General features: G+C 70.8%; 50 protein-coding genes, 1 tRNA gene and 1 pseudogene (2 of these 52 running past the window's edge). 18 read left to right on the top strand and 34 right to left on the bottom strand.

Annotated features, from left to right (window positions below; genetic code table 11):
* Window positions 1-544, top strand: the 3' portion of a protein-coding gene (locus QLQ12_RS21015) for a hypothetical protein (RefSeq protein ID WP_282761931.1). 113 nt of this gene lie to the left of the window's left edge; only the last 544 of its 657 coding nucleotides appear in the window; its start codon lies off the left edge, out of view; its stop codon occupies window positions 542-544.
* A gap of 230 nt (window positions 545-774) precedes the next feature.
* Here the strand turns inward: QLQ12_RS21015 and QLQ12_RS21010 are convergent, their stop codons facing one another.
* From QLQ12_RS21010 to QLQ12_RS20980, 7 genes are all read right to left on the bottom strand, one after another.
* Window positions 775-1983 (bottom strand): hypothetical protein, encoded by a 1209-nt coding sequence (locus QLQ12_RS21010; RefSeq protein WP_282761930.1) that lies wholly within the window; start codon window positions 1981-1983, stop codon window positions 775-777.
* 124 nt (window positions 1984-2107) lie between these two features.
* Window positions 2108-2704 (bottom strand): fascin domain-containing protein, encoded by a 597-nt coding sequence (locus QLQ12_RS21005; protein WP_282761929.1) that lies wholly within the window; start codon window positions 2702-2704, stop codon window positions 2108-2110.
* A gap of 137 nt (window positions 2705-2841) precedes the next feature.
* Entirely contained in the window at window positions 2842-4155 is a 1314-nt protein-coding gene (locus QLQ12_RS21000; protein ID WP_282761928.1) for a pectate lyase family protein, read from the bottom strand.
* A 190-nt stretch (window positions 4156-4345) separates the two neighbouring features.
* On the bottom strand, window positions 4346-5488 hold the full coding sequence (locus tag QLQ12_RS20995) for a Gfo/Idh/MocA family protein (RefSeq protein WP_282761927.1): 1143 nt from the start codon (window positions 5486-5488) through the stop codon (window positions 4346-4348).
* Window positions 5485-6948: a mannitol dehydrogenase family protein gene (locus tag QLQ12_RS20990; RefSeq protein WP_282761926.1), complete on the bottom strand. Its 1464-nt coding sequence runs from the start codon at window positions 6946-6948 to the stop codon at window positions 5485-5487. Before QLQ12_RS20990 ends, QLQ12_RS20995 begins: the two co-directional genes overlap by 4 nt.
* The gene (gene uxaC / locus QLQ12_RS20985; RefSeq protein ID WP_282761925.1) at window positions 6945-8381 is read right to left on the bottom strand and encodes a glucuronate isomerase; all 1437 of its coding nucleotides are present in this window, start codon (window positions 8379-8381) and stop codon (window positions 6945-6947) included. Before uxaC ends, QLQ12_RS20990 begins: the two co-directional genes overlap by 4 nt.
* The gene (locus tag QLQ12_RS20980) at window positions 8378-9709 is read right to left on the bottom strand and encodes a Gfo/Idh/MocA family protein (protein WP_282761924.1); all 1332 of its coding nucleotides are present in this window, start codon (window positions 9707-9709) and stop codon (window positions 8378-8380) included. Before QLQ12_RS20980 ends, uxaC begins: the two co-directional genes overlap by 4 nt.
* Before the next feature lie 216 nt (window positions 9710-9925).
* On the opposite strand from QLQ12_RS20980, the gene QLQ12_RS20975 reads away from it, so the two are divergent.
* Genes QLQ12_RS20975 through QLQ12_RS20955 form a run of 5 tightly spaced genes read left to right on the top strand, consistent with a single transcriptional unit; the run spans window position 9926 to window position 14752 of the window.
* The gene (locus QLQ12_RS20975; RefSeq protein WP_282761923.1) at window positions 9926-10951 is read left to right on the top strand and encodes a LacI family DNA-binding transcriptional regulator; all 1026 of its coding nucleotides are present in this window, start codon (window positions 9926-9928) and stop codon (window positions 10949-10951) included.
* Window positions 10952-10960: 9 nt separating this feature from the next.
* A complete protein-coding gene (locus QLQ12_RS20970) occupies window positions 10961-12259 on the top strand; it encodes an ABC transporter substrate-binding protein (protein ID WP_282761922.1) in 1299 nt (432 codons plus the stop codon).
* A 5-nt stretch (window positions 12260-12264) separates the two neighbouring features.
* Window positions 12265-13242: a carbohydrate ABC transporter permease gene (locus QLQ12_RS20965; protein WP_407651521.1), complete on the top strand. Its 978-nt coding sequence runs from the start codon at window positions 12265-12267 to the stop codon at window positions 13240-13242.
* The gene (locus QLQ12_RS20960; protein ID WP_282761921.1) at window positions 13242-14078 is read left to right on the top strand and encodes a carbohydrate ABC transporter permease; all 837 of its coding nucleotides are present in this window, start codon (window positions 13242-13244) and stop codon (window positions 14076-14078) included. Before QLQ12_RS20965 ends, QLQ12_RS20960 begins: the two co-directional genes overlap by 1 nt.
* Window positions 14075-14752: a hypothetical protein gene (locus tag QLQ12_RS20955; RefSeq protein ID WP_282761920.1), complete on the top strand. Its 678-nt coding sequence runs from the start codon at window positions 14075-14077 to the stop codon at window positions 14750-14752. The genes QLQ12_RS20960 and QLQ12_RS20955 overlap by 4 nt, the downstream gene beginning before the upstream one ends.
* Before the next feature lie 324 nt (window positions 14753-15076).
* Here the strand turns inward: QLQ12_RS20955 and QLQ12_RS20950 are convergent, their stop codons facing one another.
* Complete coding sequence (locus QLQ12_RS20950; protein ID WP_282761919.1) at window positions 15077-15544, bottom strand: Lrp/AsnC family transcriptional regulator; 468 nt, start codon at window positions 15542-15544, stop codon at window positions 15077-15079.
* A 129-nt stretch (window positions 15545-15673) separates the two neighbouring features.
* Between QLQ12_RS20950 and ald the strand changes: the two genes are divergently transcribed.
* Window positions 15674-16789, top strand: a complete 1116-nt coding sequence (gene ald / locus QLQ12_RS20945) for an alanine dehydrogenase (protein ID WP_282761918.1) — start codon at window positions 15674-15676, stop codon at window positions 16787-16789.
* Window positions 16790-16971: 182 nt separating this feature from the next.
* Window positions 16972-17655, top strand: coding sequence for a lytic polysaccharide monooxygenase (locus QLQ12_RS20940; RefSeq protein ID WP_282761917.1), 684 nt, complete (start codon window positions 16972-16974; stop codon window positions 17653-17655).
* A 43-nt stretch (window positions 17656-17698) separates the two neighbouring features.
* Here the strand turns inward: QLQ12_RS20940 and QLQ12_RS20935 are convergent, their stop codons facing one another.
* From QLQ12_RS20935 to QLQ12_RS20905, 7 genes are all read right to left on the bottom strand, one after another.
* Window positions 17699-18520, bottom strand: coding sequence for a MetQ/NlpA family ABC transporter substrate-binding protein (locus QLQ12_RS20935; protein WP_282761916.1), 822 nt, complete (start codon window positions 18518-18520; stop codon window positions 17699-17701).
* Between the two features lie 73 nt (window positions 18521-18593).
* Window positions 18594-19250, bottom strand: a complete 657-nt coding sequence (locus QLQ12_RS20930; protein WP_282761915.1) for a methionine ABC transporter permease — start codon at window positions 19248-19250, stop codon at window positions 18594-18596.
* Complete coding sequence (locus tag QLQ12_RS20925) at window positions 19247-20230, bottom strand: methionine ABC transporter ATP-binding protein (protein ID WP_282761914.1); 984 nt, start codon at window positions 20228-20230, stop codon at window positions 19247-19249. The genes QLQ12_RS20930 and QLQ12_RS20925 overlap by 4 nt, the downstream gene beginning before the upstream one ends.
* Window positions 20231-20366: 136 nt before the next feature.
* Window positions 20367-21029, bottom strand: coding sequence for a response regulator (locus QLQ12_RS20920; protein WP_282761913.1), 663 nt, complete (start codon window positions 21027-21029; stop codon window positions 20367-20369).
* Window positions 21030-21039: 10 nt separating this feature from the next.
* On the bottom strand, window positions 21040-22263 hold the full coding sequence (locus QLQ12_RS20915) for a sensor histidine kinase (protein ID WP_282761912.1): 1224 nt from the start codon (window positions 22261-22263) through the stop codon (window positions 21040-21042).
* Window positions 22260-22958 (bottom strand): YqeB family protein, encoded by a 699-nt coding sequence (locus QLQ12_RS20910; protein ID WP_282761911.1) that lies wholly within the window; start codon window positions 22956-22958, stop codon window positions 22260-22262. The genes QLQ12_RS20915 and QLQ12_RS20910 overlap by 4 nt, the downstream gene beginning before the upstream one ends.
* Before the next feature lie 117 nt (window positions 22959-23075).
* Window positions 23076-24278, bottom strand: a complete 1203-nt coding sequence (locus QLQ12_RS20905) for a PucR family transcriptional regulator (protein ID WP_282761910.1) — start codon at window positions 24276-24278, stop codon at window positions 23076-23078.
* Window positions 24279-24389: 111 nt separating this feature from the next.
* Between QLQ12_RS20905 and QLQ12_RS20900 the strand changes: the two genes are divergently transcribed.
* The 3 genes and pseudogenes from QLQ12_RS20900 to QLQ12_RS20890 all read left to right on the top strand — a co-directional run.
* Window positions 24390-25466, top strand: a complete 1077-nt coding sequence (locus QLQ12_RS20900; RefSeq protein ID WP_282761909.1) for a ferredoxin reductase — start codon at window positions 24390-24392, stop codon at window positions 25464-25466.
* 116 nt (window positions 25467-25582) lie between these two features.
* A complete protein-coding gene (locus QLQ12_RS20895) occupies window positions 25583-26761 on the top strand; it encodes a fatty acid desaturase family protein (RefSeq protein WP_282761908.1) in 1179 nt (392 codons plus the stop codon).
* 355 nt (window positions 26762-27116) lie between these two features.
* Window positions 27117-27266, top strand: a pseudogene (locus QLQ12_RS20890) (acyl-CoA desaturase); the annotation flags it as partial.
* Between the two features lie 136 nt (window positions 27267-27402).
* Here the strand turns inward: QLQ12_RS20890 and QLQ12_RS20885 are convergent.
* From QLQ12_RS20885 to QLQ12_RS20865, 5 genes are all read right to left on the bottom strand, one after another.
* Entirely contained in the window at window positions 27403-27711 is a 309-nt protein-coding gene (locus QLQ12_RS20885) for a putative quinol monooxygenase (protein ID WP_282761907.1), read from the bottom strand.
* An 881-nt stretch (window positions 27712-28592) separates the two neighbouring features.
* Entirely contained in the window at window positions 28593-30263 is a 1671-nt protein-coding gene (locus QLQ12_RS20880) for a family 4 glycosyl hydrolase (protein WP_282761906.1), read from the bottom strand.
* An 860-nt stretch (window positions 30264-31123) separates the two neighbouring features.
* Window positions 31124-32188 (bottom strand): carbohydrate kinase family protein, encoded by a 1065-nt coding sequence (locus QLQ12_RS20875; RefSeq protein WP_282761905.1) that lies wholly within the window; start codon window positions 32186-32188, stop codon window positions 31124-31126.
* A 43-nt stretch (window positions 32189-32231) separates the two neighbouring features.
* Window positions 32232-32663: a hypothetical protein gene (locus tag QLQ12_RS20870; RefSeq protein WP_282761904.1), complete on the bottom strand. Its 432-nt coding sequence runs from the start codon at window positions 32661-32663 to the stop codon at window positions 32232-32234.
* A 179-nt stretch (window positions 32664-32842) separates the two neighbouring features.
* Entirely contained in the window at window positions 32843-33064 is a 222-nt protein-coding gene (locus tag QLQ12_RS20865; protein WP_282761903.1) for a hypothetical protein, read from the bottom strand.
* A gap of 209 nt (window positions 33065-33273) precedes the next feature.
* Between QLQ12_RS20865 and QLQ12_RS20860 the strand changes: the two genes are divergently transcribed.
* On the top strand, window positions 33274-33834 hold the full coding sequence (locus QLQ12_RS20860; protein ID WP_282761902.1) for a hemerythrin domain-containing protein: 561 nt from the start codon (window positions 33274-33276) through the stop codon (window positions 33832-33834).
* A 12-nt stretch (window positions 33835-33846) separates the two neighbouring features.
* Here QLQ12_RS20860 and QLQ12_RS20855 read toward each other — a convergent pair whose 3' ends face one another.
* Window positions 33847-34416, bottom strand: a complete 570-nt coding sequence (locus tag QLQ12_RS20855; RefSeq protein WP_282761901.1) for a hypothetical protein — start codon at window positions 34414-34416, stop codon at window positions 33847-33849.
* Between the two features lie 296 nt (window positions 34417-34712).
* On the opposite strand from QLQ12_RS20855, the gene QLQ12_RS20850 reads away from it, so the two are divergent.
* Together QLQ12_RS20850 and QLQ12_RS20845 are read left to right on the top strand one after the other, a co-directional pair.
* A complete protein-coding gene (locus tag QLQ12_RS20850; protein ID WP_282761900.1) occupies window positions 34713-35474 on the top strand; it encodes a hypothetical protein in 762 nt (253 codons plus the stop codon).
* 138 nt (window positions 35475-35612) lie between these two features.
* Window positions 35613-35906: a hypothetical protein gene (locus QLQ12_RS20845; RefSeq protein ID WP_282761899.1), complete on the top strand. Its 294-nt coding sequence runs from the start codon at window positions 35613-35615 to the stop codon at window positions 35904-35906.
* Between the two features lie 23 nt (window positions 35907-35929).
* Here QLQ12_RS20845 and QLQ12_RS20840 read toward each other — a convergent pair whose 3' ends face one another.
* The 4 genes from QLQ12_RS20840 to QLQ12_RS20825 are packed head-to-tail and all read right to left on the bottom strand — an operon-like array spanning window position 35930 to window position 39505.
* Window positions 35930-37123: an ABC transporter permease gene (locus tag QLQ12_RS20840; protein WP_282761898.1), complete on the bottom strand. Its 1194-nt coding sequence runs from the start codon at window positions 37121-37123 to the stop codon at window positions 35930-35932.
* The gene (locus tag QLQ12_RS20835) at window positions 37120-37878 is read right to left on the bottom strand and encodes an ABC transporter ATP-binding protein (RefSeq protein WP_282761897.1); all 759 of its coding nucleotides are present in this window, start codon (window positions 37876-37878) and stop codon (window positions 37120-37122) included. Before QLQ12_RS20835 ends, QLQ12_RS20840 begins: the two co-directional genes overlap by 4 nt.
* Entirely contained in the window at window positions 37875-38954 is a 1080-nt protein-coding gene (locus QLQ12_RS20830) for a peptidoglycan-binding protein (RefSeq protein WP_282761896.1), read from the bottom strand. The genes QLQ12_RS20835 and QLQ12_RS20830 overlap by 4 nt, the downstream gene beginning before the upstream one ends.
* Window positions 38951-39505, bottom strand: coding sequence for a hypothetical protein (locus QLQ12_RS20825; RefSeq protein ID WP_282761895.1), 555 nt, complete (start codon window positions 39503-39505; stop codon window positions 38951-38953). The genes QLQ12_RS20830 and QLQ12_RS20825 overlap by 4 nt, the downstream gene beginning before the upstream one ends.
* 140 nt (window positions 39506-39645) lie before the next feature.
* Between QLQ12_RS20825 and QLQ12_RS20820 the strand changes: the two genes are divergently transcribed.
* Together QLQ12_RS20820 and QLQ12_RS20815 are read left to right on the top strand one after the other, a co-directional pair.
* Window positions 39646-40887, top strand: a complete 1242-nt coding sequence (locus QLQ12_RS20820) for a sensor histidine kinase (RefSeq protein ID WP_282761894.1) — start codon at window positions 39646-39648, stop codon at window positions 40885-40887.
* Entirely contained in the window at window positions 40887-41549 is a 663-nt protein-coding gene (locus QLQ12_RS20815; protein WP_282761893.1) for a response regulator, read from the top strand. Before QLQ12_RS20820 ends, QLQ12_RS20815 begins: the two co-directional genes overlap by 1 nt.
* Before the next feature lie 83 nt (window positions 41550-41632).
* Here QLQ12_RS20815 and QLQ12_RS20810 read toward each other — a convergent pair whose 3' ends face one another.
* Window positions 41633-42982 (bottom strand): ferredoxin reductase family protein, encoded by a 1350-nt coding sequence (locus QLQ12_RS20810; protein ID WP_282761892.1) that lies wholly within the window; start codon window positions 42980-42982, stop codon window positions 41633-41635.
* A gap of 160 nt (window positions 42983-43142) precedes the next feature.
* Window positions 43143-44468: a glycosyltransferase 87 family protein gene (locus QLQ12_RS20805; RefSeq protein ID WP_282761891.1), complete on the bottom strand. Its 1326-nt coding sequence runs from the start codon at window positions 44466-44468 to the stop codon at window positions 43143-43145.
* A 220-nt stretch (window positions 44469-44688) separates the two neighbouring features.
* On the opposite strand from QLQ12_RS20805, the gene QLQ12_RS20800 reads away from it, so the two are divergent.
* Together QLQ12_RS20800 and QLQ12_RS20795 are read left to right on the top strand one after the other, a co-directional pair.
* Window positions 44689-45990, top strand: a complete 1302-nt coding sequence (locus QLQ12_RS20800; protein WP_282761890.1) for a sensor histidine kinase — start codon at window positions 44689-44691, stop codon at window positions 45988-45990.
* Window positions 45963-46637, top strand: coding sequence for a response regulator transcription factor (locus QLQ12_RS20795; protein ID WP_282761889.1), 675 nt, complete (start codon window positions 45963-45965; stop codon window positions 46635-46637). The genes QLQ12_RS20800 and QLQ12_RS20795 overlap by 28 nt, the downstream gene beginning before the upstream one ends.
* Before the next feature lie 195 nt (window positions 46638-46832).
* Here the strand turns inward: QLQ12_RS20795 and QLQ12_RS20790 are convergent.
* From QLQ12_RS20790 to QLQ12_RS20760, 7 genes are all read right to left on the bottom strand, one after another.
* Window positions 46833-46916, bottom strand: a tRNA-Tyr gene (locus QLQ12_RS20790).
* A 188-nt stretch (window positions 46917-47104) separates the two neighbouring features.
* A complete protein-coding gene (locus QLQ12_RS20785; protein ID WP_282761888.1) occupies window positions 47105-47968 on the bottom strand; it encodes a hypothetical protein in 864 nt (287 codons plus the stop codon).
* Between the two features lie 15 nt (window positions 47969-47983).
* On the bottom strand, window positions 47984-48478 hold the full coding sequence (locus QLQ12_RS20780; RefSeq protein WP_282761887.1) for a SigE family RNA polymerase sigma factor: 495 nt from the start codon (window positions 48476-48478) through the stop codon (window positions 47984-47986).
* A 191-nt stretch (window positions 48479-48669) separates the two neighbouring features.
* Window positions 48670-49671 carry a TAXI family TRAP transporter solute-binding subunit gene (locus tag QLQ12_RS20775; protein ID WP_282761886.1) on the bottom strand — a complete coding sequence of 334 codons (1002 nt, stop codon included), beginning with the start codon at window positions 49669-49671 and terminating at the stop codon, window positions 48670-48672.
* Window positions 49672-49708: 37 nt separating this feature from the next.
* Window positions 49709-51766: a TRAP transporter permease gene (locus QLQ12_RS20770; protein WP_282761885.1), complete on the bottom strand. Its 2058-nt coding sequence runs from the start codon at window positions 51764-51766 to the stop codon at window positions 49709-49711.
* 105 nt (window positions 51767-51871) lie between these two features.
* A complete protein-coding gene (locus tag QLQ12_RS20765; protein ID WP_282761884.1) occupies window positions 51872-55042 on the bottom strand; it encodes an NACHT domain-containing protein in 3171 nt (1056 codons plus the stop codon).
* Window positions 55043-55147: 105 nt separating this feature from the next.
* Window positions 55148-57150, bottom strand: the 3' portion of a protein-coding gene (locus QLQ12_RS20760; RefSeq protein ID WP_282761883.1) for a beta-galactosidase. 352 nt of this gene lie beyond the right edge of the window; 2003 of the gene's 2355 nt are visible here — the last part of the coding sequence; its start codon lies beyond the right edge, outside the window — the gene reads right to left on this strand; its stop codon occupies window positions 55148-55150.

Below are 57150 nucleotides of genomic sequence, written 5' to 3'. Positions count from 1 at the left end.
GGTGCCGGGCGAGGTGCAGGAGCTGCTGGACGATGTGGAGGCGGTGCGGGCGGCCGCCGATCGGGCGGCGGCGGAGGCCGACGAGGCACGGCAGCGGGCCGAGCAGGCGGCCGGGGCACGCGACCGTGCCGAGGACCGCTTTCTGGAGGCCCGCTGGGAGGCCCGGGTCGCGACGGCGGACGAGACGCATCTGCTGGTGCAGCGTGCGGCGCTGGCGGCGTACCGGCGCGGCGAACTGTCGGTGGAGCAGTTGAACGGCATCTGGCAGCAGGCCGGGCCGCCGGCCGAGCAGTTGGACGACGGCCGGGTGCGCGACGCCCGCCGGGCGTACGAGCGGGCGGTGGCCGAGACCGTGCAGGTGCGCGACCAGGTGCATGTGGCGTCGGTCGCCGCCGAGGTCTTGGTGGAGGAGGCCCGCAACGCCGAGGTCGAGGCGGTGGAGGCGTGGGAGGCGCAGGAGGCGGCCCGGCCGACCCTGGACAAGCTGTTCGAGGATGACGGGCTGCTCTTCGGCGGCGAGCTTTCGGAGCCACGGCGGCCGTAGCCGGTGCGGTGGGACTCCGCCCGAGAGCCGCGCCGGGGCCGGTTGTGGCGCCTCGTCGCGGGGACCGCCACGCCGGCCCCGCGTAGCCGTACCGGGAAAGGGGTCTCAGAGGAACCAGCGGACCACGGTGACCAGGTCGGCGTCCACTGTGGCCCGCACGTCGCGCGACGGTGCCCGGGGACGCGAAACGGCCCGGCTGCGTCCGCAGCCGGGCCGTCAGGCGATGTGGATCAGGCGTTCAGGCTGCAGGGCGCGAGGCCCTCCGCGTTCAGGTTCGGCTTCGCGGCGGCACGGCCGATCGCGGTCTCCATCCGGTTGATCGCGGCGAACCGCTTGTCCTCCAGCGGGCCGAGGATCGCGTTCTGGATGAAGTTGGCGCCACCCTGACCCTGGGTGCTGACGATCCGGGCGTTCGCCTCGTTGATCTGGGTCTGCAGCAGCGCCAGGTTCCGGTCGATCTCGGCCTGCGCCGATGCCGGGACCGCCACGTTGATGACGACGTTCGGGCAGTTCACCGTGGGGACGGCGCCGTTGCCGGCGTTGTTGTTCCCACCGTTGTTGCCGTTGTTGCCGTTGTTCGCCGGAGCGGTTGTCGGGGCCGCGGTCGGCGCCGCAGCGTTGCCGCCGCCACCGTTCTGGTTCAGCGAGCAGGTCGACAGGCCTTCGGCGTTCAGGTTCGGCTTGGCGGCGGTGCGGCCGATCGCGGTCTCCATCCGGTTGATGGTCGCGGTCCGCTTGTCCTTCAGCGGGCCGAGGATCGCGTTCTGGATGAAGTTGGCGCCGCCCTGGCCCACCGTGTTCTTGAGCCGGGTGTTCGCCTCGTTGATCTGGGTCTGCAGCAGCGCCAGGTTCCGGTCGATCTCGGCCTGCGCCGACGCCGGGACCGCCACGTTGATGACGACGTTCGGGCAGTTCACCGTCGGGACGTTGGCCGCCGCGGCGGCGCCCGCCGCGACGGAGGCGGCCGGTACCTGAGTCGGCTCCGGCGCGGCGTTGCCGCCACCGCCGGCGTTGAGCGAGCAGCCGGAGAGACCTTCGGCGTTCAGGTCCGGCTTCGCGGCGCTACGCCCGATGGCCGTCTCCATCCGGTTGATCGCGGCGAACCGCTTGTCCTTCAGCGGGCCGAGGATCGCGTTCTGGATGAAGTTCGCGCCACCCTGACCCTGGGTGCTGACGATCCGGGCGTTCGCCTCCTGGATCTGCGTGTTCAGAAGCTGCAGGTTGCGGCCGATCTCCGCCTGCGCCGAGGCCGGGACGGCACCCAGCTTGTCCGCCACCGTCGGACAGTTGACCGTGGGCACGCCGCCGTTGTCGGCCGCGGCCGCCACGCCCAGTCCCACACCGACCAGGGCCACCGCGACACCCGCCACGCCGGCCACACGCCAGCGCCGGATGTTGGATCCCCCCACGTTGTTCGGGTAGCTCCGGTAGCGCTTCATCTACGTGCCTTCCTGTTGGACCACCTTCTCGATCGGTCCATACGGGAACGCTCCCAGCCGCGGATCACCCTAGATCGAACTAAAGGAAAACTTAAGGTTTGAGGGGTTCCTCTTTAAAGGAACCTCACCATACGAATGTCTCCTCGGCGCCGACGCTCGTGGCGCGCGCCCGCAGGATGCCGTACAGATCGCCCTCGAAAGTGACCTCCGCGGCGACCCAGCGCCGGGTCTCCCGGGCGTAGAAGGAGAACTGGCCACCCGGGGCGCTGTTGGAGTAGTACCGCTCCCACCCGCCGACCCGGGCGGCCTGGGCGCGCAGCACTCCGTACTTCGCGCCGGCGTAATCCAGCTCGGCGGAGACGAAGTCGTTGTTGGCCTGTGCCCGGATCCTGGTCACCCCGGTACCGGCGTCGCGGCAGACGACGAACTTCTCCCACTTGCCGGGGGCGACCGCGCGAGCCCGCAGCGTGCCGTAGTCGCCGCCCTCCCGGCCGATCTCCGCGGACACGTACCGGCCGTTCGCCACCGACTTGATGGTGACGTCCCGCCAGCACGGGGCCGCCGCGGCGACCTCGCGGCGCATCTGTTCGAGGGCGGCCGGGCCGGTGCCGGGCGGGACCATGACCGCGGTGGAGACGGCCGCGCCGGCGGGCTGGGCGAGGCCCGCGAGGAGGAGGAGACCGGCCAGGACCGCCGCCAGGCGGAGGGCAGCAATATTCATGGGAAACCAGCTCCGCAAATACGGAAAAGTCGGGATTGCCCGTCAGCGTAGTTCACGTGAACTCGCAGGTCAGGGCGTTCCCGGATCCGTGGCGAAGGCGGTTCCCGGCCTGCTCGACGGCAGGCCGGAAACCATGATCACAACCGGCCCGCGCCGGCCTTCCTGGCGACCAGCGCCGGCACTTCGGCGGTGGGCGTCACCGGCTCGGCACGCAGCGCCGGCGTCCATCCCGCGTCGGTGCCCAGGTCGGGGTCGTGGGTGGCGTTGTACTCGCCGAGCAGGCTGACCGCCCGCACCGGCCCGGTGCCGACCCGGGTCAGCGTGCCGATCTCGGTCATCCCCGTCCCGCCCCAGTGGTAGACGAAGTCGGAGAGGGCGAGATCCGCACTGCGCAGCAGGAAGTTGTTCTCGGCATGGATCGCCGAGTAGACCCCCACTCCCCACGAGTACGAATAGGCGTCCTCATCGGTCAGGTAGTAGTAGTTGTTGTAGACGTCCACCTGCCCGAAACGGACCCGCGGCACCCGCTGCCCCACATTGGCGAACTTGTTGTGGTGCAGGGTGACCCGCAGTTTCCCGACATCGGCGCCCACCGTGTTGCTGGAGCCGATCAGCATCGTCTTGTCGTGTTCCTGGAATACGTTCCACGACGCGGTGACGTAATCGGACGCCCGAATGACGTCGAGCGCCCCGTCGTGCACCTGATAGGGCCGCCCGAGATACCGCGGCTGGTTCGCGTCGACGTTGTCGCCGTCGCTGAATGTGTTGTGGTCCGCCCACACGTGCGTGGCCCCGGTCAGGGTGACCAGGTCGTAGGCGGAATTCCAGTTGCCGAGCGAGCCGTCGGTCGGATCCCAGGACGGGAAACAGTCGGCCGCGTCCTCGAACCGCACGTTCCGCACGATCACGTTGTCCACGTTCTGGACCAGCAGGTTGGCCCCGATCAGGCGCGCGTTCGGCAACCCGTAGATCGTCGTGTTCGCGCCGACCTTCAGTTGCACCCGGGCGGCCTGGTTGCGGGCCGACCGGACCCGGGCCTCTTCGAGAGGACCGGAGGGCCGCGTGCTCCGGCCCCACACCGCGGGGTCGTAAGCGGCGAGATACGCGTCCAGGCTGTACGCCGGATCGGCGTAGTCAGCGCAGGTGAGCGGATTCCCGGCGTCATCCTCATTGGCCCGGATCGTGCCTTTGATCAGGACGATCCGGGGCGTCGGATCAGTGCCGCCGGCCAATGCGGCGGCCAGTTCGGCACGATTGCGCACGACGAACACATGCGCGTCGTCCGCCGTCGTTCCACCGGTCGTCCCGGTGGTGGCGGCCGCCCACCCGTCATTCGCGGGCAGGATCTCCCGCGCCCCGGCCGGCACTGGCGCCGGAGCCGCGGAAGCGGGAACAGTAGCGACACCGGCGGCCAGGACGAGGCCGATGGTCGCGGCGAGAGCGGTTCGCACTCCGCGCCCCTACTCGACGGTTCCCCGGCAAGCGGGGACCCCATGGACATTCATGGAAATCATTCCCTTTCGCTAGATTCACAACCCTTTCCGGCACGGGAGAGCCAGCCCTCGAACGCAGGCCGGCCCTCCCGTGGCTCCCCCGCGACGTCCCGGCGGCGCCGGGCCGTCACGCGACTTTCGGGCTGAGTCAACGGGTCGCCCGGTGGGCAGGCACCCCGTCGATCAGCACCCGGTGACCGGGCCGGGCCCACGGCACCCCGATCTCGGACGGCAGCCGCCCCGTATCGGCCACCTCCCGGACCAGCTCCTCGATGCCCGCGACGACCGAGCCGCCCCCGTCCGGGTGCGGCTCCAGGTATCGCGGGCCGATCTCCCGCGGCGCCGGGGCGGACACGATCGCCTCGGCCACCGCCGTGAACCCGGCGGTCCGCGCGAGCGGCGCCAGCAGCGGCACCGTCCGGTCCCGCCGGTGTTCGAGCAGGTTCTCCAGCAGCCCGGCGCGTCCCGGCACCTGCTGGAACGCGGCCTCTCCGGGCAGGCGCAGACGGTCGGTCGGGTACTCCAGGACGGCCCCGCCGACCGCGATCTCGCCGGCGATGAACACGGCCGAGGCGAGGGTCACCGCCACGGTGATCCGCCGCCCGTCGTCGCCGGTGAGCCGCAGGAACGTCGTGTCGTCGGTCTCGATCTCGCGGGACCGGTGGCGCTCCAGCTCCATCGACACCGGGCGGAATCCCGCCGCCGTTGAGTCCGCCACCACCAGCGCCTGCATCAGCGCGTGCGCGAACGGGTTGACCAGCGCCCCGTCGAAGACGGGCCGCCCGTCGATCTCCCGCCGGCCGGCCCACGGCGTGCGCCGGTAGTAGGAGTCGGGACGCCACCAGGCCCCCGACACTCCGATGTCCCCGGCCGGCGCGGCCACGCACAACTCGGCCAGCGCCGCCGACCCGAGCGCCTGGAACCCGATCTGGCAGAGCCGCCCGCTCTCGGCGATCGCCGCAGCGAGCCGCTCGTGCTCGGCCATCGACATCACCGGCGGCTTCTCCAGCAACAGGTCGGCGCCGGCCGCGAATACGTCGAGCGCGATCGGCAGGTGCGCGTGCGGCGGGGTGCAGACCACCACCACGTCGGGCCGCGCGACCGCGAGCAGTTCGGTGTAGTCGGTGAAGAACGGCGCCCCGGGAAGCGGCGCGTCCGGATGCGGCTCCACCGGCTGCCGGTCGCATAGACCGGCCACCTCGACCTCGCCCGCGGCGGCGAGCCGGGCCAGCACCCGGCGGTGCCAGAGCCCGTGGCCCCCGGCCCCGATCAGCGCGACCCGCGTCGTCATGCGGCCAGCCCGCGGAGGGTCGCCTCGACGCCGTGCCGGTCCAGTTCGCCGTACCAGCGGATCAGCTCGGCGCGCAGCACGTCGTCGCCGGCCAGGTGCGGCGGAAACACCTCACCGAGGGCCAGCAGGGCGCCGACCACGCCGGCCGGGTTGTCCGGAGCCGCGGCGAGCGCGGCCTTGATCCGGGCCGCCAGCGGGTCGTCCAGGTGAAGGGCGGCGCCGTTGTCGGCGGTTCCCCGCGCGAAGCGCATCCACGCGGCCAGCACGAGCGCCGCCCAGCCGGGGGTGGCGCCGGCCCGCCGCCGGTCGGCGATGGTGCCGAGGAGGCGGTGCGGCAGTTTCTGGGTGCCGTCCATCGCGACCTGGAGGTTGCGGTGCCCCAGCTCGCGGTTGGCGAAGCGCTCCAGGGCGGTCTCGCCGTAGCCGATCACCGTGACGCCGGGCGGCGGTTCGAAGGTCGGGGCGATGTCCTCGGCGATGAAGCGGCGCAGCAGCGCCGGCATGCCGGTGATCTCCAGGGAGTCCGCGATCAGCTCGCGGCCCGCCAGAGCCCCGAGATAAGCGCTCGCCGAGTGGACCGCGTTGAGAGCCCGCAGTTTCAGCTTCTCCCACGACGTGACGTCATCGGTGAAGATCGCGCCGGCGGCCGCCCAGTCCGGGCGCCCACCGGGGAAGTCGTCATGCATCACCCACTGCATGAACGGCTCCGCCACGACCGGCGCCGCGTCGTCCGCGCCGAGCGCGAGCGCCGTCCGCCGAAGGTGCTCCGCGCTGGTGGCGGGCACGATCCGGTCGACCATGGTGGCCGGGAACGCCACCCCAGCCGGCAGGTGTGCACCGGCGACGTCCAGGGCCTGCTCGACGAGACCACGGATGCGCGGGCCGTTGCCCTGGAGGTTGTCGCAGCACAGCACGGTGAGCGGGCCGGCGCCGGCGGCCTGGCGCCGGAGCAGGCCGCGGACCAGCAGAGCCGGTACGGTCGTCGGCGGCGCCTGCCCGGTCAGCTGGGCCCGGAGCTCGTCGTCGAGCAGCAGTCCCCCGGCCGGGTCGAGCCGGTACGCCTTCTCGGTCACGGTCATCGACACGATCCGCACGTTGGGGTCGGCGATGGCCGCCACCACGCCGTAGGGGTCCCCCGCCGCGTGCCCGAGACCGGCCAGGATGCCGACCGCCCGCGCCCGGTCCCCACCACCGCCGACGGTCAGGACGCTGTAGAGCCCGTCCTGCTCGCGCAGCTTGTCGAGAATCTCCCGGGAGCGCGGCGCCACCCCGACGATGCCCCAGTCGCCGCCCGAGGCGGCGACCGCGGATTCGGTGAAGACGGCCTGGTGCGCGCGGTGGAACGCGCCGAGTCCGAGGTGCACGATGCCGGGGCGGACCGACCCGGGCTCGACGGCCGGCCGGTTGGCGGCGGGGAGCGAGGCGAGGGCGCCGCGGCCGAGACGATAGGTCACCGTCATGCCTTCTCCTCCCCGGCCGGGGAGTCCAGGCGGAAGACCCGCTTCGGCAGGTGGTAGGCCAGGTCCGCGATCGTCTCGGCGGCCTCGTCGAGCGGCAGCGTGCCCTCGGCGACCAGCTTCGCGAGATATCCGGCGTCGATCCGGCGAGCCACGTCGTGCCGGGCCGGGATCGAGCAGAACGCGCGGGTGTCGTCGACGAACCCGGACGTGTTGTAGAAGCCGGCCGTCTCGGTGACCGCCTCGCGGAACCGGCGCAGACCCTCCGGGCTGTCCAGGAACCACCAGGGCGCGCCCAGGTAGAGCGACGGGTAACCGCCGGCGAGCGGCGCGAGCTCCCGGCTGAACGCGGTCTCGTCGAGGGTGTAGAGGACGATCCGCAGGCGTGGGTCGTTGCCGTAGGCGTCGAGCAGCGGCCGCAGTGCGTGCACGTAGTCGGTGGCCGACGGGATGTCGCCGCCCACGTCGCGGCCGTGCCGCTGGTGGAGGTCGTGGTTGTGGTTGCGGACCGAGCCCGGGTGCAGCTGCATGACCAGGCCGTCGTCGAGCGACATGCGGGCCATCTCGACCAGCATGTGTGCCCGGAACGCCTCCGCGTCGGCCGCGTCCGCGCCGCCGCCGAGGGCCTTACGGAAGAGGACGGCCGCGTCGGCGTCGTCCAGGTTCAGCGTGGCGGCGGTGAGGTGGCCGTGGTCGGTGCTGGTGGCGCCGGCTTCGATGAAGGCCTGCCGGCGGCTGCGCAGCGCCGCCAGGAACCCCTGGTAGGTGCCGGTGTCGAGGCCGGTCAGGGCGCCGAGTTCGGCGACCCGCCCCGCCCAGCCGGGCCACTGGGGGTCGACCAGGTTGTCCGGCCGGAACGTGGTGACGACCCGGCCGCCCGGGCCGCCCCACCCGTCGGCGGCCAGCTTGGCGTGCGCGTGCAGCTCGTCGAGCGGGCTCTCGGTGGTGGCCAGCACCTCGATGTTGAACCGGGTGAACAGGGCGCGGGGCCGGTAGTCCGGTTCGGCGAGCCGGGCCGACAGCTCGTCGTAGATCTCGTCGGCGGTGGCCGCGCTGAGCGTGCGGGTGATGCCGAAGACGTCGGCGAGGACCTTCTCGGTCCAGAGCCGGGACGGGGTGCCGCGGAACAGTTTCCAGTTCTGGGCGAGCAGCCGCCAGATCGCCCGGCCGTCGGTCTCCACAGCCGAGCCGTCCACACTGGGCACGCCGAGCCGCGCCGGCGGGATCCCCTGGCTGGCCAGCATCCGGGTGACGTAGTGGTCGGGGACCACGAACAGCCGGGCCGGGTCTCCGAACGCCACGTCGTCGGCGAGCAGCATCGGGTCGACGTGCCCGTGCGGGCTGATCAACGGCAGGTCCTTGGCGTGCTCGTACAGCTCGCGGGCGATCTGCCGCTGGTTCTGCTCGGCGGGGAAGAGATGGTCTTCGTCGGTCACCTGATGTCCTCGAGATCTAGGAGGTCTTGCACGCGGATGGCCTGTCCCTGTACGAGAGACTCGTTGGCGGCCAGGCCGGTCAGCAGGGCGCGGGCGCCGTCGACGGCGTTCGCGGTTCGCCCGAGCGGGTCGGCGGGCGCGTCCGGGCGGATGAGGTCGGCGAGCATGCGGACGTCGGCGCCACCGTGCCCGTGCCGGGACAGCCCGTCCACGGCGATCTCCCGCGGCGGCGCCCAGAACGGCCGGACCAGCAGCCGTTTCGAGCCCTGCTCGGCGGTCGACTCGGCGCCCGGCTCGCCTTTGACGCCGGCGGCCGCGGCGGGCGCGACATGGTCGCTCTCGACGACCTCCAGTTCGAGGCGGCCGCGGCTGCCGTTGAACATGACCCGATAGCCCTCCCACGGTGCGTACGCCGTGAGGTGGTAGCTCATCGACGCGCCGCCGGCGTAGCGGACCAGCACGGCCATGTCGTCCTCGATGGTCACACCGGGCGCGAAGACGTTGCGGTCGCGGTGGTAGCCGTCGTGCTGCTCGGCTTCGAGGTAGAGCTCGCGCATCGTCGGCTCGTCGGCCATCCGCAGCGCGAACGGGTCCCCGTCGGCCGCGGCCGCGCCGTGCGCCCGGTCGTAGTCGCGGGCGTACCCGTGGCGGCGTCCCTGATCGCCGTAGAAGAACAGCCGGCCGGCGGCGAAGACGAGGGAGGGGCTGTCGTCGAGCCACCAGTTGACCAGGTCGAAGTGGTGGCCGGCCTTGTGCACCAGCAGGCCGCCGGAGTTCTCCTTCTCACGGTGCCACCGGCGGAAGTAGTCGGCGCCGTGCCGGACGTCGAGCAGCCACTCGAAGTGGACCGAGCCGATCTCACCGATCTCGCCGGACGCCAGGACCCGCTTCACCGCCTCGTGCAGCGGGTTGAAGCGGTAGTTGAACGTCACCCGGACGTCACGCCCGGTCCGCCGCTGGGCGTCGAGGATGCGGCGGCAGCCGGCCGCGTCGACGGTCATCGGCTTCTCGGTGATGGCGTCGCAGCCCGCTTCGAGGGCGGCCACGACGTAGTGGTCGTGATAGCGGTCCACGGTCGCGACCAGCACGACGTCGACGCGCTCGCGTTTCAGCATCTGCGTGAAGTCGGCCGCGTCGTAAACCGGGACGGGCGGGACACCGAGGCGTGCGAGACGCTCGTTGTGGACCGCGGGACGGGCCGGGTTGGTGTCCGCCATGGCGACCAGCTCGGCCACGTCGGCGTGGTCGCCCGTGATCGCCCGGAGAAACATGCCGGCCCGTGAGCCGGCGCCCACGAGGGCGTACCGGCGGCGGGGGGACTGGGTCATTCCGTCGCCTCCTGTCGGCAAACGTTTGCAACAGATTAGTGAGACAACCACGACCAAAGTCAATGCATGACAACTATTTGTCCGGGTTTGACCACACCCCGTGATCATCAGGCAACAGGAGCGACATAGAAGGGCGTTGACACCACCGCAACCGTTTGCATTAATGGCTCTCACCGAGAGATCCGGGTCACATCGGATCGCCATCAAGGAGGCACCGTGGCTGTGACGATCCGGGACGTCGCTCGAGCGTCCGGCGTGCACATCTCCACGGTGTCGCGCACCTTCTCCGCACCGCACCTGGTCAACCCCGAGACCCGCTCCCGGGTTCTGGCCACCGCGGAGCAGCTCGGTTACCGCCCGAACCGGGCGGCCCGGGCACTCATCACCGGACGTACCCACAACATCGGCCTGATCGTGGCCGATATCGCGAATCCGTTCTTCCCGCCTCTGATCAAGGCGGCCGAGACCCACGCCCGGCGGCGGGACTACCACGTCTTCGTCGCCGACACCGACGAGGATCCGATCGTCGAGGCCGAGTTGGTGCAGGCACTGGCCAAGCAGGTCGACGGGATCCTCCTGTGCAGTCCCCGGATGAGCGACGACCAGATAGAGCTTCTGCGACGAGAAGTGCCCCTGGTCGTCATCAACCGCCTGATCACCGGCCTGCCCGCGGTGGTCATGGACGTGGGACAAGGCGCCCGGGAAGCCGTGCTCCACCTGCTCGGCCTGGGTCACCGTCACCTGGTCTACCTGGCCGGGCCGCGTGGCTCATGGACCAACCGGGAGATCCGCCGGGCCGCCGGCGCGACCGCCCGTGCGGCCGGCGCGGAACTGACCGTCCTCGGCCCGAACCAGCCGGTCGAGGAGACCGGCGCCGCGGCCGCCGAGGCGGTGCTCGGAACCGGCGCCACCGCGGTGTTCGCCTACAACGATCTGATGGCCATCGGCCTGCTCCAGTCGTTGCAGGACCGCGGTGTCGACGTTCCCGGGCAGGTGAGTGTCGTCGGCATCGACGACATCGCGTACAGCGTGCTGGTCCGGCCACGGCTCACCACCGTGGCCAACCCGACCGCGGCCGCCGGCCGGACCGCCGTCGACATGCTGCTCCAGCATGGCGACGACGGACCGGCCGGTCAGGTCACCCTCCGGACCGACTTGATCATTCGCAACTCCACCGGCCCCGGGCCGTACGCCCCGGCCGTAGCGCTCAACGCTGAGGTTGCCGCACACGTCAAGGAGTGACGAACCCCCATGACCGCATCCCACCCCCTTCCCCGGCGCCGCGTGCTCAGCGGCCTCGTGGCCGCCATGGTCGCCCTTCCGCTGGCTCTCGGCGCCTGTAGCAGCGAGGACAAGCCCGCCGCCGACGGCAAGGTCGAACTGAGCTTCTTCTGGTGGGGCGGCGAGGCCCGCGCCCAGATCACCGAGCAGGCCCTCGCCCTCTACACGTCCAAGCACCCGAACGTCACGTTCAAGAAGACCTGGCAGGCCAACCAGGGTTACTTCGACAAGCTGGCCACCCTGACGGCCGGCAACGACGCGCCGGACATCTTCCAGATCGACGACAACTTCCTGGCCGAGTACGCGACCCGCAACGTCACCGCGGACCTCGCCGAGTACTCGAAGTCCGGAAAGATCGACACTTCCAAGTTCCCCAAGGGCCTCATCGAGTACGGCACGGTCGACGGCAAGCTCGCCGGCCTCGCGTTCGGCGAGAACACCCAGGGCCTGGTCTACAACAAGACCAAGCTGGAGGCCGCCGGCGTCGCGCTGCCCACCACCGGGCAGAGCTGGGAGGACCACATCGCCTGGGCGAAGGACGCCGCCGCGAAGACCAAGGTGGCCGGCACCATGGACCCGAGCGCCGACTACAAGGCGTTCTGGGTGTGGCTGCGCCAGCAGGGCAAGGAGCTCTACAACGGCAAGGAGCTCGGCTTCACCCAGGCCGACGTGCAGGCCTGGTTCGAGCTGTGGAAGGGCGCCCGCGACGCCAAGGCCACCCCGACCCCCGACGTGATCCACGAGGGCAACGCCACCGACGTCACCAAGCAGCTCGTGGTGACCGGCAAGGCGCTCACCTCCTGGGTGTGGGCCAACCAGCTTCCCGAGCTGCAGAAGAACACCAAGGACCAGCTCGGCGTGATCGCGTACCCGGGTGACGCGTCCAAGCAGTGGCCGCGCGCCTCGATGTACTTCTCGGTCTATCGCGGCAGCAAGAACAAGGACGTCGCGGCCGACGTGCTCAACTTCCTGGCCAACGACCCGGAGGCCGGCAAGATCCTCGGCACCGACCGGGGCCTGCCGTCGAACACCGACATCCGCACCCAGGTCGCCGCGTCGACGGACAACGCGTCGATGAAGGAGACCATCAAGGTGACCGGCGAGCTGGCCAAGAACTTCGGCCCGGCGCCGACGGTTCCGCCGAAGGGCCACAGCACCGTGCGCTCCGAGCTGATCAAGGCCGCGGAAGAGGCCCAGTACGGTCGCGCCACGCCCGCCCAGGCCGCCGAGCAGTTCTTCGCAGCCAGCCAGGCCGCGATCAGCCGGTGAGTCCAGTGGCTACCACCACGGCCCGGCACACGCCGACCGTGCCGCCGGCCGGTTCCGCCGCTCACCAGCGGCGGGACCGGCCCGCCCGGCACCGGTCGGAGAGCAAGGCCGGCTACGTCTTCCTCACCCCCTGGCTGCTCGGGCTGGTGACCATCACCGCCGTCCCGATGCTGATGTCGCTCTACCTCAGTTTCACCAACTACGACGTCCTCTCCGACTGGGAGTCGATGGAGTGGGTGGGCCTGGACAACTACCGCACGATGTTCACCGAGGACCCGTCGTTCTGGCACGCGGTCAAGACCACTCTGGTGTTCGCGCTGGTGGCGACCCCGCTCAAGCTCGCCGCCGCGCTCGGTGTCGCGGTGCTGCTGAACAAGGGTTTCAAGGCCGCCGGCCTGTTCCGCGGCCTGTTCTACCTGCCGTCGCTGCTGGGCGGCAGCGTGGCGCTGGCCATCGTGTGGGTCAACATGTTCAACCGCGACGGCGCGTTCAACTCGTTCCTCAGCTGGTTCGGCATCGAGGGCAAGGCCTGGGTCAACGACCCCGACTTCGCGCTCGGCACGCTGATCCTGCTGGCCGTCTGGCAGTTCGGCGCCCCGATGGTGATCTTCCTGGCCGGTCTCAAGCAGGTTCCCAACGAGCTGTACGAGGCCGCCTCGGTGGACGGCGCCAGCCCGGTGCGGAAGTTCATCAGCATCACGCTGCCGATGCTCTCCCCGGTGATCTTCTTCAACCTGGTGCTGGAGACGATCAACGGATTCCAGGGCTTCACCTCGGCGTTCGTGCTCAGCAACGGCACCGGCGGCCCGGTCGACTCGACCCTCATGTACACCCTGCACCTCTACATCAAGGGCTGGAACGAGTACCAGATGGGCTACGCCTCGGCGATGGCCTGGGTGTTCCTGCTCGCGATCGGCCTCGTCACCGCCGTCGTCTTCCGGACCGGCAAGTTCTGGGTGCACTACTCGGACGGAGAAGACTGATGACCCTCCAGCGCCTGGCCCGGCCGCTCACGCTGGTCCTGCTGTCGGCGGTGGTGCTCTACCCGCTGGTGTGGATGCTCGGCAGCTCGTTCAAGAGCCAAGAGGAAGTCCTGAACAACATGTCGGTGCTGCCGAACGTGTGGACGCCCGGCAACTATCTCGACGGCTGGAACAACTTCGACGTCAGCTTCGGCCGGTTCTTCGTGAACAGCGCGCTCGTCGCGGGCCTCACGGTGGTCGCGAACTGCGTCTCCTGCCTGCTTGCGGCGTACGCGTTCGCCCGGCTGAAGTTCAAGCTGCGCGGCTTCTGGTTCGCCATCATGATCGGGACGCTGCTGCTGCCCGGGCACGTGCTGATCGTGCCGCAGTTCGTCATGTTCAAGACGTTCGGCTGGGTGGGCGGCGACTGGCCGTACGCCCCGCTGATCGTGCCGCAGTTGCTGGCCACCGAGGCGTTCTTCGTCTTCCTGATGGTCCAGTTCATGCGGGGCGTGCCGCGTGAGCTCGACGAGGCCGCGACGATCGACGGCTGCACGCCGTACGGCGTCTTCCGGCACGTGATCCTGCCACTCTCGCGCCCGGCGCTGGTCTCGACGGCGATCTTCTCGTTCATCTGGACCTGGAACGACTTCTTCCGCCAGCTGGTCTACCTCTCCGACCTGGAGAAGTACACCGCCCCGGTGGCGCTGACGCTGTTCATCGACTCCAGCGGCCAGTCCTCGGTCGGCCCGATGTTCGCCATGTCGGTGCTGTCGCTGGCCCCGGTCTTCCTGTTCTTCGTGGCCTTCCAGCGGATGCTGGTCGAAGGCATCAACACGTCGGGTCTCAAGGGATGACGCCCGCCCGCGTCACCCACGGTCCGCTCGCCGCCGCCGCGGCGGGCGGGCCGCCCGCCCCCGAGGCCTCCGGGATGAACTGGCCCGCCGAGGAGACACCGGACCAGCGGCCGGACTGGCGGGAGAAGTTCGCCCTCGGCACCGACCTGGCGCTGATCGGCGTGGTGGTGACGGCCGCCTCCCTGCCGGTGCTGACCCTGCCGGCAGCACTGGCGGCCGGCTCCACCGCGGTCCGGCACCGTTACCAGCTCGGCAAGCTGCCCGCGTTCCGGCCGCTGCTGCGCCAGTTCCGCCGGGGACTGCTGCCGGGCATCCCGTTCGTGGTGGTCGCGCTGCTGCTTCTGGTGGATCTGATCGCGGTCAGCCGGGGCTGGGTTCCCGGCGGCACGCCCGTGCTCACCGGCACCGCCGTCGTCGCCTGCTGGCTGGCGGGTCTGGCCACCCTGATGCTGGTGGCCGTCGGCCGTGATCCGGGCGCTCCGGGCAGGTCGGCGCTCCGCTGGGCCTGGGAGCAGGCGACCAGCCGCCCGTGGTCGGCGCTGGCTCCGGCTCTCGCCGGAGTGCTGGCGTTCTTCCTGGCGCTGTCCGTCCCGGCGACGATTCCGCTGGTCATCGGCTTCCACCTGTTCGCCGCGCACGTGATCAGCGATCGCCTGGCCCCCGCAGAGGTGTGATGCCGGTCACGGCAGGCAACGTCGGTGGCCGGTTCGGGCACTACGAGCCGACCGGCCCCGACGATCCGCCCGAGGACCAGTGCACCGATCATCAGCCTTCCGGTTCGACCGGCCCGGACCGCCCCGACCGCCCCGGCGGCCGCCGGCGCCCCCGCGCCGCCCCGCCTCGCCGCACTGCCCTTCCGGCTGGACGGCCCACCGAGCCGTAGCCCACACACCCCACCGACCACCCATAACGCGGCTGCGCTGCGGTCGGCTCGACCGGCCGGCGGTGAGGTGTCGTGTCGGCTCGCCCGGACCCGCTGAAACGGCCGAGGCAGGCGCTCAGGCGCCGCGGCGGTGTTCGAAGATCAGATAGGTTTCGGTGCCGGCGATCAGCCGGGTGCCGCTGAGTCGCTCGGTGATCACCGCACGCAGGTCGTCGACGTCGGCGCAGGCCACGTGCAGCAGGAAGTCGTAGTTGCCGGAGATGAAGTAGACGTCGCGGACCGCCGGGATGCCGGCCAGGGACTCGGCGAAGCGGCCGATCGCCTCACGAGCGTCGGAGCGGATGCGGACGGCGATCATCGCCTGGATCGGGCGGCCGATCCAGGCCGGGTCGACGTCGGCGTGGAAGCCGCGGACGGCGCCGATCTCGCGGAGCCGCCGGATGCGGGTCAGACAGGTCGACGGGGCGATGCCGACACGGTCGGCGAGGGCGTTGTTGGGCATGCGGCCGTCGGCCTGCAGGAGGCTCAGCAACTCCAGGTCGATGTGGTCGAGGCCTCGAACATCCTTCGGTACGTCCGTCACGACGAGCCGCCCGCGCGAAGAATCTTCCCCGGCCCTGTTACCGACAGAATCTTCTTCGCCGGTCTTGCCCGTCTGCTGCACATCGTTCCACCCTATCGCCATCGGGAGTTCGCAGCGGAAGGAAACCCCATGCACATCGGCGTGCCCGCAGAGGTCAAGAACCACGAGTACCGGGTGGCGATCACCCCGGCCGGCGTGGTGGAGGCGGTCCGGCACGGGCATCAGGTGTCGGTGCAGGCCGGCGCCGGTGCGGGCTCCGCGATCAGCGACGACGACTACATCGCCGCGGGCGCGGGCATCCTTCCGGACGCCGACGCGGTGTGGGGCGCCGCCGACATGATCCTCAAGGTGAAGGAGCCGATCGCCGAGGAGTACCACCGGCTGCGCGCCGGCCAGGTGCTCTTCACCTACCTGCACCTGGCGGCCGACCCGGAAGGCACCAAGGCGCTGATCAACAGCGGGACGACCGCCATCGCGTACGAGACGGTGCAGCTCGCCGACGGTTCACTGCCGCTGCTCGCGCCGATGTCGGAGGTGGCCGGACGGCTCGCGCCGCAGGTCGGCGCGTACAGCCTGATGCGCAACAGCGGCGGCCGCGGCGTGCTGCCGGGCGGCGTGCCGGGTGTGGCCCCGGCGAAGGTGACCGTGATCGGCGGCGGCGTCTCCGGGGTGAACGCGGCGACGATCGCGCTCGGCCTCGGCGCCGACGTCACCGTGCTGGACCTCAGCATTCCGCGGTTGCGGCAGATCGACGCCCAGTTCAACGGCCGGGTGAAGACGCTGGTGTCCAGCCTGTACGCGATCGAGCAGTCGGTCATCGAGGCCGACATGGTGATCGGCGCTGTGCTGGTGCCGGGCGCGAAGGCTCCCACCCTGGTCAGCAACGAACTGGTCAAGCGGATGAAGCCGGGCTCGGTGCTCGTCGACATCGCCATCGACCAGGGCGGCTGCTTCGAGGACTCACGGCCGACGACCCACCAGGACCCGGTCTACCAGGTGCACGGGTCGGTCTTCTACTGCGTGGCCAACATGCCCGGCGCGGTTCCGAACACGTCGACGTACGCGCTGACGAACGCGACCCTGCCGTACGTGCTGCGGCTGGCCGACCTCGGCTGGCGGGACGCCCTGCGGGCGGATCCGGCGCTGGCGCTCGGGCTCAACGTGCACGCCGGAGTTCTCACCAACGACCTGGTCGGTTCGGCCCTCGGCCTCCCCACCGAGAAGATCAGCTCAGTTCTGGCCTGATCCGGCCTCTCCCCCGCGCCCTCCGTCACCGCCACGCGGACGGAGGGCGCGGCTCGTTCCCGCACGGGACGGGCCACGGCGTACGAAATCGCAGATGAAGCGGCCGGCCCTTTTCATTTAGGAAACTTTATTTATACTCACGTCACAATCCATCGATCGACGTTCATCTTTGGAGGAGTGGCATGCGCAAGGTGTTCGCACTACTCGCGGTGACCCTGCTGGGCGCCGCCGGATCGCTTCTGGTCGCGTCGCCCGCCGCGGCGCACGGGTACGTCTCCTCGCCGCCGAGCCGGCAGGCGCTCTGCGCGCAGGGCAGGATGGCCTGCGGGCAGATCAAGTACGAGCCGCAGAGCGTCGAGGGGCCGAAGGGTCTGCGGAACTGTCACGGCAACAACAGCGTGTTCGCCGAACTCAACGACGACAGCCGGGGCTGGCCGGCCACCAACGTCGGCACCTCGCTGACGCTGAGCTGGATCAACACGGCCCGGCACGCGACCGCGAGCTGGGAGTACTTCATCGGCGGCAGGCGGATCGCCTCGTTCGCGGGCAACAGCCAGCAGCCACCGGCGACGCTGTCGCACACCATCAACCTGAGTGGGTTCTCCGGGCGTCAGAAGATCCTGGCGATCTGGACCATCTCCGACACGGCCAACGCGTTCTACTCCTGCGTCGACGTCAATGTCGGCGGCGGCGGTGGCAACCCCCCGCCGTCCGGCTCGTGCTCGGCGGCGGCGTGGAACAGCAGCGCGGTCTACGTGGGCGGGAACCTCGCCACGCACAACAACCACACGTGGAAGGCCAAGTGGTGGACGCAGGGCGAGACGCCCGGCGCCGCCGACGTGTGGGCCGATCAGGGCGCCTGCTGAGACGCCTCAGGGAGCCGCGACCCGCGGCTCCCTGAGATCGAACTCAGAACGCGGCCAGGACCGCACCCTGGTACTTGTCCGCGATGAACTTCTTGACCTCGGCGGAGTGCAGCAGCTTCTCCAGCTTGACCACGCGGGCGTCGGCCTGGTCGCCGGTGCGGACGACGACCAGGTTCGCGTACGGGTTGTCGGCACCCGTCTCCAGGGCGAGGGCGTCGGCCGACGGCTTGAGACCGGTCTCGATCGCGTAGTTGCCGTTGATCACCGACAGCGCGGTGTCCTCCAGGCTGCGCGGAAGCTGCGCCGCCTCCAGTGCCTTGAACTGCAGGTTCTTCGGGTTCGCGGTGATGTCCTTCTCGGTCGCCTTGACGCCGACGCCGTCCTTCAGCGTGATCAGGCCGCTCTTCGCGAGCAGGTTCAGGGCGCGGCCCGAGTTCGACGGGTCGTTCGGGATGCCGACGACGCCGCCCGCGGGCACGTCGGCGATCGCCTTGACCGTCTTGGAGTAGACGCCGAGCGGCTCGATGTGCGCCGGCGCCAGCGCGGTGAACTTGTAGCCCTTGGCCGCGACCTCCTCCTCCAGGTACGGGACGTGCTGGAAGTAGTTGGCGTCGAGCTGCTTCTCACTGAGCGCCACGTTGGGCTGGATGTAGTCGTTGAACTCGACGATCTCGATCTTCAGGCCCTCGGCGGCGGCGAGGTTGTCCTTGACGTACTTGAGGATCTCGCCGTGCGGGACCGGGCTGACGCCGACCTTGAGGGTGTCTGTCGACTTCGCCTCGGCGTCGTCGGACGAGCCGCACGCGGCCAGGCCCAGGGTGAGGGTGGCGGCGGCCAGGACGGCGGCGAAGGAACGGCGGCGCATGGATGGACCTTTCAATTCGATGGGACTGAGAGGAATTAGGACGGAGCCTGGGCGAGGTGACGGCCGGAACCGGTCAGCGGCGCGTGAGCCGGCGGGCGAGGACGTCGCCCACCATCTGGACGACCTGCACGAGCACCACGAGCGCGACCACGGTCGCGATCATGACCTCGGTCTCGAACCGCTGGTAGCCGTAGCGGATCGCGAGGTCGCCCAGGCCGCCGCCGCCGACCACGCCGGCCATCGCCGAATAGCCGACCAACGCGATCACCGTGATCGTCAGGCCGGCGACCAGGCCCGGCAGCGCCTCCCGGAGCAGCACCTTGCCGACGATCTGACGTCGGGTGGCGCCCATCGCGGTGGCCGCGGCGACCACGTCGGCCGGAACCTCACGCAACGCCGACTCGACGATCCGGGCGAAGAACGGAATGGCGCCGATCGTCAGCGGCACGATCGCCGCGTCCGTGCCGATGCTGGTGCCGACCACGGCACGGGTGAACGGAATGACCGCGACCAGCAGGATGATGAACGGCAGCGACCGGCCGACGTTCACGATCAGGCCGAGGACCGCGTTGACCGGCGGCGCGGGCAGCAGGCCGCCGCGGTCGGTGAGCACCAGCAGGACTCCGACGAGCAGGCCGCCGACCGCGGTGAGCAGCGTGGCGACGCCGACCATCCACGCGGTCTCCTGGAAGCCGACGCTCAGCAGCTCGAAGACTTCGGACCAGGTCACAGCGTGACTCCCCGCTTGCGCAGATATTCCAGGGCCTCGCTGTTGTCCTCGGGGGCGCCCGGCAGGGCGAGACGCCAGCGCCCGGCGCGCGTCGCGGCCAGCGTTTCCACCGACCCACTCAGGATGCGTACGTCCGAGGCGAACCGCCGCGCCAGGTCGGCGATGATCGGCTCGTCCGCCTCGTCGCCGCTGACCGTGATGTCGACGATCGTCACGCCGCCGCCCGCCGTGGCCACGCTCGCCGACGTGTCCAGCGGGAACAGGTCGCGAGCCAGCTCCGAACCCGGCTGCCGCAGCAGGCCGGCGACCGTGCCGGACTCGACGAACCGGCCGTCCCGCATCACCGCGGCCGACGTGCAGATCCGCTTCACCACGGTCATCTCGTGGGTGATCAGCAGGATCGTCAGGCCGAGCCGCCGGTTGAGGTCGAGCAGCAGCCGCAGGATCGACTCGGTCGTCTCCGGATCGAGCGCCGAGGTCGCCTCATCGGAGAGCAGGACCTTCGGCCGCGCGGCGAGCGCGCGGGCGATCCCCACCCGCTGTTTCTGGCCACCGGACAACTGAGCGGGGTACGCGTCCGCCCGCTCGCTGAGCCCGACCAGTTCGAGCAGCTCGGCGACCCGCGCCTTGCGCTCGGCCCGCGGGGCGCCGGTCACCTCCAAAGCGAACGCGACGTTGCCCGCGACGGTCCGCGACGACAGCAGCGCGAAGTGCTGGTGGATCATGCCGATCCCGTGCCGGGCGACACGCAGCCGCTCACGCCGCAGGTTCGTCAGCTCCAGCCCGCCGACGGCGACGGTGCCCGCGTCCGGCCGCTCCAGCATGTTGACGCAGCGCAGCAGCGTGCTCTTACCGGCGCCGCTCTGGCCGAGAACGCCGAAGACCTCGCCCTCGCCGACGTGCAGGTCGACCCCGTCGACAGCGACGACGGACCTCTTCCTGGAGCGGTACGTCTTACGAAGACCGCTTATTTCAATCACGTGAACACCCTGGTCAGCAGTTGTGACGAGCGTCGCAATGCCTACTTTATCGATGGGCTTTGCGACGGGCCCAACGCTAGCCCGTGTGCCTGGCGGAAGCCACTACCTGTAACGACCCTCACGGCTCTCGTTACTTTCACCTGGCTTCGTGGATCAGGATGGCGACCTGCACGCGGTTGGCGCAGCCAAGCTTGTCGAACAGGCGGGAGACGTAGGCCTTCACCGTCGGGACACTCATGTGCAGTTCAGCGCTGATCTCCGCGTTGGAACGGCCGGTCGCCACCGCTTCGGCCACCTCGCGCTCACGCTCGGTGAGACGGTTCAGCGCGGCGGCGGCGCGAGGCCGGCGCCCGTCCGCTCCGCCGCGGTCGCGGCCGACCGCGTAACCGATCAGGCGTGGCACCACCGCCGGGGCCAGGATCGACTCGCCGGTGGCGGCCCGCCGCACCGCGTCCAGGATCTCGGTCGGCGCGATGTCCTTGAGCAGGAAGCCGTTGGCGCCCAGCCGGAGCGCGCCGAGCAGATTCTCGTCGGTGTCGAAGGTGGTCAGCACCACGATGGCGGGCTTCGGGCCGTTCCGGCGCAGAGCCTCGGTGGCGGCCAGACCGTCCATCCGCGGCATCCGGACGTCCATCAGGACGACGTCCGGTCGCAGGCTACGAGCCAACTGCACCGCCTCGGCGCCGTCACCGGCCTCACCGACGATCACGATCTCCGGAGCCGCGCCCAGCACCATCGACAGCCCGACCCGCACCAGCGGGTCGTCATCGGCGATCAGCACCCGGATCTGTTCGGTCACCGTTCTCCCCTCAGCCCGCCGCGACTTCGCAGGCGGCGGCGTCCGCGTTCGCGGGCCACGGCAGCCAGGCTTCCAGATCGAAGGTCAGGCCGGTCCGCGGGTCCCCACGGACGCCGTGGCGGAGCCTGCCGTCGATCAGATCGACCCGCTCGGCCAGGCCGACGAGACCGCTGCCGGCCCCGGGGACCGCGGTCCGCGCGGAGACCCGCAGCGGGTTCGACACCAGCACGTGCACCTCGCCGTCGGCGGTCCGGTCCAGCACCAGGCTCACCGGCACGCCGGCCGCGTGCTTCCCGGCGTTGGTCAGCCCCTCCTGCACCAGGCGATAGACGGTCCGGCCCAGCGAGGCGCCGGCCGGAAGACCGTCGAGACGGTCGGTGACCGTCACCGGCACCCCCGCTTCCCGCGCGTCGGCGACCAGCTCGTCGAGGTGGCGCAGGTCGGGTTGCGGGCGCAGGGCCTCGCCCTCGCCCGCCCGCAGCACTCCGAGGATCTCGCGCAGATCCTCCAGTGCCTGGTGGGCGCTGTCCCGGATGGTCGTGGCGGCCTTGGCCACCTCGTCCGGGGTGAGATCGGGACGGATCTGCAGGGCGCCGGCGTGCAGGCTGACCATGGAGATCCGGTGGGCCAGCGAGTCGTGCATCTCCCGGGCGATCCGTTCCCGTTCGAGGGCGCGCAGCCGGTCGGCCCGCAGCCGCGCCTCCTCCTCGGCGCGGACGGTCCGCTCGCGCAACGAGTCGATCAGTTCCTGGCGCGCACGCGCCGCCACCCCGAGCGCGATCGTGGTGGCGAGAATGGCGACGGTCAGCAGGAGGCTCACCAGGTGCGGAACCGCCTCGTCCGCATAGATCACCGCATAGGTGATCGCGGTCACGGCGTGCAGCAGGGTGAGCACGACGATGACGCGGCCCCGCCGAACCGCGACGACCGTGGAGAGAGCGATCAGCGCGGCGAGGCCGGCCGCGTCGGTGATCAGGGAGCCGATCAGGAGGAGGACCGCCACCGGCACCGGACGGCTGCGCCGCCACCAGAGCGCGAGCGAGAACAGGCAGCCGGCCACGAAGAGCAGGAAGACGTCGTTGTCGGAGAGGTTCCGCACCGACTGCGCCTCACCGACCAGCACCAGCCCGCCGAACCAGGACACCAGGATCGCCGTGATGTCCCAGGCCCGCCCGGGGCTCAGCGCCCAGCGCTTGCGGGCCGTCGCCACGGCGGTCTCCGAGGCACCGGTCATGAGCGGACCAGCGGACGCCAGAGCTGACGGTCACCGTCGTCGCGGACCGCGTAACCCAGTTTCTCCAGGGAGTCGCGCAGCTCGCCGGCCTCACTGGAGGCCTTCTTACGCAGCGCCATGGCACGGGCCGACAGGACCGCCTCGACGGCGACCGGCAACTGATCCGTCTCCGGCACCCACGGCTGGTAGAGATCGTCGAAAGGGTCGCCGTCACGCCAGGGGTAGCCGTGCTCCCGGAAGGCCCGCTCGATCGGGCCGGCTTCGGCCTGCGGCTCGCCACGGAAGACCTGCCGCGACTCCCGGTCGAGGATCACCAGACAGTCACCCTGCATGAACACGGCGTCCACCTGCGGGCGGGCGACCGTCACCAGCTGGTCTCCGGTCTGCAGGCGCACCTCGGCGGGGTCGACCGCGAGCCGGGTGCTCCGGCGCACGATCTCCACGCTGACCAGCGCGCCCAGGACGGCGAGGATCGCCGCCTGCACCCCCACCTTCCACCAGCTGTCGACCGAGCCGACCACTTTCCACACGATGCCGAGGACCGGGAAGTGGGCTTTCATCAGCCACCGCGCGAGCATCGGCGCCAGCGCCGCCACCAGGACCCCCAGCGCCGCCGGCCCCAGCAGGACCAGTGCCCGGCCGAACGGAGAGTAGGTCAGAACCGTGGCCTGCCTCGGTGATGATTCGCCGCTCACACTCGTACGCCCCTCTCGAGCCTTTCCTACTGCCGCAACAGACGCTAGGCCCGGCGGTGAGGCCGGGCTAGTCGCCGGAAGTCGGCCGCTCTCTGACTTTGGTATATGGCCGCGGGATCACGGGGTCTCCGGAATGGACTCCGGAATGGCCAGGGCGATGGTCAGCGCCATCACCCAGCGCGGGTCACGGAGGCGGTCGCCGTAGAGTTCACGCAGGCGGGCCATGCGGTACCGGACCGTCTGCGGATGCACGAACAACTCGGCGGCGACGTCCTCGCGGCGGCCGTGGTGCAGCAGCCAGCTGCGCAGCGTCTCGATCAGCTTGGCGGCGTTGGCCCCACGCTCCCCCGCGAGCGGGCTGAGCGCCCAGGCCCGCAGATCCCGCAGGGCGCCCGGATCGGCGGTCACCACCACGGCCGCCAGATGGTCCTCGGTGTCGACCACCGTGCCTCCGGCCGGAGGGGCGAGCCGGTGCACGCGGATCGCCCGGTCCAGCGAGCTGTTCGCGTCGGCCCACGGCCGGGCCGGGCCGATCACCACGTCGTGGCCGGTGAGCAGGCGGGTCAGGGTCGGGCGCGAGCAACCCTGCGGGTCCGGGACGAAAAGCACCGTCAAACCCGGCAGATCGGGTACGGCGTCGGCGAGCTGAAGCGTCCGCGGATCGAGCAGGTCGATGCCCCATCGTGCCGCGCGCTCCGGAAGCAGTAGCGCGGTGAGGGTCTGCGGCGGCGCCCAGTCGGCCTGCTCCGCCATGCCCCGCAGGACGTGTGCGGGCTCGCCGGCGACCAGAGCCTGCGCGAGTTCCTGCAGGCGGCGCTGCCGGAGGCGGCCGGAGGCGGCGAGCTCGTCGGCGTGCCCGGCCACACTCGCCGCGGACAGCTCGTCGATGTAGGCGAACACCATCTCGGCGAAGTCGGCGATCGTGGCGGACGGCTCGCCCTTGCCGACGCTGATCGCCGCCAGCTCCCGCCACGCCACCCGGGCGCCCACCCGGTAGGCCGCGAGCAACGCGTCCAGGCTGCGGCCGGAACGGGCCTCACCACGGCCCAGCGCGTAGGCGGCCTCGATCGCCGAGGCCATCGGGGTGCCCGGATCAGCCCCGGGCCGCGACACCAGGGTGAGGAAGGTGGCCAGGGCGGCGCGGACCGCCCGGGCGATCTTGTGCCCGAGTTCGCCGGCGAACGGCTCGGCGTACGCCGGGACCTCCTGGATGATCGCCGCTATGGTCTGCCGGGACACACCAGACAAACCCTGCCGTAAGGGATCGACAACCTCCGGCGGCAGGCGGTAGGACCGCACGTCGCGCAGCGGCTTCTTCACACGAGCTCCTTGTTTACTCTTCGATCCTTGTCCCCGCCGAACAATTATGCGGTCCCCGATTCACTTCCCCAGGTCAGGACTTTGACTGTGCGAGCGACCAGTCTTGGTCAGGTGGCTGTTACACAGAAGTTGCGCGACGGCGCGTGGCGAGTCGTCGAGCTGATCACCACCCCGGTGGTGCCGGCCGACTACCTCGACGTGATCGCGCCCCTGCGCAACCCGACCGTCCTGCGCGCCCGGATCGACGCGGTGCGCCCCGAGACCGCCAACGCGGTCACCCTGGAACTGCGCCCGGGCCGCGGCTGGCAGCCGCACGAGCCAGGACAGTACGTGCGGCTGGGCGTGGACGTCGACGGGGTACGGCTGTGGCGCGCCTACTCGGTGAGCAGCGCGGCCGGCCGCCGCGACGGCAGATTCACCGTCACCGTCAACGCCGTCGCCGACGGTGTGGTCAGCTCGTACCTTCTCGCGAACGCCCGCAAAGGCATGCTGGTCCACCTGGACCTGCCCACCGGCGACTTCCTGCTGCCCGCCCAGCGGCCGGCGAAGACGCTCTTCGTGACCGCCGGCAGCGGCATCACCCCGGTGATGGGCATGCTGCGCAGCGCCCTCCACGAACTCAACGACGTGGTGGTCGTGCACTCCGCGAGGACGGCCGACGACGTCGTCTTCGGCGCCGAACTGCGCGACCTCGCCGCCCGCGGACGGATCCGCCTCATCGAGCGCCACACCCGCGCCGACGGGCGGCTCAAGCCGGCCGATCTCGGCGAGCTGGTGCCCGACCTGTTCGAGCGGGAGACCTGGGCCTGCGGGCCCGGCGACCTCCTCGACGGCCTGCAGGAGCACTGGGCCGACGCGGGCGCCGGCGAACGGCTGCACGTCGAGCGTTTCCGGCCCACCGTGCTGGTCGCCGGCGACGGCGGCACGGTCACCTTCGAGAAGTCCGGCCTGGTCGCCGAGGCACCCGGTGGCAGATCGATCCTCGAAGCCGGTGAGGCCGCCGGGCAGCTCATGCCGGCCGGCTGCCGGATGGGCATCTGCTTCAAGTGCGTGCTGCCGATGCGTGAAGGCATCGTGCGTGACATGCGCGACGGCACCATCACCACCGCCGCCGAAGTGGACGGCGCCGACGTACTCATCCAGACCTGCGTGTCGGCCGCCGCCGGGCCCTGCCGGCTGGACGCCTGACCCCCCTTCTCCTGGCCGTCTCCGGCACGTACCGCCCGTTCCTGGCCATTCATGGCACGCACCGCCCGCGAGTCGCTCTCCGCCGAGTCGGCTCCCACCAAAGACGAGGAAGTCCCATGACGACGCTGCAGCGCAAGGAAGTCAACCCGATCGGCCACCTCTCGGCTGAGGACATCGAGCAGATCGGCCGCGAACTCGACGCCATCCGCGACGAGGTGCTCGCCGTCCGCGGCGAGAAGGACGCGAAGTACATCCGCCGGATGATCGCCATTCAGCGGCGGCTGGAGATTGGCAGCCGGGCCGTGCTGCTCTTCTCGGTCCTCCCGCCCGCCTGGATCCTCGGCACGCTCGGCCTCTCCATCGCCAAGATCCTGGAGAACATGGAGATCGGCCACAACATCCTGCACGGCCAGTACGACTTCATGCGCGACTCGAAGATCCACTCGACGACCTGGGAATGGGATTTCGCGTCGCCCGCCAAGCACTGGAAGCACGCGCACAACGAGCTGCACCACAAGTACACCAACGTGGTCGGCCGGGACAACGACCTCGGTTACGGCATCATGCGCGTCGACGAGCAGCAGAAGTGGGTGCCGGCGCACCTCGGGCAGCCGTTCTACAACTTCGTCAACGCCTGCTTCTTCGAGTACGGCATCGCCGCTTACGACCTGGAGCTGGGCCGCAACCTGGCGACCAAGAAGCGCCGCAGCAACCCCGAGTTCCGGGTCCGCCTGCGTGAGGTCGGCCGCAAGATCCGCAGCCAGGTGCTGAAGGACTACGTCGTACACCCGGCTCTCTCCGTCCCCGTCGGGCTGGCCCTCGGCAACCCGTTCGGCGCGCTCTTCGGCACCATGGCCGCCAACGCGGTGGCCAACGTGGCCCGCAACCTGTGGAGCCACTCGGTCATCATGTGCGGCCACTTCCCCAACGGCGTCGAGACCTTCGAACGGACCTCGATCACCGGCGAGACCCGCGGCGAGTGGTACCTGCGGCAGATGCTCGGCTCGGCCAACATCTCCGGCAGCAGGCTGATGCACATCATGACCGGCAACCTGTCGCACCAGATCGAGCACCACCTCTTCCCCGACCTGCCGGCCAGCCGCTACGCGGAGATCGCGCCGAAGGTGCGGGCCCTGTTCGACAAGTACGAACTGAAGTACGTCACCGGACCGCTCGTCGTGCAGGTCGCCTCGGCGTGGGCCAAGGTCTTCCGGCTCGCCCTGCCGAACCGCAAGCCGGCCCGCGCGATCGACCACTCGGTCCCGCCGCGCCACCCGGCCGAGGTCGCCGCCTGATCGGCCGCGCCTCCCGGCCCTCCCCGCCCTCCCAGCCGGAGCACGCCGCCCGGCTGGGCACGCCGCCCGATCAGGTCGCCGCGCCTGACCTGGGTCGCCGCCCGCATGACGTCGTCCGCCCGCTCTCACGCGGGTGGGCGGCGTCACGCCATCGGCCGCTCACACAGCGGACGGGCGGCGTCAGGCCATCGGCCGCAGACATACCGGACGGGCGAGGCACCCTGTCCCATGGCCCGCTCCCACCGGGAATGGGCAGAGCACCATGCCGGTGACCGCACGCACGGGATCACCGATGGGGACTGGCACGACAGCCGTCGAGCCGGCCGTGGGCAACCCGCTCGGCGCGCTCTTCGGCACCACGGCCGCCAACGCGGTCCGCAACCTGTGGAGCCACTCGGTCATCATGTGCGGCCACTTCCCCAACGGCGTCGAGACCCTCGAACGGACCTCGATCACCGGCGAGACCCGCGGCGAGTGGAACCCGCGGCAGATGCTCGGCTCAGCCGGCACCACGTCGATGACCCAGCAACCCGGCGAACCGCCACAACCGGCGAACCGGCGAAGCACCACGCCGATGGGCGCACGCACGGCAGACAGGCGGCCCTACGTCGATGACGGCTCGCGCGGCCGGCCGGACGGCATCAGGGCGGTGGCACGCCGAGCCCGCCGAGGACGGTGATCTCACGGCTGGTGAACTCGCCGGTCAGCAACGGCATCGCCCTGCCGATCGCCGCGCGGGTCTCGGGCAACTGGAGCGAGGCGTCGTGATGCTCCTTGCTGTCCCACACCTCGTTGACCCAGATCGTCTGATCGTCGTCGTCCGCCACGCCGACCACATAGAGGTGGCAACCGGCCGCGCTCAAACCCTCGGATGCGCTCAGCAGAATCTTGACCACCTCGTCGCGGTGCCCGGGCCTGGCCTTCATCGAGCCGAAGTAGCCATACTTCACGACCGTCTCCTCCACTCCCGCTGCGTCCTCTTCCCCCACCCTGCCAGGCGGGTACGACAGTTTTCCGCTCAACGGACGGTGCCGGCCCATGCCGCTCCGTGCGCTGTGCTCGATCACGGGAGATCAGCGCCCGCGTCCGGTGGCGCCAAGCCCGTTCCACCGACCCGCCGCCCGGGTCAGCACCACCGACCCGCCGCCGCAACGGAAGTTCTTCGGCATCGGTACAACCGCGGCAGCAATCGCGCGCCTGTCGGCTTCGGGCGAGTCGATCTGCTGGCCGTGCGGAAGCGCTGTCTCGGGGGTGGTTTGACCGCGGATTCGCACGGCCGGCAGATCAACTACCGGCGACGACGGCCGTTCTCACGGAAACGCCCGGGCGGGATCGATCTGGCCGGTGCTGCCGCCTGCCGTGAGGGCTGCCTTGACCGCTCGGGACAGCACCCACGACCAGCCAGCCAAGGCCGGCCTTGGCCAGCGTGCGCCCGTGGACGGACACTCCCGCCGCAAGCGCCCCCGGTACACGGCGAGTGCGGCCGGTAGGCCGCTGCGGCGGCGTGCGGCCGATGGACCGTGCGGCAGCACCCAGGCGGTCCGGCGACAAGCGGTCGGCGGGCCGTGCGGCAGCATGCGCGCGATGCTGCAGCACGCGGCCCGCCGCAGGCAGCACGCGGCCCGCCGCAGGCAGCACGCGGCCCGCCGCAGCATGTGGCTGGTGGGCCGTGCGGCAGCACCTGGCCAGTGCTGCGACATACGGCTAATGGGCCGCGCGGCAGCAATGCGGGCGGTGCTGCGGCATGCGGCCAGCGGCCGGTGTGGGCCTGTGCCGGCAGGGATAGCGGCAGACGGCGGCGGCAGTGGGATCCTGTGGCGACGGGACGCGGTCAGTCGGGGCGCAGGTAGGCGAGTTCGGGGAACTCGGTCCGGTAGGCGTCGATCAAACGGGCGGCGGCCTGAGGGCCTACCAGGGGGTGGGCGGCCATCGCACGTACCGCGGCGGTTCTGGAACCTGAGGCAACCGCCTCCAGGACCCACCGCTCGGCGGTCTTGACCGCCCGGACCAGCTCGACCCCGTGCGACGGCAGCGGGGCGATGCGCTGCGGAGCGGCGCCGTTGCCGTCCACCGTGCACGGCACCTCGACCACCGCGTCATCGTCGAGAACGCTGAGTGTGCCGCGGTTTCGGATGTTGAGGATCAGGGTGGCCGGCTCGTTGTGGGCGAGGGCGCGCATGACCGCGAGAGCGACGCCCTCGTAACCGGCGGGGCGGGACTCGTCGTGCTCGCGCTCGCCCGCGCCGGCGAGTTCCCTGTTCTCGGCCATGTAGGTGGCCTCCCGCTCTCGCCACGCCGCCAGCCAGGCGTCGAGAGGGTCGTGGGCGGCGATCTCGGCGTAGCAGCGGTGCTGCTGGCCGAGCAGGAACTCACCGCGGGTCTGCGCGGCGTCCCGCAGCGCGGCCAAGGTCCCGGCCGGATCGTAGTAATAATGCAGGTACTCATTGGGTACGGCACCGAGGTCGCGCAGCCGGTCCGCCCCGAAGAGCCGCCCCTCCTCGATCGAATCGAGCCGCGCCCGGTCGTTGAGCAGGCCGTCGAGAAGGTCCTCGCCGCTGCCCTCCGCTCCCGAACCGGAGGGACCACCGATCTTGAGCGCTCGACCACCGAATTCGGTGGCCAATGCATCAAGATCAGCTGCGAGCGGGGGCGAGCCCGCCGTGATGTGCGCGGCACAATCCCCCGTCACCGAGTAGCTCCCGGCAGCGGTAGAACCCGCGGCCTCCGCAGAGCTCCCGATCACAGCAGAGCCGGCGGCAGCTGCAGAGCCGGCGGACCTGGGAGGAGGGGCGGAGGCGGACCGACTCGTGGAATCCGGCGACCACCCGGATCGGGAAGCAGCCGCGGCTACCGGAGCATTCGCGGAGGAGGGCGGGTGGGCATGGCCGAGACGGTGGACGCCGTAGAGCCAGCCGAGGTGGTTGAGGCCGGCGTAGTCGACGCGCACCGTCGCCGGGTCGGCGCCGATCGCACGCACCACCCGATCGACCAGGCCGGACGGTGAGTCGCAGATGCCGATCACCCGGTCGCCGAGGTGGGTCGCCATGGCCTCGGTGACCAGGCCCGCCGGGTTGGTGAAGTTGATCGTCCAGGCGGCGGGCGCCAGGCGGGCGATGCTTGCGGCGATGCGGCGGGCTTCGGGGACGGTGCGGAGACCGTAGGATATGCCGCCCGCCCCGACCGTCTCCTGGCCCAGCACGCCGGCACCGAGCGCCACCCGCTCGTCGATGACCCGACCTCGCAGGCCTCCGACCCGGATCGCGCAGAACACGAAGTCCGCGCCGGTGACAGCGGTGTCCAGGTCGGTGGTGGTGATCAGTTCGGGGGCGTCCGGCACGTCACGGGCCTGCGCCGTGAGGACCCGGCCGATCGCGTTCAGCCGATCGTTGTCGACGTCGTGCAGGACAAGCTCGGTGATGCCGGTGCGCCGCCGGTCGGCCAGCAGCGCCCGGTGGACGAGCGGCACCCGGAAACCGCCCCCACCCAGAATCGTCAGTCGCATCCCATCTCCCTGATTCGACTATTCATCGTTCGACATGGACCGAGTCGGCCGCCCGCCGACAGGGGCCGCCCGAGTGCGACGCGTCCGGGTGCGACGCATCCGCCTGCGGGCGGAGGCCGCGGAGACACCGGCGGCGCGAAGATGAGGCGGCACAGACCGTGAGGCTCCGCCAAACACGACCGCCGCACCTGTGCAACGCCAGGCCCGTGTGGGATGGACGCGGAGCGACTCCGACGGAGAGCCGAGCGCCGCGCGAACGCGGGCACCATACGCACCCCGCCCGAGCACAGGCACGAAGTGATGCGGCGGGGGTTCCCAGGCGAGGCGAAACTGGCGGGCGGGAACTCGCGCACCGCCCCGCACCCCGCACACCGCGCCTCGGACCCCGCGCCCCGCGCAGCGCACTCCGCGAATCGCGCCTCGCACCCCGCCCATCGCCCCTCGGGCAGCGCACCCCGCGCACCGCACATCGCACATCGCACATCGCACATCGCACATCGCACCCCGCGCCTCGGGCCTCGGGCCTCGGGCCTGCACTGTGGCGCACTCGTTTCGTGGGTGCGAGGCGAAGGGCACGGCGCGAAGGGCACGGCGCGAAGGGCGCGGTCCAGGTGCGAGCCCCAAGACGAGCACAGTCCGGGTGCGAGCCGAGACGAACACGGCGCGGAGTACGAGCCCACGAACAGCACCGCACAGACACCAACACGAGACCAACCCAGCGCGAGCACCGGCCCCAGCCGGGCGCAGCGCCGAACACGAACCCACTGCCGGGACCGGACGGACACGCGGCGACGCGGCGCACACGCGAGGACGGCCAGGACAGGGTCGCGGTGAACATGATCGGCGGGGACGGCGGGTGGTCAGTGTTCGGCCTGAGCGTCGGAGAGACGTGCGATCGTCGCCGTGGCCCGGTGGACCGCGTTGCGCCGCCCCGGCGGAATGACGTCGTCGAGGAAGCCGAATCGGCGGGCCAGGCCGGCCTCGCTGGAGGCGTCGTGCCGCTCCCCCGCGATGCGGCGGACCGTGCGCCACCAGTCGGCGATGTCGCCCCAGCCGGGGGCCGAGAGCGAACCGCCGAAGTGCTGCACCGACAGGGCTCCGACGAGGGTCGCGAAGGCCACCCGGTCGGTGAGGGGCCAGCCGCCGAGCGTGCCGGTGATGAAGCCGGCGGCGAAGACGTCGCCGGCGCCTGTCGGGTCGAGGGCGTCCACCGGCACGCCGGGGACGGACGCCACCTCGCCGGTGGTGCCGTCGACGGCCAGGGCGCCGTCGCCGCCGCAGGTGACGACCACGACCGGGACCAGGCCGGACAGTTTCTCCAGGGCCTGCCGGGGCTCGTCGGTGCGGGTGTAGCGCATCGCCTCGATCGCGTTCGGCAGGAAGGCGTGACAGTCGGCGAGGACCCCGAGCACCTCGGAGGACCACTGGTCGGTCTCGTCCCAGCCGACGTCGGCGAAGACGAGGGTGCCGGCGGCGCGGGCCCGATGCACCCAGCCGGTGCCCTCGGGAGCCAGGCTGACAGCGGCGCTGCGGGCCGCGGGCAGGCCATTGACCAGGCCGTCGCGGTCCGTGGGGAGCGGATGCCCGTGGGTGATCATGCTGCGATCGCGGTCGAACGCCAGGGAGACGGTCACCGGGGAGTGCCAGTCGTCGACGCGGCGGGAGGCCGACAGGTCGATCCCTTCCTGGCGGCTCAGCACCCGATGGCAGAACTCACCGTAGGCATCGGAGCTCAGCGCGGTGCCGAGGCCGGTGTGCAGGCCGAGCCGGCTCGCGGCCACGGCGAGGTTGGCGACGCCGCCGGGGCAGGAGCCCATCCCGCTCGCCCACACCTCGGTGCCGGGCTCGGGCAGCTCACGGAGGCCAGTGAAGATCACATCGAGGTAGACGACTCCGGGAACGAATAGGTCGAGCTGGCGAGCCATCGTCTGATCTTATCCCCGCACCTATCGGCCGAGTCGTGATTGATCAGCCAGTTTTGCGCAGGTCGGCATGTGTGGCACGCAGCGTGTCCACAGCCCGGTCGGTGCCCGGCGGGCGGACGGTATCGAGCAGACGCCATGCCTCGTCCAGTGCTTGGGACAACTCGCCGACCCGCTGGGCGTGCTGCCGGCGAACGTCCTCCCGAACCTTCTCGATCCGCCGCATCCACCCTTCCGCACTGGCCGCGGAAGGCACGGGTGGAGAGGAAGCGGGCGGAGGTGCCGCGGGTGGAGCAGCAGCGGGTGGAGGTGAGGCATAGGGAACGGGAACGATGGCGGCGATCGGCCGGCCCCCGTCGACCACGACGGTGACCTGCCCGGTCAGCCCGGTGACCCGGACGAGTTGCTGGAACCGCAGCCGAGCCTCAGCGACCGTGAGCTCGATCCGGCGGCGAATCGGAGTTGCCGGTTCTCCCATTCCTCGATGATGCGCCGAGGGTATGACAAAAACACATTGGTGCAGGTCACCCGCCCGGAGGGGTGGCTGCTGGCGGATGGGCCACCGACCGAATCGGACCGTCAGGTCGACGTCGGTGAAGAAGCAGAGCCGGGCCCCGATAACACCGTGCGCGCCGCGCGTGTGCCCGCCCGATCCGGTCAGCGACACCCCGAGACAACCGCGCAGAGGTGCCGGATGCCGGCCACCGCCGCGAGCGAGCCAAGCACGCGGACGGCCCCGGCGACCATGTGCACCCCGTACCGGAAGGCGGTGTCCGAACCTTCGACGATCCCCGCCCGTACCCGCTCAGGCATGTCGGCCGTGACCGAAGCGACTCCCATGGCAACCGCGTCCTCGGCCTCGGAGAGGCCCTTCGCCATCGGCGAGGGCACGCCCGCTGTTCAGGGCGTCAGCGCCCTCCGTCCGGACGTGCCGGTTGTCGGCGTCTTTCCAGGTCATGGACCCATTTCAAGCTCGCGCGCACCGGGGCACTCCGGCTTGCGGCCCGTGGGGGACGTTATACCCGGCCTCCCTCGGGTAGACCCCGAACGCAGGCACACCCACGTTCGACGACACAGTTGGAGGATCTGTGACCACGGTTCAGGAACAGGACGTCATCGAACTGCTGCTCAGCCAGCACCAGCAGATCAGGGCCCTCTTCACCCGGGTACGGCAGTCCACCGGAGACACCAGGCGGGACGCCTTCCACGAGTTGACCCGGCTCCTGGCGGTGCACGAGAGCGCCGAGGAACAGGTGGTCCACCCCGCCGCCCGTGACGACGCCGGGAGCGACGTGGTGGAGGCCCGCCTGGCCGAGGAGAACGAGGCCAAACGCGCGCTCGCCAAGCTCTACGACCTGGGCGTCGACTCACCCGACTTCGACGCGCGGTTCGCCGAGTTCGAGGCCGCGGTGCTCAGCCACGCCCTGCACGAGGAGCAGGAGGAGTTCCCGCAGCTGCGCACGAAGACGGACCCGGCGACGCTGGTCCGGATGGCGGGCGCGGTGCGCGCGGCCGAGGCGGTGTCCCCGACCCGCCCGCACCCGAACGCCGGCGAGAACCCGATCACGAACCTGATCGCGGGTCCGCCGCTGGCCATCTTCGACAAGACGCGCGACGCCGTCCGCGACTGGCGCCAGTCGCAGAACTGATCGCCGGCGGCGTCAGGCCGCCCGGGACGTGGGCTCCGGCCGTTCCCCCGGGCGGCCCGCCGCCGCCCGGCTCACACCCGCGCGGGTAGCCGCTGCCCGACCCGCCGCCGTTTCGGACGGACCGGGATGAGTGGTGCGTGCCGCCGCCTGCGTGGACCTCGCCGCCGCCCCGGCATACCGCACCGGCGGGGTGATCCGGAGGCGCCGGAGGAATGGGGCGAAAGGGTCGCCGAACGTACGGGCAGCGGTGTTGAGCAGTAGGGCGGCCGCGACCATGCCGATCCCCGGCATACCGACCAGCAGGGCTATCACCGAAACGGTCATCCCGCCCCACACCATCACACGCAGGCCGACATCGGCCACCGGAATGCCGCTGGGCCGCTGCCGGGTCCAGATCGGCAGGAACGACGAGACCAGCGCCAGAGCCACCGCCCCGAGCACCGCCGCCGCCGTGAGGAACGCTTGCGGCCAGTCGAAATGCCGCCCCAGCGCGTAGCCGCCGGACAGCACGACCCCGACCCACACTTTGGCGAGCGCCCAGCGCCCGACCCGGACCAGTGGATCGTCGGTAACCGTCGCCATGACGCACTCCAGCTGGACACGATCGACAAACAGGCGGTAACGGACACCCTACCGCCCGCAGCCCTCACCGTCGCGGCGCAAGCGAAGTCGAGGTCCGCTTCCACACCCGCTGAACGCCGGCGCGGCCCGGGATCATCACGCGCGCTGCAGTCAGGCTCCCGAGCCCACACCCTGCGGGAGCCGCTGAAGCACTGGGAGCCGCCGCGTGTGGCGCCGGAGTAGGGCATGGCGGACGTACCTCGGGATACGTCATTGGCACGACGACATCGGCCGTCCGTGGGCGGCATCATCCGGTCATGACTCAGCTCGACGTCGAGCCCGGCCGCACAGCGCGACCGGCCCGGACCGTGGCCCACGTGACCGGCCTGCTGTTGATGATCTCCGGGGTGGCGCATCTCGGCATCCTGCTGGCCGACGGCGGCGGCTGGGACGGTCCGGTGTCGTGGCGCAAACCCGCCACTTTCGGCCTGTCGTTCGGCCTCACCCTGATCACGATCGCGTGGGTGACCGGCTATCTGGTGATGACTCCACGATGGCGGTTCCGGCTGCTCGGGATCTTCACGGCGGACTGTGTTCTGGAGGTCGCGGGAATCACCGTGCAGGCGTGGCGGGGTGTGCCCTCGCACTTCAACACCGAGACCCCGGTCGACCGCGCCATCGCGATGAGTCTCGCGGCCGGTGGGGCGGTCCTGGTGGCGGTGCTAGGGGCGTACGCGGTGGTGGCGTTGCGCGGGCGGGTGCGTGGTGGTGCGGACATGCGCCTGGCGGTCGGCGCCGGGTTCGGGCTGATGCTGATCTGCCTGGTGAGCGGGGTCGCGATGGTGGCTCGCGGTTCGATCCTCTACCGGACGGCGAGCCCGGCGGTGGCGTACGAGACCGCCGGTTTCCTGAAGCCGGCGCACGGGATCGCGCTGCACGCCGTGCTGGTGTTGCCGCTGTTGGCCGCGCTGCTCCGCCGGCTGAGCCGGGACGAGCGGGCACGACATCGGATGGTGGCCGTGGCCACCGGGCTCTACTGCGCGGCCACCGGGGCGGCTCTGGTCTGGTCGGTCATCTGACATGGGCGAGGCGCGCGCCAACTGTTCCAGGAATCCCGTGTGAACTCGAGCTCATCAGACAGATCCGGCCACCCGGTTCCCGAACGAGGCTCGCCGGACGAGACAGAGTGGACCGGGCGAGCGGGCGATACTGGGTCGGTGACTGATCATGATCTGTTGCTGGTGGCGGTCGTCGAGATGACGCCCGGGAACGCCGAAGCCGGCCGACGATACGAGGACGCCGTGCTCACCCTGCTGGACAGGCACGGCGGCACCCTGGAACGGCGGCTGCGCGACACCGGCCCGTCCGGAACGGAGGTGCATGTGATCCGTTTCCGGGAGCGGGCCGGCCTCGACTCGTACATGGGGGATCCGGAGCGTCTGGCCCTGCGGGCCGCAGCCGGTGAGGCCGCCCCCGCCGCACGCGTCCTCGAAGTGCGGGACGTCCGATAGAAGTACCGGACGTCCGATAGTGGTCAGGCGGTCCGCAGCGCCTCGGTCGGGGCCATCCGGGCGGCCCGCAACGCCGGATACAGCCCCGCGACCGTGCCGACGCCGATCGCGGCCACCAGCCCGAGACCGGCCGCGACCGGCGGGATGATCGGCTGCCAGCCCTGGTGGTGTGCCAGGGCCACGGTGACGGCGGCGCCGAGCAGCACCCCCGCCCCGCCGCCGACCGCGCCGAGCAGCACCGACTCGACCACGAACTGGGCGGCCACGTGCCGGCGGGCGGCGCCCAGGGCGCGCCGCAACCCGACCTCGCCGCGCCGTTCCAGCACCGAGATCACCATGACGTTGGCGATGCCGATTCCGCCGACCAGCAGCGCCACCGCGCCGAGGCCGAGGAACAGCGAGGTGGTGGCGTCGGCGACGGCCAGCCGTGCGGAGAGCACATCGGACGGCCGGCTGACGGTGACCCGGCTCGGCGCGGCCGGGTTGGCGGCCCGGGGCAGCATCGTCGCCACCTCGGCCGTCCGGTCGGTGTCGGCGCGCACGTAGACCCGGCTGGGATGGCCGTCGTAGCCGAAGTCGGCGGTGGCCGTGCCGAAACCGATCAGCGCCGCCCGGTCGATCTCCGGCGCGAGTTGGACCTGTTGGAGGATGCCGGTCACCACGTACCAGCGCTCGCCCAGCCAGATCCGCTCGTCGCCGGTCACCTCGGTGATGCCCATCGTCCGGGCGGCCTCGAATCCCAGGACCACGACCGGATAGTTCGAGGTGGCCGGGTCCAGGAAGACTCCCTCGATCAGGTGGGCGTCCAGGGTGGACAGCAGGCCGGTGCCGCTGGCCCGCACTTCGAGGCCGGCGCCGAGATGCGACGGGATCTTGTCGGTACGGTGTACGCCGACGTCCTTCAGCTGCGCGGTCGCGGCCGCCGACCGTACCCCCTCGGTGCGCCCGATCGACGACGCCGCGGTCTCCGGCAGTTGGTTCTCCCGGCTGCCCCGGGCCTCGGCGTTGGTGACGGTGAGCAGGTTGGTGCCGAGCCGGTCGAGTTGGGCGAGCACCTGCGCCTGGCTGGAGCGGGTGACGCCGAGCACGGCCACCATCGCGGCGATCCCGATCGCCACGCCGAGCACCGACAGCGCCGCCCGGCCCGGCCTGGTCCGCAGCCCGATCGTGGCCACCGGCAGCAGATCGGCGATCCGCAGCCGGGACAGCGCACTCACGGCTCGACCCCTTGGTCGCGGCGGGTGAGCGGCCCGATCCCCTGGCCGCCGCCGGCGAGGGGCCCGACCCCCTGGCCACCGCCGGCGAGCGGCTCGATCCGCCCGTCGCGGATGGTGACCTGACGCCGGGCCGCCGCCGCAACATGCGCGTCGTGGGTGATCACGACGATCGTGGTGCCGGCCCGGTTGAGTTCGCGCAGCAACTCCAGGATGGCGTCGCCGGTGACGGTGTCCAGGTTGCCGGTGGGCTCGTCGGCGAAGAGCACCGCCGGACGGCCGATCAGCGCCCGCGCGATCGCGACCCGCTGCCGTTCACCACCGGAGAGCAGCCGGGCGCGATGCTTCATCCGGTGGCCGAGGCCGACCTGTTCCAGGGCCTGTTCGGCGGCCGCGCGCCGCTGCCGGGCCGGCACACCGCGATAGAGCAGGCCGGTCGCCACGTTGTCCCGGGCATCGGCGTGATCGAGCAGGAAGAACTGCTGGAACACCACACCGAGCCGGTGCGCGCGGAGTCCGGCGAGCCGACGGTCGCTGAGGTTCTCCAGGGTCTCGCCGGCGATGCGTACCGAGCCGGAGGTGGGCCGGTCGAGCCCGGCGGCGATGTTGAGCAGGGTGGTCTTACCGGATCCGGACGGGCCGACCACGGCGACCAGCTCGCCGCTGTGCACGGTGAGGTCGACGCCGCGAACCGATTCCACCGGCGGGCTGCCGGGAAAGGTACGGGACACACCGAGGAGTTCCAGGGCGGCGGTCATTGTTCCGGCACCTCCACCCGGTCGCCCTCGGAGAGGCCGGTGACCTCGACCAGGCCGGTGGCGTCGTCGTACAGGCCGGGTTCGACGTCCGCGTAGCCGCCGGAGGCCAGCCGCACCCGGTAGCCGCTGCCGGGCCGGGCCAGCAGCGCGGACACCGGGACGGTCAGGACGTCGCGGCGCACGGCGGTGGCCAGGTTGATCTGCACCGGCGCCTGGTCGAAGTCGGGCGCGCCGGCCGGGACCTGGATGCCCAGCACGACGTCCACGGTGGCCGGCTGGGAGGTGCCGTCACCGTCGGCGGGCGCGGTCGCCACCCGCCCGACCCGCAGCACCTCGCCCTCGGCCTGCCGGGATCCGGGCAGCGTGACGGTCACCTTGTCGCCGGCCTTGATCTGGTTCTGCCGCTCGGCGGTGAGGTTCGCGGTGACCACCCGCTTGGTGGTGGTGCCCGCCAGCACCGCCTGTTCCGGGCCGGCGGTGGTGCCGGCCGGGGCCTTCACCTCGCTGACCCGGATCTCGCCGGGCAGGAAGACCATCGACCCCAGAGGCAATGCGCCGGTACGGGTGACGCCCCAGCTCTTCTGCAGTCGTCGCACCGCGGCGGCGGTGGCGGCGGTGAAGTCGGTGTCGACCGTCATCTCATGGTCGGGGTCCATGCCGAGGGCACGCAGGTTGCGTTCCAGCTGGCGGACGTCCGCGCCGTCGGTGACCGAGCTGTTCAGGTCGCGGTAGGCGGGGATGTCGCCGTACAGCAGGCGCACCGCCCGCCCGCCGACGCGGTACAGCACGCCGCCCCGGCTCACCGTGGATCCGGCCGCCGTGACCCCGGTCAGGATGCCGGCGTCCCCACGGTGGAGCACCGAGTAGGACCCGTCGAAACCGTAGGTGCCGGCGAGCCGGAACCGCTGGCTGACGGTTCCACGGGTCACCGCGACGGTGCGGGTCGGCACCTCGGTGGCGCCGGCTGCCGCCTCCGGCTGTGCGGTGAGGGTGTAGCCGGTGGCCAGCGCGCCGGCCACGACCACCACCCCGGTGACGGTGGCCGCGGCCACCCGGGTCGCGCGTCGCCGCCTCATGAGATCGAGATCCCGCCGCCCCACAGGTTCTGGCAGGCGTCGAGGGCGCCCTTGAGCCGTGGTGAGTCCTCGGGGTTCTCCTTCTCCAGCGGGGTGCCCCGCAGCGGGAACCGTCCGTCGGCGGCGGGGTCCGGCCACTCCGGGACACCGTTCTGGCGGATGCACTCGGCGAACCTGGTCAGTGCCTCGACGTCCCCCGGGCCGGGCGGGCCGCCGGCCTCCTTCTCGCCGCTCTCGATGGCTCCCTGCGGCAGCTTGTCGGCGACGCTCTGACAGGCCTGCTCGGCGGTGTCGAACTGCTGCTCGGTGTACTTCTCCTCCATCACCTTCTGCTCTCCGTCGGGAAGCTTCAGGCGGTTCTTCTCGACATACGGGTCCGGAATGTCGGGCAGTCCGTTGTCGCGCATGCACTGCACGAGTTCCTTGCCGATGGCGAGCAGGTCGGCCTCGGACATCGACGAGGCGGGGGCCGGCGGGCCGGCGGTTCCCGTGGAACAGGCGGCCAGCGTGACGAGCATCGCGGCCGCGAGGCATCTCGCTACGATTCGCATGCACCCAGGCTGGCCGTCGCGCCGCACGGGATCGTCCGCGACGGGTCCGATCCTTGCCGGCCCGCGTATGCCCACGGTCGTACACCGAAATCTCACCACGGACCGACGGCCGGCGGCTCCGTCGACTCTAAACTGGACGAATGTCCTGGATGACGGGCCTGCGGTGGCTCGCCGTCGACCTCACGGTCGCGATCGGCCTCACCGCCCTGACGGTGGAGCAAGCGCGCGACATCGACGATTCATGGTGGCCGTTCACCGTACTCATGGTGGTGGGCCTGGTTCTCTGCCGGCACCGCCCGCTGGCCGCGGTCGTCCTCACCTTCGCGGGTGCGCTCGGCCACCAGCTGCCGGAGACGTCCGAGCTCCAGGCCCTCGACCTGGCCGTGCCGATCGCCGTGTTCATGCTGGCCGCCGCCGAGCGGCCGCGCCGCCGCACCGCGGCGATCACCTGCGGGGTGCTGCTGGCCGGTGTCGCCGCGCTCAGCACGGCACGTCCCCCGGAGGGCGACGACACCTTCCCCCACTCGATCAACAATGCCGTCGCCGTGGACGCCGACGGCACCCGGGTCGTGGTCGTCGACGAGCGCAGGCCGGATCTGGGGGAGGCGCTGTGGCGCAGCAGTGGCCTGCTCCTCGCGCTGGCGCTGCCCTATCTGCTCGGCGCCAATCTGCGGGGCCGCCGCATCCATCTGCGGACGCTGGAGAAACGCGCCGCCGACCTGGAGCGTGAGCAGCGGCAGCGGGTGGCGCTGGCGACCGCGGCCGAGCGGGCGCGCATCACCCGCGAGCTGCACGACGTGGTCGCGCACAGTCTCTCCGTCATGGTGGTCCAGGCGCAGGGTGCGGCCGCGGCCCTGCGGCGGCATCCCGACCGGACCGAGACGGCGCTGCACGACATCGTCACCACCGGCCGGTCGTCGCTGGCCGAGATGCGGCGCCTGCTCGCGATCGTCCGGGAGGAGCCGGCGCTGGCGCCGCAGCCGGGTGTGGACGCGCTGCCCGAGCTCATCGACCGGATCCGGGCGGCCGGCACCACGGTCACGTTCGCCGTCGAGGGCGAGCCGGTGCCGCTGCCCGCGGGGGTGGACCTGTCCGCGTACCGGATCGCGCAGGAGGCTCTGACGAACACGTTGAAGCATGCCGGGGACGGTGCGAGCGCGGAGGTACGACTCCATTTCCGGCCCGAGGTCCTGGAGGTCGAGGTGACCGACGATGGCTCGGGAACCGGCCCGACGCCGGCAGCCGGGCCCGGCAACGGGTTGCGCGGCATCGCCGAGCGGGTCCGGCTGCTGGACGGCGAGTGGGAGGCCGGGCCGGGCGCGGCGGCCGGTTTCCGGGTGCTGGCCCGTCTCCCGCTGCGGCCCCGGCCGGTGGGCGCCTGATGAGCATCCGCGTCGTGCTGGTGGACGATCAGGTCCTGGTCCGCACCGGCTTCCGCATGATCCTGGACGAGACCGGCGACATCGAGGTCGTCGGGGAGGCCGGTGACGGCGCCGCCGCCCTGGAGGTGACCACCCGCACCCGGCCGGACGTGGTTCTGATGGACGTCCGGATGCCCGGCGTGGACGGGATCACCGCCACCGGGCGGATCCGGTCGCTCTCCCCCAGCCCCAAGGTCATCATTCTGACCACCTTCGACCTGGACGAGTACCTCTTCTCCGGGCTGCGCGCCGGCGCCAGCGGGTTCCTGCTCAAGGACACCCTGGCCGAGGATTTGATCGCCGCGATCCGGGTGGTGGTCTCCGGGGAGGCGGTGACCGCGCCGACCGCCACCCGCAGGTTGATCGCCCACTTCGTCGCCGCCCCACCGGCCGCGCCGTCCGTCCCGGACGGGCGTCTCGCGGTGCTGACCGTCCGCGAGCGCGAGGTGCTCACCCTGATCGCCCGTGGACTGTCCAATGCCGAGATAGCGTCGGAGTTACGGGTCTCCGAGGGCACCGTGAAGACGCACATCGGGCGGATCCTGGCGAAACTCGGCCTGCGCGACCGGGTCCAGGCGGTCATCCTGGGTTACGAGTGCGGCCTGGTCACCACCTCCACCTAACGATCTTGGGGAATTCGGGCGCACCGTTGCCGCGCGACTCCACGAGATCGCGGACGGGTGGCGCGGCGCACCGCCGAGAGGTCTCACCCCGCCAGCCGGAAGAGTTCCGCGTGCACCTGCCGGGACGGGACCTTCAGCCGGCGCAGGCTGTCCAGGATCGCGTTGGTCAGGGCGGCGGGGCCACACACGTAAACGTCGCGAGACGTGATGTCGGGAACCAGCCGGCGCAGGTTCTCCGGCTGAAAGGGCTGGTTGGCGCCGCCGGTGCGCCCGGTGATCAGGTGCAGCCGGGCGCCCCGCTCGCGGGCCAGGTTGCGCATCTCGCCGAGTAGGACCGCGTCGTTGCCGCTGCGCACCCGGTAGATGACGATCACGTCGCGGCCCAGGTCGGGGTCTTCCAGCAGGGCCCGGATCGGGGTGACGCCGATCCCGCCGGCGATCAGCAGCGTCGCCGTGCGGGTGCGGCGGGCCAGGGTGAACGCGCCGTACGGTCCTTCGGCGAACACCCGGGCCCCTACCGGCAGGTCCCGCAGCCCGGCGCTGGTGCTGCCGATGCCTTTCGCGGTGAGCCGCAGCGACCGCCCGTTGGGCGCCGCCGACAGCGAGAACGGGTTCACCTGCCACCACCGGTTGTGCCCGGGGAAGCGCCACAGGAAGAACTGGCCGGCGCGGGCCGTCAACCGGTCCAGGTGGCGGCCGGTGATGTGTACCGACACCACGTCGCCGGACTCGGAGACGACGGCGGCGACCCGCAGCCGGTGCCGTCGGTTGCGGACCAGCGGCACGATCAGCCGGCCGGTCAGCAGGGCGCCGAGCGCGAACGCCCACAGGCCCCACCAGAACACCTGGGTGGCGAGGTTGACGGTGAAGGCGGTGCCCTCGTAGACCTGGTGCACGATGCCGAGCCCCAGCACGACGTAGAACAGCAGGTGGACGGTGTGCCAGGTCTCGTAGGAGAGGCGGCGCCGGGCGATCCGGACCGACAGCGCGACGATCAGCACGATCAGGCTCACCGCGATCAGGCCGAGCAGCACCGGCACCTGCTGCGACAGTGACAGCGCGGTCGCCAGGACCGGGTCCTGGCCGTACCGCGCGAACCCGAGGATCACGAACGACGGGTGCAGGACCGCCAGCCAGAACACGGCGAACCCGGTCCACCGGTGCCAGCCGGTCAGCCGGTCCATGCCGAACGCCCGGTCGAGCAGCGGCAGCCGGGCGATCAGCAGCACCTGGCACACCATCGCGAACGCCAGATAGAGGCCGAGCAGCCGGCCGGCCGAGGAGAACGTGTTGTACGCGGGCGGCCCGGCGACCACGAACATCAGGTGCAGCGCCCCGAGGCCGACGAGGAGGAACGCCCCGACGGCGGCACGCGCGAGGAGGTCGGAGGTGCGGCGGGCGGCGACTGGTTGCGGGTGGGCCACGGCGATCATCCGGTCTCCCCTGCTGAACTCACATCATCGCAGGGTGTACCGCCCGCGCCGCCATCCGGTTCACGACAGAGACCGCGGCCGTATCCGAACCGGCGTGCTCCGCTTGCCGAATGTCACGGTCGACACTTCGCAGGACGTTTCGGGGGGATGAAGGCGAACGTCAAAGTCGGGACGGTCGCTCGTCACCGACGCCGACGGACGGTGAGCGAACCGCCTGTTCGCCCTTTCCGGGCAGCGTGGTGACGAGCGCTATAAGCAGCAGGGCCAAGGCGTTTTCGAAAAGGACGCCCCACAGGCCGTCGGCATAATGCGACGTCCGCGGAAGCTCGTGCGCGTAGAACCAAATAGGAGTTATGACCGTTATCAGATATACGCTGATGGCCGGCCCGAAGACCTGAATGGCCCGGCGCGGAGGATACGCCTGTGCGCCGTCCGGTCCGGTGGTCGTCGCCCGGCGCGCGGCTACCTCGGCCAGAATCACCACGGCCGGCAGGAGGAAGAGAAGGTGGTGCGTCCAGGAGATCGGGCTGACCAAGTTCGCGGTCAGGCCGACCAGCGTGAATGCGACGAGTTCGTCGCCCGCGGTGTGTGCCCGGTGTGCTCTGGTCAGCCCCACGGCGAGGATCGTCAGCGCGCAGAGAAGCCAGGGCAGCAGGGGTGGGTCAACGGTGTCGTGGAGACGCGCGAGCAGGCCGCCGAGTGACTGGTTCGCTGTCGTGTCCGCATTGCCCACGCGGCCGGTGTCCCACAGCACGCTGCCGAAGTACCGCAGCGACTCGTCCGGGGCGATGACGAATCCGGTCACGGTCGCGGCACCTCCACTGACCACAGCGGTACCAGCGGCCCGCCACTGCCGGGTCAGGACCAGGTAGACGATGAACAGGGCGGGAGTCAGTTTGACTGCCGCAGCGATGCCGATGCCGATGCCCGCCCATTCCCCACCGCGCCAGAACCTGTGCCAGCCGGTGAGAGTGGGCCGGCGAAGGAGCGAGAAGCCGCGGCGCGTCATCCGGCCGCGCTGGGGCGCCGTCGTCTGCCGGCGCAATGCCATCAGGTCGGCGACAACGAGAGCGAACAGAAGGAGATTGACCTGCCCCATGCCGAGCGTTTGCCGAACCGGCTCGGTACACAGAGCCAACGGCAGGGCCGCCGCGACCACGTATCGGCGTCGCCATCCGTACCGCACCATGAGGGGGCGAAGCAGGCTGGGCAGGACCAGCGCGAGCGCCGCGACGCCGCCGAGAAGAAGGAACCATCCGGCAGCCTCCGCCGTCCATCCGGCGAGGGGCGTCAGCATGATCGCGGCGATGGGGGGATAGGTGAAGCCCAACCCGGACTCCGGTGCCGCGTACGTGTACAGGTCACGCCCGTCGGCCCACCAGCTCAGCGCGCCGAGGTAGATCTTCATGTCGAAGAAGTGGTAGTGCCAGGAGAACGCGTAGGCGGCGCAGAGAGCCAGACCCGCCAGCGTCAGCTTGCGGAGCAATCGCAGGCGGATTCCGACAGCATGGTGCCGGTTGTTCCGGTGTGGTCGGGGGACCGGGTCCGCCGATGGATCGAGTCGGCGAGCCGGGGCTGGAGGGTCGATGACTGGCATCCCACCAGGCAACCGGTAAGCCGGCTCGGGCACAGTAACGCAGGGTCGTGTGATCTTGGTAGACCACGCTCTACTGCCAGAGGCCGATCCGGGCGGTACGGTCGGGCCCATGATCGTCGGTACGGCCCAGCAGGCTCTGACTCAGCGGCCCGCGTGGTTCCTGCGATCGTCGTGGCCGTGGCGGTCCTGGGCGTACCTCGCATTAGGCGCCGTCGTCGGCAGTGGTGCTCTGGTCTCCCTGTACCTGCCGCTCCTGTTCGCCTTCCTGCTCGGGAAGCAACAGGTGTGGGTCCAAGCGACCGGCCTAGTCGTGATCTTGCCGGTTTCGCTGCTGGCGAGCGGACTGCTGCTGGGCAGGTTCGAACGGTGGCGGCTCCGTCTGATCGACCCTCTCCCGTTGCCGAAACCTCCTCGGCAACCTGCCGGTGTGAGCTGGAGCGGCCGACTGCGTGACCGACTCCGGAAACAGGCCACCTGGCGCGAGGTCGGCTTCGCGGTGGTGTGCCTGTGCGGCCTGTACTGGCTGGACGGCGCGCTCGCGGCGCTCGGAGCTCTGCTGCTCATTCTCCCGACGCGCTGGCTGACCAGCGCGATCAGCGACGGCGCCCTCGACTTCACCCGTGTCTTTCCCGTCCTGGCGGTGCTGGTCGGCCTGGTGGTGTTTGTCCTGGTGCTGTCGGTCTACGCCTACCTGATCACCGGCTGGGCGAACGCGCGCGCGGCCATCACCCGAACGGTACTCGCGCCGCGAGACGCCGAGCTGGGTGAACGTCTCGTCGAACTGTCCCGATCACGGGTACGGCTGGTCGACGCGTTCGAGTCGGAACGGCGGCGCATCGAACGCGACCTGCACGACGGCGCTCAGCAGCGGCTCGTCGCCCTGACGATGACGCTCGGGCTGGCGCGCCTCGACGTCACCGACGACTCCCCCATGGCCGGGCACCTCGACGCAGCGCACCAACAAGCCACGGACGCCCTCACCGAGCTACAGGAACTCATCCGTGGAGTACACCCCGAAGTCCTCACCGGCCGCGGCTTGCCGGCCGCGATCGAGGATCTCGCCGGACGGTCGGTGCTGCCGGTCGAGGCCGACATCCGACTACCCGGACGGCTGACCACGTCGATCGAGGCCACCGCGTACTTCGTGGTGTGCGAGGCGCTGGCGAACGCGGCCCGGCACGCGGGCGCCGGCTCGGCGACCGTCCGGGGGTCTCTCGTCGACGGCCTCCTGGTCATCGAGGTGTCCGATGACGGTGTCGGCGGCGCGGATCCGAGCCGCGGATCGGGCCTGTCCGGCCTCGTTGATCGCATCGCGGTGTTCGACGGCCGGTTGCTGTTGTCGAGTCCGCCCGGTGGTCCCACCGTTGTTCGAATGGAGATACCATGCCCGCCGACCGTTCCCTCCGGATAGCGCTCGCCGAGGATTCCGTGCTGCTGCGCGAAGGACTGGTCGCCCTGCTGCAACGGTTCGGTCACACCGTGGTCGTGACCGCCGGTGACGCCGAACACCTCGTGACCAGCGTTGAGCAGAGCGTCCCCGACCTGGTCATCAGCGATGTTCGGATGCCGCCCACCTTCACCGACGAGGGCCTCCGCGCGGTGATCAGGTTGCGCGAGCGCCATCCCGGGCTGCCCGTGCTGGTTCTGAGCCAATACGTACAACAGACGTACGCCGCCGAGATCTTCGAAGCCGGCGCGGCGAGCTTGGGGTACCTGTTGAAGGACCGCATCGGCAAGGTATCGGAGTTCGCCGACGCCGTGGCGCGGGTAGCCGCCGGCGGTACCGTGATGGATCCCGAGGTCGTACGGCAAATGCTCAACCGCCGCCGCAACCCTCTGCAACGCCTGACCGCACGGGAGCACGAGGTCCTGGCCCTCATGGCGGAGGGCCGGTCGAACACCGAGATAGCCCGCGCCCTCGTCATCACCGACGCCTCCGTCGCCAAGCACATCGGCAACGTCTTCTCGAAGCTAGCGCTCTCCCCAGCTGAGGAAGGTCACCGGCGGGTGCTGGCGGTCCTCGCATTCCTGCGGGAACCAGCATCCCAGCAGGAATAACCCACGACTCCGCCGCGGACGCGGATCCTCCCGTACGCCCGTACGCCCGTACGCCCGCATTTTGCCCGGCCGGCTGGCCCAGGTCCTCACGGGCCGCGTGGCGGTGGTTGCGGATCAGGTCGGCGAGGTGGTTCTGCAGGCGGTTCCCTCACCACTCGGGCATGCGGCCGGGGTTGGTGACGGGCGAACGGGCAGTGCGGGCGACAGGATTCGAACCTGCTCAGCGCTGAGGCACCCGGTTTACAGCCGGGCCCGACTCTCCCACGTCGGCGCGCCCACAAGGTGATGGACATACAGCGCCGCCCGCCCCTTCGGAGAAGGGACGGGCGGCGCGGAGAAGAACTCGCTGACGGCCTCAGCCGCACTACCGGTCCGGGATGCGATAACGACAGAACACGGCTGTTCTCCTTCAGCGGCCGATCAACTGAGGTCGAGGCTAGGCCGGGGCTTCACCACCCGGCAATCGATTAACGGAAGGCTTCGGAGGTCGCCAGTTCGGCCAGCTCGGCGGTGCTCAGCGGCAGCTTCTCCAGCGGTGTGAAACCGGTGACGTCGCCATAGCTGGTGGCCTTCGACTGCATCACGTAGACCACGGTGCCGTCGGAGTGCCGGTACGCCGACCACGCCTCGTCCGGGCCGCTGACGACACCGACCTCGGCGCCGCCCACGGTCCGCTTCGCGCACGCACCGCCTCGTCCCCAGAACGCCCGCGCGACCTCGCACACGTCGGACGGCAGCCCGTTGCCCGGCTCGCGCGTCTCGACCAGGAGTTGCCCGGTGCGCTCACCTTTGCGGAGCGCGATCGCCGTCATGTACGCCCAGTGGTCGCCCTCGATGGTCGCCTGGTGCGAACGGAGCTCGATCCCGTCCGCCACGGAACCCTCCGGCAGGGTGTAGCCGTCCGGCGCCAGCTTCACCAACTCGGCCAGCAGCGCCTTGCCCTTGTCGAAGTGGTCGCCGCTGTCGGCGGTCGCGTCCCCGCTGGCCTCGGCCGGCCACGACGGCTCGGTCTTCTCGCCCGACGGCGTCACCGGCGGCACCTCGACGCTCCCGAGCGGGGCCGGAGTGCGGGTCGGGAACGGCTCGACGGCGCCCGACGGCCCGGCAGCCGGTGCGATGCCCGTACCCCCGTCGTTGAAGTAGCCCTGTCCGGGGATCGCGGCGACCGTGATGGCGAGGATCGCGGTCGCGGCCCCGCCGCAGGCCAGCAGATTGCGCCGTCGCGCCGCGCGGCGGCCGGCGGCGATCGCCGTCCGCGACTCCATCGGCGGCGGCTCCGGGTTCAGCATGATGGTGGTACGCAGTGCGGCGCGAAGTTCGTTCTCGTCCATGGTCTCCGGATCCCCTCAGTCGGCCGTGACGGGATGAGCGACCAGCGTGCGCAACGTGTCGAGGCCGCGCGCCGCCTGGCTCTTGACGGTCCCGGGCGAGCAGCCGAGCGCCGCCGCGGTGTCCTCCACCGAGAGGTCCTGCCAGTAACGCAGCACCAGCACGGCCCGCTGCCGCGGCGGCACCTGTGCCAGCGCGCGCATCAACGTCACCCGGTCGTCGGAGAGCTCCGGTTCCGCCGCTCGCTCGATCCGGCCCTCGTGCGGTTGTTCGCGCCGCCACCAGCCCCACCGACCCTCATCGATGAAGGACGAGACCAGAGCCTTGCGGACGTACGGGTCGAGCGCCTCGTGCCGCTGCACCCGGTTCCACCGCAGATAGAGCTTGGTGAACGTGGTCTGCACCAGGTCCTCGGCTCGATGCCAGTCGCCGCACAGCAGGAACGCCGTCGCCCGCATGGCGGACGACCGTGCCGCGAAGTACTCGGCGAACGCGATGTCGCGATCGCTCATGGCGCCGCCTCCGCCGCGCTCCGGCGTCGCCATGAGTTCGAAACTGTGCCGAATGATTCACTCGCAAGCTCGCTCACGCCGGCCCCCCATCCTGTCGGTCCCGCTAAACACGAGCCGAACACCCTGACAGGTTGCACGAAGGCCGCAAGAAGATGGCGGGGAGGCCGCCGGATCGGCCTCCCCGGCATCGGTTACTTCGGGGCGCCCAGGTCGTCCAGGGCCTTGGCGGCGCCCCGGTGGACGGCGACCGGACCGGTCTTACGCGCCGTCTGCAGGTTGATCTCCTTGGCCGCCGCGTTGGCCTGTTCCAGTTGCGGCTTGCGGTCGAAGAGGGCCTTGGTCAGCACGCAGGCGACGTTCGGGTCCAGGTTGTCGCGAACCAGCAGGAAGTTCGGGACCACGATGGTCTTCACGTCGGCCGGGGTCTTGTAGGTGGCGGCCGGGATGACGCCCTCCTGGTAGACCTCGTTGATCTTCTGCATCTCCGGCAGCAGCGGTGTGATGTCCAGGAACTCGACCTGGTCCGCGCTGGTGGTGAGCAGGTCGGTGATGCCGGGCGTGGGCAGGCCGCCGGACCAGAACAGGGCGTCGACGGTGCCGTCCTTGATCCCGTCGACGGTCTTGGTGAGGTCGAGTTTCTGCGCCTGGACGTCGGTGTCCGGTTTGAGGCCGGCGGCCGCCAGGACACGGGTGGCGATGACCTCGGTGCCGGACTTCGGGGAACCGGTGGAGACCCGTTTGCCCTTCATCCCGGCGACGTCCTTGATGCCGGCCGCCTTGCGGACGATCACCTGCGTGTAGTTGGTGTGGATCCGGGTGAGGGCCGCCACCGGCTGCTTCGCGGTGAAGCTGCCGGTGCCGTTCACCGCGTCGGCGGCGGTGTCGGCCAGCGAGAACGCCACGTCGTAGGTGCCGGCCACCAGTTGCTGGATGTTCTGCACCGAGGCGCCGGTCTCCGACGCGGTGGCCTGGACGTTCTTGCCGGTGGAGTTGACCTGCTCGGCGAAGGCGTTGCCGAGGGCGAAGTACACGCCCGTGGCGTTGCCCGTCGCGATGCCGACACGGGCCGCCTGGGCGACCTCGCAGGTGACCGAACCGCCGGCGTCGGTGCTGGCGGTGTTCTGCCGGCCGCCGCACGCCGCGGTGGCTGCCGCGAGCGCGCTGACCAGCGCCAAACTCAGTATTCGTCTCATGCCTATCCTCCGCGGAAGGTGATGGTGCAAGGGCGACTTACTGGGGGGTCGGTGTCCCTTCCGGGAGAGGCAGGGCTTCGGCCTTCGGCACTGCGCCCGGCCCCGGCGATCGCCGCTTTCCCACAGCCGCGAGGAGTACGGCCACCAGCAGCGTGGCGATGCCCGCGGCGACGGCGACCGGCTGCAGGTAGAGCAGCAGCAGCCCGGCCGCCCCGGCGAGCACCCGGCTCACCGGCCCGGCCGGACCGACGCCGAGCACCCAGCCACCGGTCGCGATCGCCAGGCCGAGCACCGCGAGCGCGGCCACGACCGTGGTCCAGAGGACGCCGAGCACCGGCCCGCGGGCCAGCAGGTATTCCCCGTTGTCGGTGAGGACGAAGGCGATCGGGGCGAGGAAGGCCGGCAGCGCGTACTTGAGCGCCTGCCACATGGTGGGGATGGTGCGGCCGCCGGTGATCGCGCTCGCGCCCACCGCGGCCAGGGCGGTCGGTGGCGTGACCTCGGACAGCACCGAGTAGTAGAAGACGAACATGGCGGCCGCCGGCGCCGGGACGCCGAGCGTCAGCAACGCCGGGCCGATGATCACCCAGCCGATGATGAAGCTGGCCGTGACCGGGACCGCCAGGCCGAGCAGGGCGAGCGCGAACGCGGCCAGCACCACGGTCAGCGCGAGCACCGCGACCGGTTCGTCGGTGATCGCCTTCGCGCCGTTCACCAGCAGGGACGCCAGTTGCGCGCCGAGGCCGGTCTTGGTGGTGGTCGCGGTGATGACGCCGGCGGCGGCGCAGACGGCGACCACCGGCAGGACGCCACGGACCCCGGCGGCCAGCGCCGCGAAGATCCGCGGCGGGGTCAGGCGGGCCGAGGAGTCCAGGAAGGACAGCGCGGCGGCCAGGATCGTCGCGTAGACGACCGAGCGGGTGGCACTCTCGCCCAGGGCGAGGAGCACGACGATGACGATCAGCGACGAGAAGTGGTAGCCGAAGCGCCCGAGCAGACGCCACGCGCTCGTGTCGGGGGTGTCGATCGCGCGGACCCCGAACCGCCGCACGTCGATCTCCACGGCCAGCAGGATGCCGAGGTAGTAGAGGGCGGTCGGGATCATCGCCCAGCCGAGGACGGTCAGGTAGGAGACGTTCAGGTATTCGGCCACGATGAACGCGGCCGCGCCCAGGGTGGGCGGGGAGAGGATCGCGCCGACCCCGGCCGCGGCCAGCATGCCACCGGCCTGTTCGGCGGGATATCCGGCGCGGCGCAGCATCGGCCAGGTCACCGCGCCGACACTGACGGCGGTCGCCGTACCGGAGCCGGAGACCGTGCCCAGAAGGAACCCGGCGGCGACCGCCGTGCGTCCCGCCGCGCTGCGTGATCGCCGGAAGGCGGCGACCGAGAGGTCGACGAAGAACCGGCTCGCGCCGGACAGGTCGAGCACCGCGCCGTAGATGGTGAACAGCACGATGTAGGTGGCCGCGACGTCCAGCGGTGTGCCGTAGAAGCCGCTGCCCGAGTTGTAGAGGGCGTCGACGATCTGCGCGAAGTCGAGTCCGGAGTGGGCGATCGGCCAGCTCTGCGGCAGCAGGCCGCCGTAGTAGCCGTAGGCGAGGAAGAGCAGGCAGACCACCGGCAGCGCCCACCCGGTCGTACGCCGGCACGCCTCGACCACCAGGATCAGCAGCACCGCGCCGAAGGCGATGTCGGCCGGTTCGAGCAGGCCCTGACGGTTCAGGAAGGCGTTGTAACCGCCAGCGACCGGATAGAGGCAGACCACGAGGGCGGCGGCGGCCAGGACCCAGTCGGCCACGGTGGGCGCCTGGCGCCCCTCACCCCAGCCTGATCGGTACGCGAGGAAGACGAGCGGCAGCGTGCCGGCCAGAAAGATGATCAGGTAGTACTGACTGCCCTCGGACAGCGGCCGGAACACCTGCCAGAGCACCAGCAGCGCGACGGCGAAGGCGGCGATCGAGACGGCCGCGCCGATCCGGCCGCCCAGCTCACGGGCGGGACGCTCCTCGTCGTCGTAGTGCACGGCGGGCGCGCTGGACTCCGCCTCGGCCAGGCGTTGCGCAGCACGGGCCGAAGATCGATCATCGCCCATGAAACGGACAGTACTATGCGACATCCCTAGCTGTAACGACGTCCACCCCCGCTGATGACGCTTCCGTTATCCAACGGGCTGTGTCCGTCGGGGAGACGGTTCCGGCTACTCGTCCTCCAGAGGGAACACTGCCTTCCCGTCGGCGTCGATCCTCTCGGCCAGTCGGGCGATGTGCCGGAGGCGAGCGGCCGTCCGGGTTTCGGGTACACCGCGATGCAGGACTGATGCGGCGGTGGAGGCGATCGCCTCCACCATGGGCTCCTCGACGAGCGACTTCGCGAAGAGCATGTCCATCACCTCCAGGACAACAGCACCCGGGACCCGAAGATCCGAGCGAAACGCCGCGAGCAACTGCGTCAGATAGGCGGTGTACGACCTCCGGTCCCAGGTCGGGAACTCCTCCGGCCGGAATGAGGCACAGTCCAGATAGGCAGCGCGGGCGGCTTCCGCATCCAGACTCAGGACCGGGATCAGCCAAACTCGGAACAGCGCTTGGAGAGCTGACGGACACGTCTCCGACAGGTGACCGGCGAACATCTGCAAGGCCGGGGCGAGCGGCGATTCGAGCACCGGCTCCAGAGTGCTCAGAAGGACGCCGTCCACGTCGCAGGCGTGCAGCCTGACCGGTCTGCAGTATGCCGTGGGCGCGTAGCCGAAGGTGAACGGCTCACCGGATTCCTGACCCGACGGGCTGAACAGCCAGCGATGGTCGGTCTCGGAGACCGCCGATCCATCGACGGCGACCCGAAGACGAACGTCCTTGTCACCGGACTCGTTCCAGCATTGATCGGCCGCGAGAACATCGGTGAGCAGATTCCAGCCGTCGACCCTTAACTGCGAGTGCCAGAGCAGAGCCTGATCGTGCCAATGCCTACGGCCGGCATCCCGCGCCCGTCCCACCATCTCACTGAACAGCAGGTTCTCGGTTAACAGGGCGGCCAACAGAACCAGGTTCGCGGTATGGGCCGCGTATCGAGCCGGCATCCGCACAAGCACCGGCCGATAGTCGCCGGCCGTGCTGCCCCAATCGAGGAACTCGCTGCGCCGATACATGTCGACGATCGCGGCTGCCCACTCCACCCGCTGTCCATCGGGCAGAGCTGCCGCGAATTCGCCTAGGAAACGCAGGATCGGGGATCGCACCGCGAGCGTCACGAATGACAGAAGACCGGCCAGCAGCCCGCCATCGGGTTTCCCGGCAGGGGACGCCGTGATGGACCGGTGGACCACTGCTTCCCCAAGTAGCTGCCAGGTGAAGCGCGCGACGAGATACTCGCCGAAAGTGGCGTGCAGGAACTCGTACGTCGCAAGGATCTCGGTGCCCCGGACAGCCTGCGCCCGATGCACGAAGAAGAACCGGCCGAGGAGCAGACCGGCTGCGCCGATCCCGCCGACGGCAGCGCCTGGCATCGGACCGAAGACCGCCGTGAGATCACGCTCCAGGTCCCGCTCGGTCACCCACTGGGCGGAGCGGTTGAGCATGGCGAATGCCACGATCGAGAGGCGGCGCAGTTCGACCTCCACCTCGGCTTCGCACTGCGACGCGGACAGGTGCGGTGCGGCCTTACGAACCTCGCGACGGGCGAAACCCGCAAGGAGGCGCTCGTAGAGTTCGCTCGAGGACAGCTCCACTGTGTTCTGCAAATCATTGGCATCGGCGTCGTAAAGGGCAAGCAGCAGCAGCAACAACGGTTGCCCCGCCAGATCCGGGAAGCGGAGAGCGACCGAGGCGGGAAGTGCACGAAGTCCACGCCCGGCCAAACGGTGCTCATTCGTCGCATGCCAGACGGTGAGCCAGGCGGCAACACGGTCGGTGTCAAAGGGCTCCAGCCGAAGCAGCAGGGTGTCGGGTGGGGGCACCGCACGGCCGGCGACGCTGGTGCGGGTGGTGACCACCACCGCAACAGCGCGGCCCAGGTCCCGCTCACGTTGTTGGAATTCGGCGACCCGATGAAGGTAGTCGCTCTGGCTGGTCGCCGTTGCCTGAAGCAACTCGTCAAAGCCGTCCAGCATGACCACAGGGAGCCGACCGACCGCAGCCTCGGCCAGGCGAGGCCAGGTCACCGACTCGCCGGTAGCGTCCTGGATCGCCTGTTCGATCTGGCGTTGCACCCCTAGAGAACTGTCCACGTCCCGCAGCGACACCCGGACCGGGATGAAGCCTCCTTCGGTCAATTCCGCCGCCAGCACCTTGGTGAGCACTGACTTCCCGGCGCCCGGATGGCCGAGTACCACCAGCGGCGCGCCCTGCGCACGGGGAGAGGTGAGGTACCCGGTGAGGAAGGCGTGCAGGTCCCCTCGAACCGGCATGCCCGTCCAAAACTGCTCCTCGCCGGACGCTTCGCCTGGCACCGCCTCCGCGATCCGGAATAGCGACGGCAGGTAGGCCGCCCGCAGAGTCGGCATGTCCAGGTGGGTCGGTCGTTCCGTGGAGCCGACGATGGGACGGTCGAGCATGCCCGCATAGGCTTGGGAGAGGGCGAGCGGGACGCCGTCCCCAGCCGCTGAACCCGCAACGCGCCGCATCAGGTCGCGCATGTCACGAACGGATTCGTGTAGGTCGCGGACGGATTCCTCGAACGCGGTGTCGCTCCACCCTCGAGCCCAAAGGTCGACCTCGGGGCATTCCAACCGGAGATCCATGAGCATTCGCTCGTATCGCTCGAGGGCGATCTCCGGCAGATCCGTCAGCACCTGGTCCACCCGGCTCTCCTCGCCGGGGCCGAGCGCGTCCCATAGGGCCAGGCCGCGCAGAAACGCACGTGCCGATGTGGAGAGCTGCCGATATGTGGCGCGGAGTCGCGTACGGTGCTCGCTCTGAAGCCCATGCGGCTCGGGCAGATCGATACTCGCCCGCAACGCGGTGCCAGCCAGCTCCCGCCCGCGCACCGCCGCTGAGCCGATCGACATCGAACCGGCGAGCCGGAACTGTTCGCCGGAGGTGAATTCAGCGGTGGTCGTGTCGAAGGGCAGACCGGCCTCGCCGAGTGCGTCGAACCATGCAGCGATCACAATCACCGTATGGGCGGCGGCGACTCGCTCGGTACGGTCAAGGCGATGGGCTCCGGTCAGCCGCTGCCCTACCGTCCCTGCGAGCTGCTGCGACAGCTTTGCGAACACGGCATGAGCATCGAACCAGCTCAACACGGCGGGCAGGGTGGTCGTGGCACCGAGCAGCACTCCCCCGGTCAGATCGTTGAGCCGCCGCATCCACTCGGCGCCCGGTCCTCTTCCGAGGATTCGCACTGCCTGCGTGTAGCTGAGAGTCTTCGGCACCATCCCATCCTGTCGATGTCCCTCAGCTCGGCACAATGCCGTCACCCGGAGTAGGCACCCGGGGAGCGCGGCCTTTCCTGCCGCACTCCCTACCACCCGCTCAGGTCAGCGGGTGACCGTGGCGGTGGTACGGGCGATGACCTCGACCGTGTCCAGGGACAACAGCTGGGAGCCGGTGGCGGTCAGGCGGGTGCGGGCGTCGTCGGGGACGGACACCGGGGAACCCGCGGCCATCGGCAGCAGGTGCAGCGTCACCTGGGCTCCGTCGCGGTAACCGGCGTCGGTCAGGTTGACCAACCAGGCGGAGCCGTCCCAGAAGCGGTCGGTGACCGCGTCGCCGTCGATGCGGAGTTCGCCGACGTCACCGGCCCAGAGGATGCGCAGCAGCGGGTCGCGGGACTCGTCGGCCGCCCAGCCGGGCAGGCGCAAACGATAGACGGCGGCCAGTTCGTCGAAGACGTCCGGGCTGGGGGCGGACGGGCGGCCGTCGTGTTTGCCGTAGCTGACCGGGACCGTGGCGGCGGCGGGACGCAACTGCTCGACGGTCACCGGCTCGGTGACCGGGGCCTGCGGCTGGGGGACGGCCAGGGCGGCGAAGGTGCGAGCGGCCGGGTCGTACACCCGTACCCGCGCGGTCTTCGAGGCTTTGACGGTGAGCTGACCGGCGGCGTCCCACTGGAGCTCGTCGTCGCTGAGATAGAGGCGGCGGCCGCCGTCCTCGGCGACCCACAGCGAACCCGCCGTCTCGGCGGGGAGGACGAGCACGTCGAGGCCGTCCAGGCGCAGAGGGGTGAGGCCCGGCGTGATGGCGTGAACGGTTTCGGACACGGCGAGTTCCGGGGCGATGCCGGGGTCGGCCACCAGGACGAGGGTGGGCACGTCTCCCGGTAGCAGCGTCAGAGCCGAGGCGGTGGCCCAGGTGACGGTGGTGCCGCCGGCGGTGAGGTGGAGGGGCCAGCGGGCCAGGGTCCCCGGCGGGATGTCGATCGGCCGCGCGGGAAACTCGATCACGGCGGGTCGAACGGCGGAAGCAGCGGCGGCAGAAGCAGCGGCGGCGGTGGCGCTGACAGAAGCGCCGGAAGAAGCGTCGGGAGCGGCCGAAGCGGCAACGGGCCCGACGAGGGAGACCCGGAAGCGGACGTCACGGCAGACCGGCAACGGGACGTGCGGCTGGTGCCAGGAGATGAAGAGGAAGCCGCTCTCCCCGTCGCCGCGCAGCGCCCAGCGGAGCGTCTGGGAGTCTTCGACGCCGGCCGGGCGGACGTCGGGCAGGCTGGACGGCATCTCCGCGAGCCGGTGACCGAAGGCGGACAGGAAGGCGTGCTGCCTGCGCAGTTCGGCATGGCTGGGGGCGAGTGTGCCGGCCTCGCCGACGGGAGCGTGGAAGTCGTAGCCGAGAGGCGCGATGTCGTTGGGGTAGCCGGTCGCGTGCGACTCCTGCATGCCGGGGCCGGGGTTGGTGCCTCCGGCGTACATGTAGTAGCCCTGCCAGGCCGAGCCGTTGCCGATCTTGCAGTGGGCGATGGCGGCGACGTCGAGCGCCTCGGGGCGGGGGCGGCGGTGGTACGCGGTGGCCATGCCACCGCCGAGTTCGCAGGTGGCTGCGGGGAACTCCTCGGACGGCGTGCGCGGGCCACCGGAGGCGGCCTCGATCGCCTGGGCACGCCGCACGTCGGCGCCGATGCCCGGGTCGTCCCAGACGTGGGAGAAGAAGTAGTGGTCCCGGAAGGTCGGGTCCCACGGTGCGTCGGCGTCGACCCAGAAGCCGTCGCCGTAGCCGCCGTAGAGGGGCAGGACCTCCTCGGCCGGCAGGTCGGCGCCGCCCCAGGCGGTGGCGGTCCAGAGGGGGGCGGCCATGCCGGCCTCGCGGGCCAGGCGCTTGAGCGTGACCAGGTGCCGCGGCTGGTCGTAGAGCTCGTTCTCCAGCTGGATGCCGAGCAGCTTCGCGCCGGAGGAACCGAGGGCGGCGCCGATCTGCCCGAACCACTCGGTGACCAGCGCGAGATACGCGGGGTCGTCGGTGCGGTGCCGGACCGGGGCGTGCTGCACCCAGTCGGGGAAGCCGCCGTTACGGGCCTCGCCGTGGCACCACGGGCCGATCCTGAGCA

The sequence above is a fragment of the Actinoplanes sandaracinus genome (genome assembly GCF_030009775.1).
Classification (GTDB): domain Bacteria; phylum Actinomycetota; class Actinomycetes; order Mycobacteriales; family Micromonosporaceae; genus Actinoplanes; species Actinoplanes sandaracinus.
This window is presented reverse-complemented; position numbering and strand designations above follow the sequence as displayed.

Excerpts from the sequence above, each read along its gene's own strand:
- QLQ12_RS21010 (WP_282761930.1), bottom strand. The coding sequence starts at position 1,983 with ATGAAGCGCTACCGGAGCTACCCGAACAACGTGGGGGGATCCAACATC.
- QLQ12_RS21005 (WP_282761929.1), bottom strand. The coding sequence starts at position 2,704 with ATGAATATTGCTGCCCTCCGCCTGGCGGCGGTCCTGGCCGGTCTCCTC.
- QLQ12_RS20995 (WP_282761927.1), bottom strand. The coding sequence starts at position 5,488 with ATGACGACGCGGGTCGCGCTGATCGGGGCCGGGGGCCACGGGCTCTGG.
- QLQ12_RS20990 (WP_282761926.1), bottom strand. The coding sequence starts at position 6,948 with ATGACGGTGACCTATCGTCTCGGCCGCGGCGCCCTCGCCTCGCTCCCC.
- QLQ12_RS20980 (WP_282761924.1), bottom strand. The coding sequence starts at position 9,709 with ATGACCCAGTCCCCCCGCCGCCGGTACGCCCTCGTGGGCGCCGGCTCA.
- QLQ12_RS20970 (WP_282761922.1), top strand. The coding sequence starts at position 10,961 with ATGACCGCATCCCACCCCCTTCCCCGGCGCCGCGTGCTCAGCGGCCTC.
- QLQ12_RS20960 (WP_282761921.1), top strand. The coding sequence starts at position 13,242 with ATGACCCTCCAGCGCCTGGCCCGGCCGCTCACGCTGGTCCTGCTGTCG.
- QLQ12_RS20955 (WP_282761920.1), top strand. The coding sequence starts at position 14,075 with ATGACGCCCGCCCGCGTCACCCACGGTCCGCTCGCCGCCGCCGCGGCG.
- ald (WP_282761918.1), top strand. The coding sequence starts at position 15,674 with ATGCACATCGGCGTGCCCGCAGAGGTCAAGAACCACGAGTACCGGGTG.
- QLQ12_RS20940 (WP_282761917.1), top strand. The coding sequence starts at position 16,972 with ATGCGCAAGGTGTTCGCACTACTCGCGGTGACCCTGCTGGGCGCCGCC.
- QLQ12_RS20935 (WP_282761916.1), bottom strand. The coding sequence starts at position 18,520 with ATGCGCCGCCGTTCCTTCGCCGCCGTCCTGGCCGCCGCCACCCTCACC.
- QLQ12_RS20915 (WP_282761912.1), bottom strand. The coding sequence starts at position 22,263 with ATGACCGGTGCCTCGGAGACCGCCGTGGCGACGGCCCGCAAGCGCTGG.
- QLQ12_RS20895 (WP_282761908.1), top strand. The coding sequence starts at position 25,583 with ATGACGACGCTGCAGCGCAAGGAAGTCAACCCGATCGGCCACCTCTCG.
- QLQ12_RS20880 (WP_282761906.1), bottom strand. The coding sequence starts at position 30,263 with ATGCGACTGACGATTCTGGGTGGGGGCGGTTTCCGGGTGCCGCTCGTC.
- QLQ12_RS20875 (WP_282761905.1), bottom strand. The coding sequence starts at position 32,188 with ATGGCTCGCCAGCTCGACCTATTCGTTCCCGGAGTCGTCTACCTCGAT.
- QLQ12_RS20870 (WP_282761904.1), bottom strand. The coding sequence starts at position 32,663 with ATGGGAGAACCGGCAACTCCGATTCGCCGCCGGATCGAGCTCACGGTC.
- QLQ12_RS20865 (WP_282761903.1), bottom strand. The coding sequence starts at position 33,064 with ATGGCGAAGGGCCTCTCCGAGGCCGAGGACGCGGTTGCCATGGGAGTC.
- QLQ12_RS20855 (WP_282761901.1), bottom strand. The coding sequence starts at position 34,416 with ATGGCGACGGTTACCGACGATCCACTGGTCCGGGTCGGGCGCTGGGCG.
- QLQ12_RS20850 (WP_282761900.1), top strand. The coding sequence starts at position 34,713 with ATGACTCAGCTCGACGTCGAGCCCGGCCGCACAGCGCGACCGGCCCGG.
- QLQ12_RS20835 (WP_282761897.1), bottom strand. The coding sequence starts at position 37,878 with ATGACCGCCGCCCTGGAACTCCTCGGTGTGTCCCGTACCTTTCCCGGC.
- QLQ12_RS20830 (WP_282761896.1), bottom strand. The coding sequence starts at position 38,954 with ATGAGGCGGCGACGCGCGACCCGGGTGGCCGCGGCCACCGTCACCGGG.
- QLQ12_RS20825 (WP_282761895.1), bottom strand. The coding sequence starts at position 39,505 with ATGCGAATCGTAGCGAGATGCCTCGCGGCCGCGATGCTCGTCACGCTG.
- QLQ12_RS20820 (WP_282761894.1), top strand. The coding sequence starts at position 39,646 with ATGTCCTGGATGACGGGCCTGCGGTGGCTCGCCGTCGACCTCACGGTC.
- QLQ12_RS20815 (WP_282761893.1), top strand. The coding sequence starts at position 40,887 with ATGAGCATCCGCGTCGTGCTGGTGGACGATCAGGTCCTGGTCCGCACC.
- QLQ12_RS20810 (WP_282761892.1), bottom strand. The coding sequence starts at position 42,982 with ATGATCGCCGTGGCCCACCCGCAACCAGTCGCCGCCCGCCGCACCTCC.
- QLQ12_RS20800 (WP_282761890.1), top strand. The coding sequence starts at position 44,689 with ATGATCGTCGGTACGGCCCAGCAGGCTCTGACTCAGCGGCCCGCGTGG.
- QLQ12_RS20795 (WP_282761889.1), top strand. The coding sequence starts at position 45,963 with ATGCCCGCCGACCGTTCCCTCCGGATAGCGCTCGCCGAGGATTCCGTG.
- QLQ12_RS20785 (WP_282761888.1), bottom strand. The coding sequence starts at position 47,968 with ATGGACGAGAACGAACTTCGCGCCGCACTGCGTACCACCATCATGCTG.
- QLQ12_RS20780 (WP_282761887.1), bottom strand. The coding sequence starts at position 48,478 with ATGAGCGATCGCGACATCGCGTTCGCCGAGTACTTCGCGGCACGGTCG.
- QLQ12_RS20775 (WP_282761886.1), bottom strand. The coding sequence starts at position 49,671 with ATGAGACGAATACTGAGTTTGGCGCTGGTCAGCGCGCTCGCGGCAGCC.
- QLQ12_RS20770 (WP_282761885.1), bottom strand. The coding sequence starts at position 51,766 with ATGGGCGATGATCGATCTTCGGCCCGTGCTGCGCAACGCCTGGCCGAG.